Source organism: Pseudomonas psychrophila, assembly GCF_001043005.1.
Classification (GTDB): domain Bacteria; phylum Pseudomonadota; class Gammaproteobacteria; order Pseudomonadales; family Pseudomonadaceae; genus Aquipseudomonas; species Aquipseudomonas psychrophila.
On record NZ_JYKZ01000016.1, the window covers coordinates 1 to 57,671 of the forward strand.

Below are 57,671 nucleotides of genomic sequence, written 5' to 3' on the forward strand. Positions count from 1 at the left end.
CGCGGAGTAACTTGTGATGCTGATAATCTTGTTGACTATCAGTCTGACTCCACAAGCACCCACACGAATTGCTTGATTCAGTTGTTAAAGAGCGGTTGGTTTAGCTTTCGCTGAACCGAGGCGCGCACTCTACAGCAGCCTCTGTTGCTGTCAAGCGGTTATTTTAAGATGTTTTCAAAGTTTCCTCTGTAACATCAACCACTTGCGCTTTCGATCTCTCGTTAGCGGGAGGAGAATTCTACAGCGTTACACGCTGCTGTCAACACCTCATTTCCTGCTTCGATGACTTGAAGCTGACACTGCCGAAAACCAATCCAACTCATTGAAACTCAAGGAGTTTTCCGTTTCGACTGCGCCGGAAGTGGGCGAATTATAGGCCGTTACAGATCTGAGTCAAGGGTTAATTTTGGCGCTAGCAGCTGATACTGTTTTCTTCCTATATAGACGCGGAATTCGCCTCGTAACAGCGGGTATTCTTAGCATCAACAAGCACACACCTATAAAGGCGTAAACCGACCATTCCTTGAGGTCCGCTCGAACAATCCAAAGCATATGCAGCAATCCCAACCCAACAACCCCATACACCAAGCGATGGAGCTTCTTCCAGCGCGCGCCCAGCCGCCGTTGACTGTAACGATTTGAAGTTACCGCCAAGGCCAGCAAACACAAGAAGCCCAGAGCGCCGACAATAATGTAGGGCCGCTTGCGCAACTCCACACCCAGCTGTGACCAGTCAAACCCCAGAACGAAAGTCAAATAGGCACACAGGTGCAAAACCACATAAGCAAAACACCAGAGCCCTATCTGACGACGCACTGCAATCCAGCCTGGCCACCCCGTGAGCTTCTGCATCGGCGTCATGCTCAGTGTTACCAATAGCAGAATCAGCGCACCCAACCCTAACCGATCAACCAGTACCTTTCCCGGATCCGGGCCCAATGCAAAGATCCATGCCTCGTAAAGCCAATACACAGGCCACATGGCCGCTGCCGCGAAGACGCCTATGCGCCAAGCAAGAAACTTCATCAATAGTTCTTCCGCAAATCGAGACCAGCATATAAAGACGCCACCTCGTCCGCGTAACCGTTAAACATCTGGGTATCGCGCACATTAGGACTGAACAGACCGCTCGGCAGACGCCGCTCACGCGCCTGCGTCCATCGCGGGTGATCGACTTGAGGATTCACATTTGCATAAAAGCCGTACTCATCCGCAGCGATGCTCTGCCAAGTGGTTTTCGGCTGTTGCTCCACCAGACTGATTCTCACAATGGACTTCACACTTTTAAAACCGTACTTCCAAGGCACTATCAAACGTAGCGGGGCTCCGTTCTGATTCGGTAATTCACGCCCATACATGCCCACCGCCAATATCGCCAGCGGATTCATCGCCTCATCCAAACGCAACCCCTCTACATAGGGCCAATCAATCAATGCAAAACCCGAACGCTGCCCCGGCATGACCTTGGGATCCTGCAAGGTTTCAAAGCGTATGTACTTGGCTTTCGATGTCGGCTCCACCTGTTTAAGCAATGCCGAAATGGGAAAGCCCATCCATGGAATGACCATAGACCAGGCCTCTACGCAACGCAGGCGATAAACCCGCTCTTCTAACTGATAAGGCTTCATAAAGTCTTCAAGGGCATAACGACCCGGCTTGCCCACCTCCCCATCCACGACCACTGTCCAGGGTTCGGTTTTCAAGGCGCCAGCATTCTGCGCCGGGTCACCCTTGTCGGTCCCGAACTCATAGAAGTTGTTGTAGTGAGTGGCGTCCTTGAAAGGCGTGATCGCCTCCCCGGTAACCGCGACCGCCTGCCACTTGGTCTGCGGGAGCTTATCGGTGAACCAGGCCGGTGCCCTGCCCGGCTCGACATCCGCGTAGCGCACGGCATCTTCGGCACTGGCCCAGCGCGGTAGCGCGCCCGCAGCCATTGCGGCTAGCGAACTGCCAAGTAATGCACGACGGGATAAATAGAAGGATTCAGGCGTAACGTCCGACTCTTTACAGTCGGACGCCTTAGGCAGCTTGATAAGCATGACAACTCCGCAGTATTGGAGGGCTGATGCACCAATAGACTACGGAGTATGAGAGAAATTACATCACTCGGCGTTTTTGTTACGGCGCAAACGCAACAAGTACTGGATGGGACCCGATGCCGCATACGCCAGGAATGCCAGCAGCAGAATGCGCGGCGGATCGCTGAAGACAACAGCAAACACCAATACCACCGCAAGGATGGCGACAAAAGGAACGCGCCCCTTCAAGTCCAGCTCTTTGAAGCTGTTGTACTTGATATTGCTAACCATCAGCATGCCAGCAGCAGCCACCAGCAACGCAACCAGGAACGACATTTTCGAACCCTGGATCCCGTAATCACTGAATGCCCAGACAATACCCGCCACGACGCCAGCAGCAGCCGGGCTGGCCAGACCGATGAAATAGCGCTTATCCGCTTTACCCACCTGGGTGTTAAAACGCGCCAGACGTAACGCGGCACCCGCGACGTAGATGAAAGCCACCATCCATCCGACTTTGCCCATATCACCCAGTGCCCAGCCAAAAGCCAGCAATGCCGGAGCTACACCAAAAGCAACCATGTCCGACAAGGAATCGTACTCGGCGCCAAAAGCACTTTCAGTATTGGTCATACGGGCTACGCGACCATCGAGACCATCCAGCACCATTGCGACAAAAATCGCGATAGCCGCAAACGCAAAATACTTGCTTGCTCCTGCAGCATCACCCGCGCTCATCGCGCTTTGAGCACTCATGGAGCTGATGATTGAATAAAAACCGGCGAACAGGTTCGCGGTGGTGAAAAGATTCGGCAGCAGATAGATACCACGATGCCGGACTTTGCGGCCTTCGGCGTCATGCCCTTCTTCGACATGCTCATCGATAGGCAGCAGGCTATCGGCGTCTGAAGCCGCTTTTGGCTCTTCGGGACGTTCGCTCATGGACATTACCTTGCAACGATATGGAAAGTTTCGGTAGAAGCTTGGGGCCAACACACACCCGCAAACGATCCTGCTTTATACCAGAAGCGGCCGCTTAAACGAAAAAACGCGGCCTAGGCCGCGTTTTTTCTACAGGTTTGAAGCTTAGTTCTTGGCTTGGTCGACGATTTTGTTCGCGCCGATCCAAGGCATCATCGAACGCAATTGCCCGCCGATGATTTCGATACCGTGAGCGGCGTTGTTACGACGCTTAGCAGTCATCGATGGGTAGCCAGTAGCACCTTCGGTGATGAACATCTTCGCGTATTCACCATCTTGAATGCGCTTCAGAGCATTACGCATTGCCTGACGGGACTCAGCGTTGATCACTTCCGGACCCGTTACATACTCACCGTACTCGGCGTTGTTGGAGATCGAGTAGTTCATGTTGGCGATGCCGCCTTCGTACATGAGGTCAACGATCAGCTTCAACTCGTGCAAGCACTCGAAGTAAGCCATTTCTGGCGCGTAACCAGCTTCAACCAGTGTCTCGAAACCGGCTTTAACCAGCTCGACAGTACCACCACACAGAACAGCCTGCTCGCCGAACAGGTCGGTTTCAGTTTCGTCTTTGAACGTGGTTTCGATGATGCCGGTACGACCGCCACCAACACCCGCGGCGTAAGACAAGGCTACGTTTTTGGCGTTGCCCGAAGCGTCCTGATAGATCGCGATCAGGTCAGGAATGCCACCGCCTTTTACGAACTCGGAGCGCACGGTGTGACCCGGTGCTTTTGGCGCGATCATGATCACGTCAAGGTCAGCACGCGGTACGACCTGGTTGTAGTGAATCGCGAAGCCGTGGGAGAAAGCCAGTGTGGCTCCCTTCTTGATGTTCGGCTCGATTTCGTCCTTGTACAGTGCCGACTGGAACTCGTCCGGGGTCAGAATCATGACCAAATCTGCAGCGGCAACAGCGCTTGCAACGTCAGTTACTTTCAGGCCGTGAGCCTCAGCCTTGGCGACAGTGGCCGAACCTTTACGCAGACCAACAGTAACGTCAACGCCGGAGTCTTTCAGGTTGCAGGCTTGGGCGTGACCCTGGGAGCCGTAACCGATAATGGCTACTTTTTTGCCCTGGATGATCGAAAGGTCGCAGTCTTTGTCGTAATAAACTTTCATGATTTTCCCTTATATCCAGGCCATTCAGGCCAATTAGCATTTGTTAGTTTTAGATGCTGAGTACTTTGTCGCCACGGGCAATCCCGGTGACGCCACTGCGAACTGTTTCCAGGATCGAGGCAGTCCCAATCGACTGGATGAAACTGTCGAGCTTCTCGCTGGTGCCTGTCAACTGCACGGTATACACACTGGCGCTGACATCCACGATCTGCCCACGAAATATATCCGTGGTACGTTTGATTTCTGCGCGCTGTGCACCTGTTGCCTTGACCTTGACCAGCATCAGTTCACGCTCGATGTGAGCACTTTCCGACAGATCAACCAGCTTGACCACTTCGATCAGCTTGTTAAGGTTTTTAGTGATCTGCTCGATCACTTCATCATGCCCCACGGTGGTCAGCGTCAAACGCGACAAGGTCGGGTCTTCAGTTGGCGCCACAGTCAGGCTTTCGATGTTGTAGTTACGTTGCGAAAAAAGCCCAACAACGCGAGACAAGGCGCCCGGTTCGTTTTCAAGAAGCAAGGAAATAATGTGCCGCATGATTAAGTACGCTCCGTCTTGCTCAGCCACATGTCGCGCATGGAGCCATCTTTGATCTGCATCGGATAAACGTGCTCACTGGTATCGACCTGAATATCCAGGAACACCAGACGATCCTTCATGGCAAAAGCTTCTTCCATCTTGGGCTTCAGGTCTTTCAGATCAGTGATCCGAATACCTACATGCCCATAAGCCTCAGCCAGCTTGACGAAGTCAGGCAGCGATTCCATGTACGAGTGCGAGTGGCGACTGCCGTAGTTCATGTCCTGCCACTGACGCACCATACCGAGCACGCCGTTGTTGAGGCTGACAATTTTTACGGGCAGACCGTACTGCAAACACGTCGACAATTCCTGAATGTTCATCTGAATACTGCCCTCGCCTGTTACACAGGCAACGTCAGCATCAGGGAAGCTCAGTTTTACCCCCATCGCAGCCGGGAAACCGAACCCCATCGTGCCCAGGCCGCCAGAGTTGATCCAGCGATTCGGCTTGTTGAAGCGGTAGTACTGGGCCGCAAACATTTGATGCTGACCCACATCGGACGTTACATAAGCATCGCCCTTGGTCACTTCGCACAGCATCTCGATAACAGCCTGAGGCTTGATCTTGCTGCCGTCGCCCTTGTCATAAGGGAACAAGCCGCGATCACCACGCCACTCGTCGATTTGCTTCCACCAGCTGGCAACCGCCTCGGCATTCGGCTTCTCGCCAATATCCTTGAGGATTGCAACCATTTCGGTCAACACGCTCTCTACCGGACCTACAATCGGAACATCTGCCTTGATGGTCTTGGAGATAGATGCCGGGTCGATATCGATGTGGATAATCTTGGCGTTAGGACAGAACTTGGACGGACCGTTGATTACACGATCATCAAAGCGCGCACCTACTGCCAGGATTACATCAGCGTTATGCATGGTCATGTTGGCAGTGAAGCTGCCGTGCATACCAAGCATGCCCACAAACTGACGGTCAGTGCCAGGGTATGCGCCCAGGCCCATCAGCGTATTGGTTACCGGTACGTTGAGCATTTTTGCAAGCTCGGTCAGCGGTGCCGAACCGCCACCCAAAATAACGCCGCCGCCTGCATAGAGCACAGGGCGCTTGGCCGCCAGAAGCATCTCTGCCGCCTTGCGAATCTGGCCAGAGTGACCACGCAAGGCCGGGCTGTAAGAACGCAACTTGGCTTTTTTCGGGAAAACGTATTCGAACTTCTCGGCCGGGTTGGTCATGTCTTTCGGGATATCGACCACAACCGGACCTGGACGGCCGGATTGAGCGAGGTAGAACGCCTTTTTCATGACCTCAGGGATTTCCGAAGCATGCTTGATCATAAAGCTGTGCTTCACGATGGGCCGGGAGATACCGATCATGTCGGTTTCCTGGAAAGCATCCGTTCCGACCATGGTGCTAGGCACCTGACCAGAAATGATCACCATCGGAATGGAATCCATGTAGGCAGTGGCAATACCGGTAATGGCGTTGGTAGCACCTGGCCCGGAAGTGACCAGTACTACACCGGCCTTACCCGTTGCACGAGCGTAGCCGTCAGCCATATGAGTAGCAGCTTGTTCGTGGCGAACCAGGATGTGGGTAACTTCCGGTTCCTTGAACAGTGCGTCGTAGACATGCAGCAGAGCACCACCAGGGTACCCGTAGATATATTTGACACCTTCGTCGCGCAAAAAGCGCACGAGCATCTCACCGCCAGATAAAAGCTCCACGTTGTTCACCTCTAAAACGCCAGAATACCGTCCACTAAAATGCGAACGGGTCTTAATAGGTTTACTTTTCAGCAGAGCATGAGCGACGGTGGTCGCCGACTACGTCAGCACTGACTGAGCAAGTATTGGGAGCTCCCCAAGTGTTGCGGGGTTTTCCCACCCAGCGCGAGGTAACGCGTTGCGGGTGTTGCAGGTCGGCGCGGGTGTGCGCCTCATGATCTGCTGAGAGGGTCTGCTTCTGGCAGTCCCTCTACAGCGGGACTTCGATTCTTGTCATTAGGCCTGCCCAAGTCAAGCCATCTATGAGATTTATTTTCATAAATTGACAGGAACGCACAAAAAAACGCGCGAATTGACAGAAACTGACAAGAAAATGAATGGCTGCCAGCAAAAACTGGCAGCCATGACCTCAAGCGGAGGGGCTGATCAACTGATCAAAACCTTCAAAATGCTTGAGCAACGGCTTCCAGTTCCCGCGACGCTGAGCAAAAACCTGGTCAGCCATATGCCGAATACCGGAAACATTCGGCAGTGGCTGACCCTGTTCAACAATGACTTTCATCTTCGGCAGAAAGATCCACTGCACCCACAGCTCAAAGTCGAGCCGGTCGACGCTGAACGGCTCCAGACTGGACAAGTCGTGCTCCGTGGGAGTCTTGTCGCTCCACAGCCCCTGCGTGCGCATTTCCTGTTCGATCAGCAACAAGAACTCGGCAACTTCAGGAGTACGGGCATCCATAACCATCAGAGGCTCACCTTGGCTTTTTGACGGGCCAGAGCAGCGCCTGCTGCATCGCCTTGTTTCTCACGTGCCTGAGCGATCAAGCCCCACAAGCTGGCTTGCAGGTCCGGACGGCCATTGGCAAACGTCAGACCTCGACGGGCAAACTGCTCCGCCTGGGCGGCGTCACCTTGAGCCATACGCACTTGCGCCAGGCGATAGAGTACCTGCGGCTCACGAGGTGCCACGCGCTGAGCACGCTCAAGACTCGACGAAGCGCCATTCAAGTCACCGCTCGACTGCTGCTGCTGAGCGGTGGTGAGCAACGCCAGCACCGGACCATCCAGCTGCTCGTCGGCAGCCAGAGCGCCGCTGTTGTTCGATGGAATACCGCTTGGGGTAATCGGCGCCGGAGCGCTGTAGGTATTACTCGGTGTATAGCTACCCGTGCTGATGGGCGCTGCCGCCGGGCCGGGGGTAATCGGCCCGGGCGTGAAAGGCTGGGTGCTGATCGGCGTCGACACGCTCGCAGCTCCGCCCGGGATCATCACCACAACTCCCGAATCCTCGGTAATCGTGCGGGCCTGAGCTGCACGCGGTGCGGTGGCCTGTGGATAATTTCCAGCCGTTCGCTGGGCCGAAACACGTTCGTTATTCGACACCGCCACACCAGAGTCGACCACAGGGATCGAACCCTGTGGCACGCTGGCACAACCATTGAGCAAAGCCAGGGCTGAAACAGCCGCAATCCACAACTTATTCACGTAAAACCCTCTTAGCTTAATTCAACCAGCCCTTGACCCAATCCATCACGGCCTCACCTGAAGCAGGCTCTTGCCCGCCACAACTGGCCCCTGCTGGCGGCTCACTGCCGCGAATATACGGCATCTGTACCGCGCCAGGGCAGCCGGCATCAGATCCTTGCCCCGTATGCGGATCAATCCAGGCCTGAACGATGTTATCGGGCTGAGGCATATCGAGCGGCAGCGGGTCAGCCTTCTTCATGAAGCTGGTCCACACCTGCAGTGCTCCGGTTGCGCCGGTAAAAGGCGTTTTGCCGTTGTCGTCGCGACCCAACCAGACCACCGCCAGCAAGTCCTGGCTAAACCCTGCAAACCAGCTGTCACGCGAATCGTTACTGGTACCGGTCTTACCAGCCAATGCGAGGTTCCTGGGCAGCACGTTATAAACCGAACGTCCTGTACCTTCGCGCATCACATGCTGCATCGCATTCTGGATCAGGAAAATGGAGCCCGGATCGAAGCGTTGCTGAATCTGGAACGGATAACGTTTCAGCGGCTCCCCCTCGGCGGTCAGTACGCTGCGAATTCCGCGCATCGGCGTATTAAAGCCGCCGTTGGCCAAGGTCTGATACATCGTCGCCACTTCCATCGGGCTCAATGCACCGGCACCCAGCAACATGGACGGGAATGCCGGGAACTGACGCTCTACCCCCAGTCGCGCCAAGGTCTTGAGCACGTTGGGCACACCCACTTCCTGCCCCAGCCTTACCGTACCGAGGTTGTAGGAGTTCATCATGGACTGGTAGAGAAAAACCGTACCGTGAGAGCGACGGTCATAGTTCTGAGGCTTCCAGACCTGACCGTCAGCACCTTTGATCGACAGCGGATCATCCGACAGCCAACTGGTCAGCGTGTACTGACTTGGCCGTTCAAGCGCCGTGAGATACACCGCAGGTTTGATCAACGAACCAATAGGCCGTACCGCATCAAGCGCACGGTTAAAGCCTGCAAAGCGCGGTGCACGACTGCCGATCAGAGCCTGAACCTCGCCGGTTTCCGGATTAGTGACCACCATTGCGGCTTCCACTTCATCCGAACCCTTGCGCCCGGTCAGACGTTTGAAGGTCTCACCCATTGCGGCTTCAGACTTCATCTGCAGGATCGGGTCGAAGCTGGTGAAAATCCTCAACCCCTCTTCGGTCAAGTCTTCATCGCGATAGTCTTCACGTAACTGGCGCTTGACCAGGTCCAGGAAACCCGGGAAGGAACTGTCTGCCAGGCTACCGCGCGTGGTCACGCCCAATGGCATTTTTTTCGCCGCAGCCACTTGCTCGGGCGTTGCAACGCCTTGTTGCTCCAGCAAATCGAGCACCAGGTTACGCCGTACCAGCGCCCGCTCGGGATTACGACGCGGGTTATAAGAAGATGGCCCTTTGACCATCCCCACCAACAACGCCACCTGATGCAACTTGAGTTCGGCCAGCGGCTGACTGAAGAAGAACTGGCTGGCGAGGCCAAAGCCATGCACGGCGCGCTGCCCGTCCTGACCGACAAACACTTCGTTGAGATACGCCTCAAGGATTTCGCGCTTGTCGTAATGCATTTCCAGCAGCAACGCCATCATCGCCTCAGTTAGCTTGCGACTAAGGCTGCGCTCGTTGGTCAGATAGAAGTTCTTGACCAGCTGTTGAGTCAGGGTACTGCCGCCCTGGCGCATTTGCCCGGATGACGTATTAACCCACATGGCACGGGCAATCGACTTCGGCGACACCCCAAAGTGATGATAAAAATCGCGGTCTTCTACTGTTACCAGCGTTTCAAGCAGAAACGGCGGCACTTGATCGATATTGATCAGGATCCGGTCTTCAAGATTTTTCGGATACAGGCCACCGATCAGCAACGGCTCAAGACGCACTACAGGCAGCTTGGAACCATTGGTCGATGAAAGCTCTGCTACATAGTCGCCAGAGAAACGCACACGAACCGGCTGTGCCTGTTCGGCACCTTCATAAAACTGGAAGCCACGTGTATTGAGGTCGACTGTGTTGCCACTGACCGCAGCAGCTCCAGGACCATTGACCACGCTTTCACGGCGATAGCCCAGCGCATCGAGTTCCGTCAGGAAGTCGTTCTTGCTCAGCTTCTGGCCGACGAACAGCTCAAGCGGCCGGGCATACACCTTGGCCGGGATTGTCCAACGCTTGCCGGAGAACTTCTCCTGCACGATGGCATCCAGATAGACGGCAAAACCTGCCAGCACCACCAGACCGACCAGACTGAGCTTGATTGCCCAGCCCAGCCAGGGCCTAAGGCCGCCAGAAGGACGTTTGGAACGAGAACGAGGAGATCGGGTACGAGTCATGGCGCGAGATTATACGCACTTTATTCATGTTCATCATGCGCAGCCCGGCGGTTTGCACTCCCGCTGTCAGCCGCCATAATGGCGCATCGAATTTTCCAGACCTTGAAGGATCAACCGTGAGCCAGAACCTGATTTCCGCCCTGCAAAACCCGGACCTCTACCCCCATGACGTCGATGGGTTTCAGGTTATCGAGACGCACATCTCCTGGGTCATACTTACTGGGCCATATGCCTATAAACTGAAGAAGCCCGTTAATTTTGGCTTCCTGGACTTCACGGAGCTCAGCGGGCGCGAACACTTCTGCAATGAAGAACTGCGCCTGAACCAGCGTCTGACCGAAGGCTTGTACCTCGACGTATTGCCGATCACCGGTACCGTCGAAGCGCCAGTACTGGGCGGCGAAGGCCCGGCCATCGAATATGTGCTCAAGATGCGTCAGTTCCCTCAAAGCCAATTACTGAGCACCTTGCAAGCCAACGGCGAACTCAATGCCGCCCATATCGACGAAATGGCTCAGCAAATCGCCCGCTTCCATGCTCAAGCCCCCCACGTCGATCTGGAGCACTACCAAGGCACTCCTGAGGCCGTGATGGACCCTGTCTGTCAGAACTTCGAGCAAATTCGCCCATTTCTTTCTGATAAAGCTGACCTGCTCCAACTGGACGCGCTCCAGGCCTGGGCAGAGGCCAGCTTTACTCGTCTCAAACCCCTGTTCGAGCAGCGCAAGGCGCAAGGATTTATCCGCGAATGCCACGGTGATATTCACTTGGGCAACGCCACGATGATCGATGGCAAGGTCGTTATCTTCGACTGCATCGAATTCAACGAGCCGTTCCGTTTTACCGATGTGTATGCCGACACTGCCTTCCTGGCGATGGACCTTGAAGACCGCGGCCTGAAGTCTCTGGCAAGACGCTTTGTCAGTCAGTACCTGGAACTGACTGGCGATTATCAGGGACTTGAGCTGCTGAACTTCTACAAAGCCTACCGCGCGCTGGTTCGCGCCAAAGTCAGCTTGTTCAGCATGCCTGCAGAAGCCAGCCCTGTTCAGCGCGCAGCTACATTGCGTCAGTACCGCAACTACGCCAACCTGGCCGAAAGCTACAGCACTATTCCTTCACGCTTCCTGACAATTACCCACGGTGTATCGGCTGTAGGCAAAAGTTCGGTAGCCATGCGCCTGGTTGAGGCTCTGGGGGCGATTCGCCTTCGCTCAGACGTTATCCGCAAGCAGTTGTTCGGTGAGCAGACCGCTGAAAACGCAGTAGGTGATGGCATTTATAATGCCGATGCCAGCGCTGCCACCTACAAAAAGCTGCATGAGCTGGCCGGTATCGTGCTGCGCGCAGGCTTTCCCGTCGTGATAGATGCCACCTACCTCAAGCGTGAGCAGCGTGATGCCGCTGCTCAAGTGGCAGAAGCCACCGGCGTACCTTGCCTGATCCTCGACTGCACCGCACCGGACGCCGTAATCGAAGGCTGGCTGGCCCATCGCAAGTCCATTGGCACCGACCCTTCTGACGCCACTCTGGAAGTCGTCAAGGCACAGCAAGCCAGTCGTGAAGCGCTGGGCGCCGATGAAATCCTGCGCAGCAAGTGTGTTGAAACCCACAACAGCAAAAGCCTCGACACCCTGATCGCTGATATTCGTCAGCGCTTGCCAGGCTTGTAGGAATTAGCGCTAGCCGTGAAACGCAATGGTTTCACGGCCCTGCAATAGTGGCACTATAATACTAGCATCACGCCAAGCCGGAGCCCCATCATGAGCCATCCAAAGCTGCTTGAGTCGGCGCTCTACGCACTGCTGCATAAAGACGATATCCGCGGGTTCAATCAACAGCGGCCATCCGGACACATCGACCTGCGCGGCGGAGACTTCCGCGGGCTGGATCTACGCGAGTTACAGGCTCAGGACGTGGATTTCTCCGATGGTTATTTTCGCTCAGCGGACCTGCGCGGCATTGATTTACGTACTGCGTGCATCGAAGGTGCCAGCCTAGCCCACGCACAAATTTCAGGTACCTACTTCCCGGTTGAGCTGACAGCGGATGAAATTCTGATGTCGGTTAACTTTGGTACTCGCCTGCGATACCGCACCAAATAGCACGAATACGACACTTGCCACGAGCAAGCCGTGCCTAGTTGGACCAGCCCCGTTTACGCAACACAAAGGCTCTACCCTGATCCCCACCCGTCACTGAACGTCAGAGCAAACCTCAGACATCAGTAGTCCTTTGTTCCAAAACCGACTAACGGACTGCGCTTTTCCTACTGAGCGCTACACTTCGTAGAATCACAATGTCCCGTAAACGCTGAGCTCACGCCGTCGCAAGGAGAGCTGATGAATGATGAACTCCAGCATTTGAAAAACCTTGGGAAGACCTCAGCGCAATGGCTTCACGCTGTTGGTATTCACAGCGCCTCGGACTTGAGACGTCTAGGGGCTGTTGATGCATATCGAGCAGTGAAGGCCAGGGGCTTCAGGGCTTCTAAAGTGCTTCTTTATGCGATTGAAGGGGCCCTGCTGGATGTGCACTGGAACGATATCCCCGCGCAGCGCAAAGAAGAACTGAACCAGCAGGTGGATCATCTGGCCGCGTTGAAAAAAGCCTGAAGAGATTCATTTCCGACACGCACGATAAACGGTAAAAAACAGTTGTTGACAGCGTAATGAGAATTGTTATGATTACGCCATCTGGTCGCGAGACCAGTCGATCTTCTGGAAGGCCCTTGGTTCGGACTCTCAGAAAATCTCCTCATCAGGCTAATCACGGTTATTTGACCCGGCTCTTGCCGGGTCTTTTTTTGCCTGTCAAAAACACCAGCCAAATGACTGCGTTACCGGCTCAACGAGCAATCACCATCGGACAACCCAGTTCCGGGTGAGGCTGCACCAACACGTCCAGACCAAATACGGCTTTTAACGCCTCCGGCTGCAGCACCACTTTTGGACAATCCAGTGCGCGGGGACGTCCCTCCTCAAGCAGCAACAACCGATCGCAATAACGTGCGGCCAGGTTCAGGTCATGCAGGATGATTAGGACCGCCGCGCCGCGATCCGCGAACGTCCGTATGGCCTTGAGCGTCGTGTGTTGATGCAATGGGTCGAGCATTGAGGTCGGCTCATCAAGCAACAGGGTATGCCCGCGCTGTCCTGGCCATAATTGCGCCAGCACCCTCGCCAGATGCACTCGCTGCCGTTCACCACCCGACAACGCCAGATAGCTGCGCCCCGCCAAATGCTCAACATCAGCCGCCTGCAACGCAGCGTGAATGATTTCTGAATCACGGGCGCGACCTGTCTGATGAGGCAGTCGCCCCATGCCCACGACTTCTTCGACACGAAAGGCGAAATCCAGGGTCGAGGTTTGCGGCAAGACGGCAAGACGCTGTGCCCGTTGCGCGCCCTTCCAGTGGCCCAGGGCGTGTTGACCAAGCCAGACCTGCCCCTCACTCGGCGTCAACTCCCCACACAACGCGGCCAGCAGTGTGCTTTTACCCGCTCCATTGGGCCCCAGCACACCCAACACTTCACCCGGACGGACATCTAGGGTGACATCCGCCAGCACGATTTTCTGATCGCGACGGATCTGCAGATTTTCCGCACGCAGCATCAGTGACGACCTCGCAGTAATAAGTAGAGGAAAAACGGTGCCCCCAGGAATGCAGTAACAATCCCGATCGGCAGCTCTGCAGGCGCCAGGACCAGTCGTGCAATCAGGTCGGCAAACAGCAATAGCGCCGCCCCTGCCAGCACGGAAGCCGGTAACAGCACTCGATGATCAGGCCCTGCCAGCAGTCGTACCAGATGTGGCACCACTAGCCCGATAAAACCGATCATGCCAGCTGCTGCCACTGCAGCCCCCACACCCAGCGCCGTACAAAACACCAGTTCGCGCTTCAGGCCTTCGACATCGATCCCCAGATGATTGGCTTCCGACTCTCCCAGCAACAGCGCATTGAGCGCATTAGCTCGGCGAGGCAACCATAAGGCAACACCCACGGTAACAATCAACAATGGCCACAAACGTGCGTAACTGGCGCCATTAAGACTACCCAGGTTCCAGAAGGTCAGCGTGCGCAATGTCGCGTCATCAGCCAGATAGGTAAACAGTCCGACTGCCGAGCCGGCCAATGCTGTCAGCGCAATGCCAGCGAGCAACATCACGGCGACATTGGTCTGACCGTTGCGTCGCCCCAGCCGATAGACCAGCGCCGTTACGCCCAGCCCTCCAAGGAACGCACACAACGACAGCAAATATGGCCCGATAAACTCTGGCAGCCCGCCAAAGGCAGTCCCGCCCACAATCGCAATCGCCGCACCCAAGGCTGCGCCGCTGGACACACCGACCAACCCGGGGTCGGCCAACGGGTTGCGGAACAACCCCTGCATGGCCACGCCCGACAACGCCAGCACACCGCCCACCGCCAGCCCCAGCAATGTACGAGGCAAACGAATCTGCCCCAGGATCAGCTCGGCCTGTTCCAGCCCTTCGCCAGGTATCGGTATGCCCAGCAACCTCAGTGCCGCGCGCAGGGTGTCAATCAACGGCAAGCTCACAGGCCCCAGCGCCAGCGATAGCCAGGTCGCCAACAGGCACAGGGCACTCAAGCCTATAAACAATGACCGGGGTTTAACCAGCGTCTTCATGGGTTCGCTGCAGCCGCGGGATAAAACTCAGCGGTCAGTTGCTTCAAGCTGGCCGGTAACCTTGGCCCCAGCCCACCCACCAACAACGTAGGGTCCAGTTCGTACACACGGCCATTTTTAGCGGCGCGAATAGACGCCAATACCGGGTTTTCCTTGAGCAGCGCCTTGCGTGCCGCCTCACCGGTCAAACTGCGATCGGCAAACACCAAGACCTCAGGATTGAGCCCCGCCAGGGCCTCCACTGAAAACGGCTTATAGCCGGTGTGGGTAGCAAGGTTCTGCCCGCCGGCTTGAGTCAGTAGCCAATCTGCAGCCGTGTCCTTGCCGGCTATCAACGGTTTACCGCCCGCGTGCCCCAACAACAAAAGTACCCCTGGCGCCTTGTGTCCGGCTTGTACCGTCTTGACCTGCTGCTGATGCTGCACAAGTTGCTGCTGATAGTCTGTGAACAGTTGCGCCGCTTGAGGCTCGTTACCCAACAAACGGCCCAAATGCTTCAGGGTCGCTTCAAGACTTGCTAGATCGGCCTGGGCCGAAAACATCTCGACCGGGACACCAGCACCGCGAATCTGCGCCAAAACAGGTGGCGGGCCCATCTCGTCAGTGCCGACCAGGATGTCCGGTTTAAGGCTCAGGATTCCCTCTGCCGAGAGCTGGCGCTGATAACCAATACTGGGCAGGGACTTAAGTGATGCAGGATGTTGGCTGGTGGTATCGACCCCAACCAATTTAGACTCCGCACCCAACGCGCTGACCCACTCTGAAAGTGCTCCGCCGGCGCTAACCCAGCGTTGTGGCAACTCGCCAGCCAGGCTGACATGACTGATCATAAGGCCTGTACAGAGCGTAATCAGGCGGGTACTCAGGCGCATACGGGGGCATTCCTTGAAAAAGAGGGCTCAACGGGACAAAGGTATTGTCACGCCGTGAAAACAGCACATCGCAGAGCAAGCCGCCATTTGATAATTGTTTGCATTTGCACGTCAACCTCTTAACCCGCTCTGGAACGCGTCAACAACACAGCCGTTTGGCTGCTATTAAGGATTGCCATGAAGTTTTTATGCCCCTCGCAGGCACTAAGCGAAGGTACCAGCCGTGGCTTCGAGCTGGATGAGCTGAACCTGCTCGTCATTCGTCGTGAAGGTCAGGTGTATGCCTACAAAAACCGCTGCCCCCATCGCGGGGTAACACTGGAATGGCAACCGGATCAATTTCTCGATTCAAGCGCCAGCCTGATCCAGTGCGCGACTCATTCGGCGCTGTTCCTGATCGAAAGTGGAGAATGCGTTGCCGGGCCTTGCGCCGGGCAGTTTCTGACAGCTCTTGACTGCCGCGAAGACAGCCAAGGCATCTGGATTACGCCACAAATATCAGAGGATGACGTCTAATCGGCGATCAACTACCACGGCGTCAGGCGTCAGGCTGACTCCATACGCAAGTACTTGCACTCCGGCAGCGACCGCCTCGCGCAACGCTGCTGCGTAACCCGGGTCGATCTCTTGCGCCGGGCGCACTGCATCAATGCCGGTAAGGTTGACGCAATACAGCTGAACAGCACGCACCCCCTCGCGCGCGAGAGTGGCCAGTTCACGCAGATGCTTGGCACCACGCTGCGTAACAGCATCCGGAAATGCAGCGACACGCGAGTCATCAAAACCCAGGGTGACACTCTTGACCTCTACGAAGGCAAAGCCCTGCGGGTACTCCAGGCGAAAATCAATCCGGCTTTTTTCCTGACCATAAGGCACTTCACGCTTGAGTGCGGTGAAGCCATCCAGCTCGGTAATCACCCCCGCCAGTAACGCCTCTTCGATCAAGTGATTGGCACGCCCGGTGTTCACACACGCCAGCCTGCCTTGCGGGGTTTGGCTGATTTCCCAAGTGCCCGGCAACTTGCGCTTGGGGTCGTTGGAACGGCTGAACCAGACCTGACCACCTTCAACCATGCAGTTGAACATGGACCCCGTATTCGGGCAGTGGATGGTCATCAACTCACCGGTGACGGTTTCGATATCCGCCAGGAAACGCTTGTAGCGCTTGATCAACCGCCCTTCTTCTAGCTCGGGTGAGAAACGCATCAGCCTTTCCAGCTCTTGAGGCCACGAGCGATCCGCTCAACGGCCTCCTGCAGGCGCGGCAAACTTTGGGTGTAGGCAAACCGTACATGGTGCCCGGACTTGAAGCGCCCAAAATCCAGACCCGGGGTAAAGGCTATGTGCTGGGTTTCAAGAAAGTGCTGACAGAATGCAAACGCATCGCCGCCAAACGCGCTGATATCGGCGTAGAGGTAAAACGCACCCTCTGGCTCTACTGCAATACCAAAACCAAGCTCACGCAAGGCCGGTAACAGAAAGTCACGGCGACGCCCGAACTCGGCCCGACGCTCTTCCAGTATCGCCAGTGTCTGAGGTTCAAAGCAGGCCAATGCGGCGTACTGAGCCATGCTGGGGGCGCTGATATAAAGGTTCTGGGCGAGCTTCTCCAGATCAGCTACAGCTTCAGGTGGCGCCACCAGCCAGCCCAAACGCCACCCGGTCATACCGAAATACTTGGAAAAGCTATTGAGCACAAACGCACTGTCATCGACTTCCAGCACACTGGCTGCATCACAGCCGTAGGTCAGGCCATGGTAAATCTCATCCACCACCAAATGCCCGTTTCGGGCCTTGATTGCCGTAGACAGGGCTGCCAGTTCATCACGACTCAAAATCGTACCGGTAGGGTTGGCCGGGGATGCCACCAACGCCCCCACACTGTCCTGATTCCAATAGCGCTCGACCAGATCGGCCGTTAACTGGTAGCGCACATCCGGGCCGACCGGCACCAGCTGTGCGGCGCCCTCTACCAAACGCAGAAAATGTCGATTACAGGGGTAGCCCGGGTCTGCAAGTAGCCAATGTTTACCCGGATCGACCAGTAGGCTGGAGGCCAGCAACAAGGCGCCAGACCCACCTGGCGTGACAAGAATCCGCGAAGGATCGATATTCAGGCCATAACGCTGCTGATAAAACCCGGAGATTGCCTCGCGCAACTCCGGCAGGCCACGGGCCGCGGTGTAACGGGTTTTCCCGGCGGCCAGGGCCGCTTGACCTGCGGCGATGATCGGCTCAGCCGTGGTGAAGTCCGGCTCCCCGATTTCCAGGTGAATCACATCGTGACCCGCAGCCTGCAGCTCGTTGGCACGCGCCAACAACGCCATCACGTGGAACGGTTCGATTGCGCGGCTGCGCGCACTGTAAGACTGAGCCATGAGCCTGCCTTCCTGGGTAAGCAAAAGCCTGATTCTACCCAAGCAGTACCGCAAGGGAGAGCTAATTACTGTCTTAGCCGTCCGCTCGATAGAACCAATCAACCCACGCCACAGTCATAGCTCGACTAAAATTAATATTCAGGTACTAATCTCAAGCACCACAGGCTCTGTACACAACCACTGACAACGGGCTAGACATGCGGGAGTAGCGCAGCCCGATTTGATCTGGTAAGTTCGCCCGCTTGCAGCCGCAGGGCCGGCAGGTGTCGGTGATGTTGCAATCCTGCGCAATGGATTAGAAGAATGAGAGGCGGTCCATTTCATGCCCACACAAACCAAGCAACAGAATAGTCAACTTAGCGGTTTCGAACCCTACGTTGAAAAGAAGGGCGAAGAGTACATGGGCGAGCCCATGCGCAAGCACTTCACCAAGATTCTGCAAAAGTGGAAACAGGACTTGATGCAGGAAGTTGACCGCACCGTTGATCATATGAAAGACGAAGCGGCAAACTTTCCTGACCCATCCGACCGCGCGAGCCAGGAAGAAGAGTTCAGCCTGGAACTGCGCGCCCGTGATCGCGAGCGCAAGCTGATCAAGAAAATCGACAAGACCCTTCAACTGATCGAAGACGAGGAGTACGGCTGGTGCGAATCCTGCGGTGTCGAGATCGGTATCCGTCGACTCGAGGCCCGTCCTACTGCCGACATGTGCGTAGACTGCAAGACCTTGGCTGAAATCAAGGAAAAACAAGTCGGCAAGTAATCGCTGGCTTGACTGAATGGGGCGTGCAAACGCCCCATTTTTGTTTCTGCGTTTTGCGCTCCGTAGCAGCTGCCAAAGGCTGCGTCCGGCGGCAAAGCCGTCGTAAAAATCAGTCACTGCGGTGTATCCGTCAGACCCGGCACTCAGGGCATACGATCGCTTCGCAATCGGACGCAGCCTACGGCAACTGCTACGGGATTTATGTAATGACAGCACTCACTTCAACTTCCTCCTACATCGGGCGCTTCGCCCCAACGCCCAGTGGCCACCTGCACTTTGGCTCGCTGGTCGCAGCCCTTGCTTCTTACCTCGACGCCCGCTCTGTCAGTGGCCGCTGGCTGTTGCGCATGGAAGACCTCGACCCCCCCCGCGAAATGCCCGGCGCCCAAGCTGCCATTCTGGATGCTCTTGAACGCTACGGCTTTGAATGGGACGGCGAACTGGTTCGCCAAAGCGATCGCCACGAAGCCTATGCTGACGTATTAAACCGGCTGTTCAGCATGGGTTTGGCTTACGCGTGCACCTGCTCGCGCAAACAGCTTGAAGGCTACAACGGCATTTACCCGGGGTTGTGCCGCAATGCGGGCCACTCGATGGAAAACGCCGCGATACGCGTACGCGTGCCAGAACTTGAATACCGCTTCGAAGACCGGGTACAGGGACCATTCGGCCAACACCTTGGCCGAGAGGTGGGTGATTTTGTGATTCGCCGCCGTGACGGGCTGTACGCCTATCAATTGGCCGTTGTACTCGATGATGCGGCCCAGGGTGTGACCGATATCGTGCGCGGCGCCGACTTACTGGACTCCACACCGCGCCAGCTCTACCTGCAAGAGCTGCTGGGCTTATCACAGCCACGCTACCTGCACGTGCCGCTGATCGTGCAACCCGACGGCCACAAGCTTGGCAAATCGTACCGTTCGCCCCCCCTGACACCGGAGCAGGCAACACCCTTGCTGCTTCGCGCCTTGCGCGCTTTGGGTCAGACGCCTGACGAATGCTTGAACGACGCCACCCCGCGTGAAGTTCTGGATTGGGGCATCGCTCACTGGAGCGCAGCCAATATCCCACGCACACTTACCCTCGCCGAGGCGCAATTACGCTGACAGCCCTTGCAGGTTGCCAGCCATCCGTTACCATCGCCGCACGATTTTGGGCATGCGGCCTGTAAAAGTGAGGGCGGGATGTATATCTATCGATTGGTCCTGTTGCTGGTTGTCGGGATCTACCTGTTTTCTCCCGCCATCATGGATTGGTGGATCGATGCGACAGGCGCCTGGTACAGGCCCTATCTGCTCTGGCTGATTCTGATCGTTGTGACCTTTATTCTTCAGAGCCAAAAAGATGCCGATGAGCTTTAGCCTGACCCAGATGATCCTGATCAGCGCCGCCTACCTGGGGGTGCTGTTTGGCGTAGCCTGGATCAGTGAACGCGGCATGATCCCGCGCGCAATCATTCGCCACCCGCTGACCTACACCCTGTCGCTGGGCGTTTATGCCAGTGCCTGGGCGTTTTACGGCACCGTGGGCCTGGCCTACGAATACGGCTACGGCTTTTTATCCAGCTACCTGGGGGTTTCCGGGGCTTTCTTGCTGGCGCCGGTGCTGCTTTACCCCATTTTGAAAATCACCCGCACGTATCAGCTTTCATCCCTGGCTGATCTGTTCGCGTTCCGCTTTCGCAGCACATGGGCCGGGGCGCTGACCACAATCTTCATGCTCATTGGTGTGCTACCGCTGCTCGCCCTGCAGATCCAGGCGGTGGCCGACTCCATCAGCATCCTCACACGTGAACCCGTACAACACCGCGTCGCCCTGAGCTTTTGTGCGCTGATTACCCTGTTTACGATCTTCTTTGGCTCACGACATATCGCCACCCGTGAAAAACACGAAGGCCTGGTGTTCGCCATCGCCTTTGAGTCGGTCATCAAGCTGATCGCCATTGGCGGCGTAGGGCTCTACGCGCTCTATGGTGTGTTCGACGGTCCGCAACAACTCGAAGTCTGGCTGCTGCAAAACCAGACCGCCCTCGCCGCTCTGCACACCCCTTTGCAAGAAGGACCGTGGCGAACCCTGCTGCTGGTGTTTTTCGCATCGGCCATCGTGATGCCGCACATGTATCACATGACCTTCACTGAGAACCTCAACCCTCGCGGGCTGGTCAGCGCCAGCTGGGGCCTGCCGCTGTTTCTGCTGCTGATGAGCCTCGCCGTGCCGCTGATTTTGTGGGCTGGCCTCAAGCTGGGCGCCACCACCAATCCCGAGTACTTCACCCTAGGTATCGGTATAGCCGCAAACAGCAAACCACTTGCACTACTGGCTTATGTTGGCGGGTTATCGGCTTCTAGCGGGCTGATTATCGTCACCACCCTGGCGCTGTCCGGCATGGCCCTTAACCACCTTGTGTTGCCGCTTTATCAGCCACCTGCCGAGGGCAACATCTACCGCTGGCTGAAGTGGACCCGCCGGGCACTGATCGTTGCCATCATCATGGCTGGCTATGGTTTTTACCTGCTGCTGGGCGCCGAACAGGACCTGGCCAACCTCGGGATCGTGGCATTTGTCGCGACCTTGCAGTTCCTGCCGGGCGTGCTCTCCGTACTGTATTGGCCGACCGCCAACCGACGTGGCTTCATTGCCGGGTTGCTGGCAGGGATTCTGGTGTGGATGGCGAGCATGCTGTTCCCGCTGATCGGCAACTTCCAGGGGTTCTACATCCCGTGGCTGAACATGATTTACGTGCTGGACGATACCAGCTGGCACATGGCAGCCATCGCCTCACTGGCAGCCAACGTGCTGATGTTCACCCTGATTTCGCTGTTCACCAACGCCAGCCCCGAAGAGGCCAGCGCTGCCGAAGCGTGCGCTGTCGACAACGTGCGTCGTCCACAACGACGTGAGCTGCACGCCGCCTCACCGCAAGAGTTCGCCACCCAACTGGCCAAACCTTTGGGCGCCAAGGCCGCACAGAAAGAAGTCGAACAAGCGCTGCGCGACCTGTTTTTGCCCTTCGATGAACGCCGCCCTTATGCCTTGCGCCGCCTGCGCGACCGCATCGAGGCCAACCTTTCAGGCTTGATGGGCCCCAGCGTCGCCCAAGACATGGTCGAAACCTTTTTGCCCTACAAGTCCGGCGGTGAAAACTACGTCACTGAAGACATTCATTTCATCGAAAGCCGGCTTGAGGACTACCACTCACGCCTGACAGGTCTGGCAGCCGAACTCGACGCCTTGCGCCGTTATCACCGTCAAACCTTGCAAGAGCTGCCCATGGGCGTGTGCTCGCTGGCCAAGGATCAAGAGATCCTGATGTGGAACAAAGCCATGGAGGAGTTGACCGGCATCCCGGCCCAGCGTGTGGTGGGTTCGCGCCTGAGCACTCTGGGAGATCCGTGGCGAGAACTGCTGCAGGGCTTTATCGACCTGCCTGACGAGCACTTGCACAAGCAGCATTTGGCGCTGGATGGCCAGACTCGCTGGCTCAACCTGCACAAAGCCGCGATCGATGAGCCCCTGGCCCCTGGCAACAGCGGCCTGGTGCTGCTTGTCGAGGATCTGACAGAAACCCAGATGCTCGAAGACAAGCTGGTGCATTCCGAGCGGCTGGCCAGCATCGGACGCCTGGCTGCGGGTGTCGCTCACGAAATCGGCAACCCGGTGACCGGCATTGCCTGCCTTGCGCAAAACCTTCGCGAAGAACGTGAGGACGACAGTGAGCTGACGGAAATCAGCAGCCAGATTCTTGAACAGACCAAACGTATCTCGCGCATCGTCCAGTCCCTGATGAGCTTCGCCCATGCCGGCAGCCACCAGCACAATGACGAACCCGTCTGTCTGGCCGAAGTGGCCCAGGATGCCATTGGTCTGCTGGCCCTGAACCGGCGCAATTTCGAGGTGCAGTTCTATAATCTCTGCGACCCGGATCATTGGGTTGAAGGTGACCCGCAGCGACTCGCCCAGGTATTGATCAACCTGCTCTCGAACGCCCGCGACGCCTCGCCTGCCGGGAGTGCAGTGAGGGTCAAGAGCGAAGCCAGCGAGCACACCGTCGACCTCATTGTGGAAGACGAAGGTACAGGTATTCCGAAGAACATCATGGACCGATTGTTCGAACCGTTTTTCACCACCAAGGACCCTGGGGAAGGCACCGGTCTGGGCCTTGCACTGGTCTATTCCATCGTTGAAGAGCATTATGGACAAATCACCATCGACAGCCCGGCTGACATTCACAGCCAACGCGGAACCCGTATCCGGGTGACACTACCGCGTCATGTCGAAGCGACGTCCGCTGTGAACTGAGACCGTCGAGAGAACCGAATCAATGCCGCATATTTTGATCGTCGAAGATGAAACCATCATCCGCTCCGCGTTACGCCGTTTACTGGAGCGTAACCAGTACCAAGTCAGCGAGGCTGGCTCGGTGCAAGAAGCACAGGAGCGTTTCAGCATCCCCTCGTTCGACTTGATTGTCAGCGATCTGCGCCTGCCAGGCGCTCCGGGTACCGAGCTGATCAAGCTCGGTCAAGGCAAGCCGGTGCTGATCATGACCAGCTATGCCAGTCTGCGCTCGGCCGTTGACTCGATGAAAATGGGCGCTGTCGACTACATCGCCAAGCCCTTTGATCACGACGAAATGCTCCAAGCGGTGGCGCGCATTCTGCGTGATCGGCAAAACCTCCAGAGTGTGCCTGCAGAGCGCCCTGCCAAACCGGGTATCGCCGACAAAAATGCTGTGGATAACAGCAACGGGGAAATCGGCATCATTGGTTCGTGCCCACCGATGCTGGACATGTACAGCAAGATCCGAAAAGTCGCGCCAACCGACTCCAATGTATTGATTCAGGGTGAATCCGGGACGGGTAAAGAGCTGGTCGCGCGCGCCCTGCACAACCTCTCCAGGCGTGCCAAGGCACCGATGATTTCGGTGAACTGCGCAGCTATTCCCGAATCGCTGATCGAGTCCGAGCTGTTTGGTCACGAAAAAGGGGCGTTTACCGGCGCCAGCGCTGGCCGTGCCGGCCTGGTTGAAGCCGCCGACGGCGGTACGCTGTTCCTCGATGAAATCGGCGAACTGCCACTTGAGGCACAAGCCCGCCTGCTTCGCGTACTGCAAGAAGGCGAGATTCGCCGCGTAGGTTCTGTGCAGTCGCAAAAGGTTGATGTGCGCCTGATTGCCGCGACTCACCGTGACCTGAAAAGCCTGGCCAAAGTAGGTCAGTTCCGCGAAGACTTGTACTACCGACTGCACGTCATCGCGTTAAAACTGCCTGCTTTGCGCGAACGTGGCGCCGACGTTAACGAAATTGCCCACGCGTTCCTCGCTCGCCAAAGCGCCCGCGTAGGCCGTACTGACCTGACGTTCGCCCCCGATGCTGAACGGGCAATCAGTCATTACTCCTGGCCGGGTAACGTTCGCGAACTGGAAAACGCGGTGGAGCGAGCGGTGATCCTGTGTGAAAGCCCTGAAATCTCGGCTGAGCTCCTGGGCATCGATATTGAGCTGAGCGACCTGCAAGACGATGATTTTATTGGCCTGGCCCCACAGCAGAGCATCGTCAACGGTAACACCAGCCTTGATCCGACCGAGGATCTGTCACTGGAAGATTACTTCCAGCACTTCGTGCTTGAGCACCAGGACCACATGACCGAGACCGAACTGGCCCGCAAACTGGGGGTCAGCCGCAAGTGCTTGTGGGAACGGCGCCAGCGCCTGGGCATTCCTCGACGCAAAACCGGTGTGCCAAGCGAAGGCTAGGTAACACAGCCAAGCAAATGTGAAAAAACTGTTACCTCAGTTAAATCACGTAACAAAAGCCGGGTCTTACGGTAACGATGACCCGGCTTTTTTTTGCCTTGAAAAAAGTAAAAACCCCGAAAACGCCTTATTTTGCTGGCCCTCGTAAAAGTTGGCACGACCCCTGCTATATGTATCCGTACAAGAACAATAAGAATCACAGCAACACACAATAAAAATAAGACGTATCGGCTCACGCATAACAAGAACAACACGGCGGAGGCGCAGCTAACTGATTGTTTTGGAGAGGCGTTGTAAATGGGGCTTGCCCCACGACTAGGCAGAGAACAACAAAAACTGCACTTAAAGCAGAGCCTGAACTAGTTGGATCATTGATCACATCAACACAGCGACCAAAGCAATCCGTTTGCTCTTATCTCCCGATTGGGAGGGTTACTCAGGCAAGACCTCTGTAACCAGGGCGATTAACAAAAACAAAAAGCCCGCAATCAATAATAAAAATAGAGCATGCAACTAATTCTGGGGGAGCTTCGGCTCCCCTTGTGGTTCCTGCGATTCAGAAAAAACTCCCACGGCTCTACCTCACCACTCTTGCAGCTTTTTTTGCCTATTGCCTGCAGCTTCGCTCACAAGAGCGACTCAGCGTCCTACACCATCCCCTGACTAAATGCTAGAATCCCCGCCCATCATGCGGTCATTCTTCGTTTTGGCCGAACATTCCTTCAAACAGTGCATCCCATGCTGAAGAAGCTGTTCCAGTCATTCCGTTCTCCCAAGCGTCGTACGCAACAACTGCGCAGCACCCCTGAAGTGCTCAACAGCAGCCAACATTCGCTGCAACGTGCCCAGTTCAGCCGCTACGCGGTCAACATTGTCGAGCGCCTGCAGAACGCCGGTTACCAGGCCTATCTGGTAGGCGGTTGCGTACGCGACATGCTGCTCAACATCACGCCAAAAGACTTTGACGTCGCCACAAGCGCCACGCCTGAACAAGTGCGCGCCGAGTTTCGTAATGCGCGAATCATCGGTCGACGTTTCAAGTTGGTGCACATCCACTTTGGTCGCGAAATCATTGAAGTCGCCACCTTCCGTGCCAATCACCCGCAAAACGACGAAGAGGAAGACAGCAACCAGTCCTCACGCAACGAAAGCGGGCGCATCTTGCGCGACAACGTTTACGGCACACTTGAAGAAGACGCCCAGCGTCGTGACTTCACGATCAATGCCCTGTACTACGACCCGGTCAGCGAGCGCATCCTCGATTACGCCAATGGCGTACACGATATTCGCAACCGCTTGCTGCGCCTGATTGGCGATCCGCAACAGCGCTATCAGGAAGACCCGGTACGCATGCTGCGCGCAGTGCGTTTTGCGGCCAAACTCAACTTTGGCATCGAAAAACACACCGCCGAGCCGATTCGCGAACTGGCGCCAATGCTGCGTGAAATTCCGTCTGCGCGGTTGTTCGAAGAAGTCCTCAAGCTGTTCCTCTCGGGTAACGCTTCAGACACCTTCGAAATGCTGGTTGACCTGCAATTGTTCGATCCTCTGTTCCCGGCCAGCGCCGAAGCACTGGAACACAATCCGACGTACACCCACACCCTGATCAGCGAAGCCTTGCGCAACACCGATCTGCGGATCAAACAGGGCAAACCGGTAACCCCGGCCTTCCTGTTTGCTGCCTTGCTCTGGCCTGCCCTGCCGGCCCGTGTATTGCGTCTGCAAGATCAAGGCATGCCGCCCATTCCTGCGATGCAGGAAGCCGCGCACGAACTGATCGCCGAACAGTGCCAGCGCATTGCCATTCCCAAGCGTTTCACCATGCCGATCCGCGAGATCTGGGACATGCAGGAGCGCCTGCCACGTCGCAGCGGCAAACGCGCCGACATGTTGCTCGACAACCCGCGCTTCCGTGCCGGCTATGACTTCTTGCTGTTGCGTGAAAGCGCAGGCGAGCAGACCAATGGGCTGGGCGAGTGGTGGACCGACTATCAGGACGCCAATGACAGCGGTCGCCGCGACATGATTCGCGACCTGAGCAACGCCAAGGATGACGGCACCGGCCCTGCACCGCGTAAACGTCGCCGCACCAGCGGTGCCAAGCGCAAACGTAGCGCCGCAGCGGACGAGTAAGCGATGGAGCGTGTCTACATTGGAATGGGCAGTAACCTGGCTGACCCTGAAGATCAATTGCGCAGTGCCGTCCAGGCACTGGCGCAATTACCTGACTCCCGATTCGTTGGGGTTTCAGGGTTTTACCAAAGCGATTCATTGCTGCCCGGTCAGCCGCGTTACACCAACGCCGTGGCCGCCATTGACAGTACGCTGCCACCCCTGGATCTGCTCGATGCGCTGCAAGCCATTGAGCTTGATCAAGGTCGCGAACGCCACGAACGCTGGGGCCCTCGCACGCTGGATCTCGACATTTTGCTGTTTGGCGATCGCCTGATCGACGAACCTCGCCTCCAAGTCCCGCACTACCACATGCACGCCCGGCCTTTTGTGCTCTACCCACTGGCCGAACTGGCGCCAGCATCGCTAAAACTGGCCGATGGCCGAAGCCTGTCGCAATTGCTGGCCGACTGCCCATTCATCGGGCTTGAGCGCATCACCGCTTAAGCTGAATCGAATCAATACCCGGGTAACACCTTTGCGGTAACACCCGGAATTGACTTCCAGTGTCCTCGTCACGACTATAGGCATCCCGCTGCCATCCACAGGATGGCGCAATGTGAAAACAGGCTTTATAAGCGCCCTCTATAAAGGCGTGCCTGTTCATAACGATGAATCACACGCGTTACTCGCAGTGGTTATCACACTGCCTGACGAGGATCCTTTTCATGCCAGCTATTACCCTGACCACCCTGCAAAGCCTTAAGCAGAAGGGTGAAAAAATCACCATGCTGACGTGCTATGACGCCACCTTCGCCCACGCCTGCAATCAGGCCGGTGTTGAAGTGCTATTGGTAGGCGACTCCCTGGGCATGGTTCTACAAGGGCATGACAGCACATTGCCTGTGACGACCGCCGAAATGGCTTACCACGTGGCCTGCGTCAAACGCGGCAACCAGGATGCGCTGATTCTCGCGGACATGGCCTTCATGGCGAATGCGACCCTGGAACAAAGCCTGAACAACAGTGCGCTGCTGATGAAAGCCGGCGCACACATGGTCAAAGTCGAAGGCGCCGTGTGGCTCGCCGAATCGATCCGCGCCATGACCGAGCGCGGTATCCCTGTATGCGCGCACATGGGCCTGACCCCGCAGACAGTGAACGTGCTGGGCGGTTACAAAGTTCAGGGACGCAACGAAAACCAGGCGCGCCAGATGCGTGCTGATGCCATTGCCCTGGAGCAAGCAGGCGCAGCCATGCTGCTGCTTGAATGCGTACCGAGCGAACTGGCCGCTGAAATCACCCACGCGGTAAAAATCCCGGTGATCGGCATTGGTGCAGGCAGTGACACAGACGGCCAGGTCCTGGTTCTGCACGACATGCTCGGCCTTTCTCTGACCGGGCGCGTGCCCAAGTTCGTGAAAAACTTCATGACCGGCCAGCCTGACATCCAGTCCGCCCTGAGTGCCTACGTAACAGAAGTCAAAGCCGTCAGTTTTCCTGCTACCGAACACGGGTTCTCTGCATGAACACAGTTAAAACCGTTCGCGAGTTGCGCGCCGTTATCGCCCGCGCACGTCGTGAAGGCAAACAAATAGCCCTGGTTCCGACCATGGGCAATCTGCACAGCGGTCATGGCGCTCTCGTCACCACCGCCGCGCAACAGGCTGACTTTGTGGTGGCGAGCATTTTTGTGAACCCGCTGCAATTTGGTGCCAACGAAGATCTCGCCACCTATCCGCGCACACTGGCTGCCGATCAGGAAAGACTCCTGCAGGCGGGCTGCCACTTGCTGTTCGCCCCGACCGTCGAGGAGATGTACCCCAACGGCATGGAGGGCCTGACACGTGTTACCGCCGCCAAGCTGAGCAATGAGCTGTGCGGCAGCCGCCGTCCGGGGCATTTCGATGGCGTGACCACTGTTGTCAGTAAACTGTTCAACATGGTTCAGCCTGATCTGGCGATCTTTGGGCAAAAAGACTACCAACAGTTGGCTGTCATTCGCGCAATGGTCAACGACCTCAACTTTCCGGTCCAGATCATCAGCGAACCGACCGTACGCGCCGAAGACGGTCTGGCCCTGTCTTCGCGCAATGGCTACTTGAGCGAAGAACAGCGAGCCCTGGCACCAGCGCTGTACCGCCATCTGAGCGAGATGGCCCACGCCATTGAAGCCGGTGAGCGCGATTACCCGGCGCTGATCAGTCAGCACCTGGCGCAGATCGAAGCGATTGGTTTTCGTCCCGACTACCTGGAAGTGCGTCACGCGCAGACCTTGCTCCCGGCGCAATCCACTGATCGCGATCTGGTGATTCTGGTCGCAGCTTTTATGGGCGCCACCCGTTTAATCGACAACGTGCACTTAAACCTCGACAGCGCACTCTGACAGAGCTGCCTGTGCGGAACCGCGGAATGACCCGCACCCAACAAGAAACACTGAAACGTTTCATCTAATGTGACGTAACTGTGACAAAAGTTACTTCGCGATGTCAGACAAAGCCAAGACAGAAGTAGGCGCGAAGGTTACTGTAATCGCCCTGCTTCTAGCTGACGTGCAGAATCAGACCCCCGAACACCTGAATACTAAAAAACAGATGTCGGTGTTTTCAGTGTCCAAAAGCAGTTCAAGCAAAAAGGATATCCGCAGCGATGGCGTACTACCGCACTCCTCATGACGTTACCGCTCTGCCCGCTTGGCAAGCGTTGAAACTCCACCGTGCCGGCATGCAAAATTTCAGCATGCGCGATGCGTTTAACAGCAACCCAAAACGCTTTGAAGAATTTACGCTGAGCAGTTGCGGGCTGTTTCTGGACTACTCGAAAAACCTGATCAACAACGAAACCCGCGACCTGCTGGTTAATCTCGCCAATGAGGTTGATCTCAAAGGCGCGATCAAGTCGCTGTTTGGTGGCGAGATCGTCAACGCCTCTGAAGGTCGTCCGGCCTTGCACACCGCGCTGCGTCGCCCGGTTGCCGACAAACTGTCGGTGAACGGCGTGAACATCATGCCCGAGGTGCATAAAGTCCTGAACCAGATGACCGAGCTGGTCGGCAGGATTCACGACGGCCTGTGGCGCGGCTACACCGAAAAGCCAATCACCGACATCGTCAACATCGGCATTGGTGGTTCTTTCCTGGGTCCCGAGCTGGTCTCTGAAGCCCTGTTGTCCTACGCCCAAAAAGGCGTGCGTTGCCACTACCTCGCGAACATTGACGGCAGTGAGTTCCATGAACTGACCGCCAAGCTGCGTGCCGAAACCACGCTGTTTATCGTTTCGTCGAAATCCTTCAACACCCTCGAAACCTTAAAAAATGCCCAGGCAGCTCGGGCATGGTACTTGGCTCAGGGTGGCTCCGAAGCTGAGCTGCATCGCCACTTCATCGCCGTATCGAGCAACAACGCGGCGGCTGTTGCCTTCGGCATTCGCGAAGAGAATATCTTCCCGATGTGGGATTGGGTTGGCGGGCGCTACTCGCTGTGGTCAGCCATCGGTTTGCCAATCGCGCTGGCAATCGGCATGTCCAACTTCAAGGAGCTGCTGTCCGGTGCCTACAGCATGGACCAGCACTTCCAGACTGCGCCGTTCGAACAGAACATGCCTGTTCTGATGGCTGCACTGGGTGTTTGGTATGGCAACTTCTGGGGCTCGCAAAGCCACGCGATCCTGCCGTATGACCACTACCTGCGTAACATCACCAAGCACTTGCAACAGCTGGACATGGAGTCCAACGGCAAGAGCGTGCGCCAGGACGGCACTCCTGTGTCCACCGACACTGGCCCGGTCATCTGGGGCGGCGTGGGCTGCAACGGTCAGCACGCGTATCACCAGTTGCTGCATCAAGGTACTCAACTGATCCCGGCCGACTTTATCGTGCCGATTGTCAGCTTTAACCCGGTGGCTGATCACCATCAGTGGCTGTACGCCAACTGCCTGTCGCAAAGCCAGGCGCTGATGCTGGGTAAAACCCGCGAAGAAGCCGAAACAGAATTGCGCGACAAAGGCATGTCCGAAGAAGAGGTGCAAAAACTTGCACCGCACAAGGTGATTCCGGGCAATCGTCCGAGCAATACCCTGGTGGTTGAACGTATCAGCCCGCGTCGTCTGGGCGCACTGGTTGCGCTGTACGAGCACAAGGTCTTTGTGCAGAGCGTGATCTGGGGCATCAACGCCTTCGACCAATGGGGCGTTGAACTGGGCAAGGAACTGGGCAAGGGCGTCTACAACCGCCTGACCGGTACCCAGGAAGAGCCTGCTGACGATGCGTCGACCCAAGGTCTGATCAACTACTTCCGCGGCCGTCATCGCGGTTGATTGATAGCCAGCCAGTCTTCACAGACTGGCTGGCATCATCGAGAAAGGCATCATGGAACTTATCCGCCGCCCCATCGAACGCCAGATCATGAGCCTGACCGGCCTTTCACTCGGTCAACTCGACCTCGAAAACCCCAAAGGCGATCCCGGCCTATTCGGCCCGGACTCCATCAGTTGGCAGGTACATGGTGATTTCACCAGCATGCTGATTGGCGGTATCAGCGCCTTGATGCTGCAAGCCTTGCATCCACTGGCCCTGGCCGGGGTGTGGGACCACTCCAATTTTCGTCAGGACATGCTGGGTCGGTTACGTCGCACCGGGCAGTTCATTTCGGGTACCACTTTCGGCGCCACCGGCGATGCCAATTGGTTGATCGACAAGGTACGTACCATCCACCTGCAAGTCACCGGCACCGGCCTTGATGGTCGACCCTATGCCGCCAGCGACCCCGAGTTGCTGACGTGGGTGCATGTCGCCGAAGTCAGCAACTTCCTCGCCGCCCATCTGCGCTATCGCAACCCCCGTTTATCCGGTGCCGATCAGGATCGTTACTACGACGAAATCGCCATGATCGCTGAACGCCTGGGCGCTACAAACGTACCTCGCTCACGCCAGCACATCGCCGATTACCTCCAAGACGTACGCCCGCAACTGCGCTGTGATGAGCGTAGTCACGAGGTGATCCGCCTGCTGCTTAACGCGCCCTCCCCCAGCCTGTTGGCCAAACCCTTTGGCGCGCTGATGATGAAGGCAGGGATTGATTTGCTGCCCGACTGGGCCAGCGATCAATTGGGGCTGCATCAGCACCCTCTGGTTCGCAAACTGGTGCGCGCTGAAGTGAACAGCACCGCGCCGGTCCTGCGCTGGGCCGTGCGCAATGGCTCGGTGCAACGTGCACGGCGGCGCATGGGGCTTGGCTGACATTCTCTGCGGTGGTCGTGCGCGAGCGAGCTGCCCGCGATGAAGTCGATACCGATTTATGACACCATGCCAGCCTGATTCTGAGCTCTGCACTCCAAGAATAAAGAGGACTCAAGCAATGCAAGACGTCGTTATCGTTGCCGCTACCCGCACTGCAGTGGGCAGTTTTCAAGGCTCGCTGGCCCATGTACCCGCCGTTGAACTGGGCGCTGCGGTCATTCGTCAGCTACTGGCGCAGACCGGGCTGGATGGCACTCAGGTCGATGAAGTGATCATGGGCCAGGTGCTGACCGCCGGCGCCGGACAAAACCCTGCTCGCCAGGCTGCAATCAAGGCCGGCCTGCCCTTCGCTGTTCCTGCCCTGACCCTGAACAAGGTCTGCGGCTCGGGCCTCAAGGCCTTGCACCTGGCAGCCCAGGCGATTCGTTGCGGCGATGCTGAAGTGATCATCGCTGGCGGCCAGGAAAACATGAGCCTGTCCAACTACATCATGCCCGGCGCCCGCACCGGCCTGCGCATGGGGCACGCCCAGATCGTCGACACCATGATCAGCGATGGCCTGTGGGATGCGTTCAACGATTACCACATGGGCATAACCGCCGAGAACCTTGTGGATAAGTACGGCATCAGCCGTGAAGCGCAAGACGCCTTTGCCGCCGCCTCACAGCAAAAAGCCACGGCAGCCATTGAAGCCGGGCGCTTTGTCGATGAGATCACCCCCATCCTGATCCCGCAGCGCAAAGGCGATCCGATAGCCTTCGCCACCGACGAACAGCCTCGCGCAGGCACCACTGCCGAGTCGCTGGCCAAGCTGCGTCCAGCCTTCAAGAAGGACGGCTCCGTGACCGCGGGCAATGCATCCTCACTCAATGACGGCGCAGCCGCAGTGATGCTGATGAGCGCCACCAAAGCCAAGGCCCTTGGCTTACCCGTGCTGGCTAAAATCGCCGCCTACGCCAACGCGGGCGTTGACCCGGCCATCATGGGCATCGGCCCTGTCAGCGCCACTCAGCGCTGCCTGAGCAAGGCAGGTTGGAGCTTTGAGCAACTGGACCTGATCGAAGCCAACGAAGCGTTTGCCGCGCAAGCGCTGGCAGTGGGTAAAGAGTTGGACTGGGACGCGAGCAAGGTCAACGTCAACGGTGGCGCTATTGCCATTGGCCATCCGATTGGAGCATCGGGTTGCCGTATCCTCGTCACCCTGCTCCACGAAATGATCAAGCGCGACGGGAAAAAAGGCCTGGCAACCCTGTGCATTGGCGGTGGCCAGGGCGTGGCGCTGGCGATCGAGCGGGAGTAACCACACACCCTGTAGGAGCGGGCTTGCTCGCGATGCAGACTAGTCGGTCTGTCGGTCAAGCCGCGCGGATACGATCGCGAGCAAGCCCGCTCCCACACTGAAGTTTCGTACACCCTATTCTGCTAAACTGCCGCGCCTTATCTGTCCCCCAAGGCGCATCGCATGTCTTCCTTGAATCAGGCGCTGCGCGCCGCCCTCGATAACCGTCAAGAGCTGTTGGCCGAGCTGCATGCTCAAAGCACTGACTGCTATCGCCTGTTCCACGGCAGCCAGGAAGGCGCTGGCGGTCTGACCATCGACCGTTACGGCCCGCAACTGCTGGTGCAAAGCTTTCATCAACGCCTTGAGCGCGATGATTTGCTGCAACTGCACGACGCAATCAATCGTCACTTGGGTCTAGACCTGTTGCTGGTTTACAACGACCGCTCCCAGGGCAATTCGCGCATTGATCGTGAAGACACCGTATACCGCGCCGAAGATGTCGCACTTGAAGATACCGTCGGCCACGAATGGGGTCTGAAGTACCGCGTGCGCGGGCGCCATGCAGGGCAAGACCCCCTGTTGTTTCTCGACCTGCGCAACGCTCGCGGCTGGGTCAAGCAACACAGTGCCGGCAAAAGCGTACTCAACCTGTTCTCCTACACCTGCGGCGTGGGCCTGAGTGCGGCGGCAGGTGGCGCGAGTGAAGTCTGCAACCTCGATTTCGCCGAAGGCAACCTGGCGGTGGGCCGGGAAAACGGTCTGCTGAATCCTCAACTGCCCAAAATGAAGTTCGTGCAGTCCGACTATTTTGCAGCCATCCGCCAACTGGCCGGCCTGCCGATTATTCAACGCCGTCACAAGCTGCCCGCCTACCCGCGACTGGATCAGCGCGAATATGACCTGGTGCTGCTTGACCCGCCAGCATGGGCCAAAAGTGCATTCGGCACAGTCGATCTGCTGCGCGATTACCAAAGCCTGCTCAAGCCTGCTGTATTGACCACCGCACCAGACGGCGTGCTGATCTGTTGCAACAACCTGGCGAAAGTCAGCATGGACGACTGGCGCGAACAGGTTTTGCGCTGCGCAGAGAAGGCGGGCCGTCCGGTTCGCGATTGGCAGGTCTTGACCCCGGCCAGTGACTTCCCGTCCATGGATCAACAACCACCGTTGAAAACGTTGATCCTTCAGTTTTAAAGCATCCTCTGAATACAGCGTTCGTCTCGGAACCAGAAACGCGTGCCATACTCAAAGGCACTCCGACTGCTATAGACGACGCCCTACATGCTCAAAGGATTGATCCGCGCCCTCGGCGCCGTGCTGATTGCTATCGCGCTGTACAGCGTGCTTGGTTTCCTGATCCTGCCGGGCATTGGCCTGCGCATCATCAACCAACAGCTCGCCACCTACGCCACGGTACCCGCCAAACTCGACCGGCTGGAGTTCAACCCTTTCAGCCTGGAGCTGACACTGTGGGGGTTCAGAGCCGGCGAGCCCGGCAAAGAACAGGTCGGTTTTGAGCGCCTGTACGCCAATCTTCAGCTCGACAGCCTGTGGACAAAAGCGCTGCACCTGGCGGATGTGCAACTGGACAAGCCCAAGACCGAGCTGCTGTTCAGCAAGGATGGCTCGCTCAATCTGACCCAACTGTTCAAGTTACCGGCCAGCGAACCCACTGCGAGTGAACCCGACAGCAAACCATTTCCTGTGCGCCTGGACAGCATCAAACTGGCCGGCGGCTACCTGCATTTCACCGATATGCGCCCCAGCGAACCCATTGAGTTTTTGTACGATTCAATGGACCTGGAGCTGAAAAATCTCAGCACGCTGCCCGATGACAACGCCGACATGAACCTGGTGGCTGTTGGTCCTGCGGGCGGGCGTATTGACTGGAGCGGCACACTGAGCCTGGTGCCCATCACCTCCACTGGCAAACTGAAAGTCACTGATGGCCAGATGAAAGCCTGGTGGCCCTACGTGCGCGATGCTCTGCCACTGGCACTGGAAGATGGCGTGCTGAGTTTCAGCACGGATTACGCCCTTAACCTGTCCAAGGAAACCGAGATGGTGCTGAGCAATGCCTCGGCCAGCATCGCTCCGTTCAGAATCAATGCTCCAGACGGTCGCCCTCTGGTACGGCTGGAACGTCTGGATGTCAGCGATACAAGCGTGGATCTGGCCAAGCAGCAAGTCGTGGTCGGCAAGATCAACAGTCACAACCTCGAAACCTGGGCTACCCGCGAGAAAGATGGCCAGCTTGACTGGCAAAAACTGTTTGCCGGCCAAGCCGAAAAAGCGCCGCCCAAAAAAGACGAAGTCGTAACGGTTGAAGCGCCAAAAGCTGCGCCCGTAGCACCGAGCAAGCCGTGGGAAGTGCTGCTCAAGGATGTTGAGCTGCGCAACTACCGTGTACACCTCGCCGATAATGAGCCCAAAACCCCGGTAGCGCTGGATATCGGTCCGCTGAACGTTAACCTTAAAAACTTCGACAGCCTGAACCGCTCACCCTTCGCGCTCACTCTCGATACCGGCGTGGGCAAGCAAGGCAAGCTCAACGCCAGCGGCGACGTCAACCTGAGCCCTGTAAGTGCCAGGCTAAAGGTCACGACCAAAGACATCGACCTGCGTATCGCACAGGCCTACATCGACCCGTTTATTCGCCTTGAACTGCGCAGCGGCATGCTCGGTAGCGACCTCGCGGTCAACCTCAAAAGCACTGAGCCACTGGCCTTTACCGTAGAGGGCCGCGCTCAGGTCGATCAACTGCACACGCTGGATACGCTCAAGGACCGCGACTTTCTCAAGTGGCAAAAACTGGTGCTGGACGACGTTAAGTATCAGCACGGCGACAGCCTGTCGATCTCCAGGGTCAATCTCGAAAAACCCTACGTGCGCTTCATGATCAACGACGATCGCACCACCAATATTGATGACCTGCTGATCCCGCAACCCGCAGGCAGCACCGCCAAAAGCACGCCTAGCAAGGACAAGCCGCTGGGCATTCGCATAGGCGCGATTGCAATCAACGACGGCTCGGCCAACTTCGCCGACTTTAGCCTGACTCCGAACTTTCAGACGGCGGTTCAACAGCTCAATGGACAAATCGGCACCATCGATAGCCGCAATGCCAAGCCAGCCCCGGTGAATATCGCGGGCAAGGTCGATCGTTATGCCCCCGTGACCATCAAGGGCAGCGTCAACCCGTTTGACCCGATGGCAAGCCTGGATATCGCGACCAGCTTCAAGCGTGTTGAGCTGACGACATTGACTCCCTACTCCGGTAAGTTTGCCGGCTACCGCATCCGCAAGGGCCGCTTGAACCTCGATCTGCATTACTTGATCACCAATGGCCAGCTCAAGGCCGAAAACAAGGTGGTGATTGAGCAATTGCAACTCGGTGAGAAAGTCGACAGCCCGGACGCCGTGAGCTTGCCGCTGAAACTGGCGATTGCTTTGCTCAAGGACAGCGATGGCAAGATTTCCATCGAGCTGCCGGTAACGGGCGACCTGAACAATCCGCAGTTCAGTGTGATGCCAATTGTCTGGCAGACCCTGCGCAACCTGGTGGTACGCGCCGCTCAAGCCCCCTTCAAGTTCATTGGCGGGCTGGTGAGTGGCGGTGGTGCCGAGGACCTTGGCACCGTGTCGTTCGCCCCAGGATCAAGCGAGCTGAGCCCTGAGGCGCAAAAAGCGCTGACCACTCTGGCCCAAGCGTTGAAAGAACGTCCCGCATTGCGGCTGGAGATAGAAGGAACAGCCGCGCAGAGCAGTGACGGCCCTCTTATAGCCAAAGAGCGTCTTGAACGCGAGTTCCAGTACAACTACTACAAGATTCTTCAGCGCCGTGGTGACAAGGTTCCTGCCAAGGCAGCCTTGCTCAATGTGCCAGATGATGAAAAGGGACCGTTGCTTGAGGGCATTTACCGTACGCGCCTGAAACAACAGCCGCCTGCCGAGTGGGCTGACCTGAGCCGTGATGAACGGGCCGCCAAAATGACCGCTGCACTGATCGACTTCTGGAGCAAGAGCGAAGTGCTGTTGCGTCAGCTCGGCCAGGACCGCGCAAGCAGCATCAAAGACTTCCTGGTGGATAAAGGTCAGTTGGCTGATGAACGCGTGTACTTTGTCGATGCCACGCTGGGCGAAGCCGAAAGTGATGGTCGGGTGGTCTCGCCGCTGCATCTGGATAGCGAGTAACGCCGAACGTCGCTGATTTGTAGCAGCTGCCTCGTTCCTACGGCAGCTGCTACAAGAAAGATTTGCGTATCCGTAGCCCAAATAGAACAGCCCCCGACGCAAGCGCCGAGGGCTGTAATGGCCACATCCATATGGCCGTCGCATGAACCTTGTTACAAAGCCTGCAGGCGTGTTGCTCAAATCACCTGCCGCGGCTTTGTTTCCCCCGGCTCTACGAAATAAGGGGATGTTTATTCGGCTTTCAGACCATCAGCCGAGACAGCTTTAACGCCTTTGATCTTTTTGGCGATAGCAACTGCGATGTCTTTTTGAGCTTCAGTCACCGGGACCATGGAAGAAAGGGAAACAACACCTTTGTTCGTTTCAACTTTGATATCAGTGCCTGGGATGCCTTTTTCAGTAACCAGGTCCGCTTTCACTTTGGTGGTGATCCAAGTGTCAGAAGTGGCTTCCTTGGCTTTGGTTACTTCGCCAGCAGCGACGACCATCGGTGCCTGGGTAGTCGCTTGAGCAGCAAATGCAGCGTTGGCCATGGTCAGGGTCAGAGCGGTGGCAGTTGCAGCAGCGATAGCGAACTTCTTCATACGAGTAACTCCTGTCTTCTTTAAAATCTGCGCCGTCTTATGGCAGCAGGGTTATCAGTACTATTGCAGGGCCTGTGCCAACTTTTGCACATGAAAAAATCCTTATAAATCAACAACTTGAAAATTATCGATCATAAGCCGATCGTGCAGAATGCATGACGCACTTCAAATTTGCATGCAAGTTGCGGCTTTCCACTCATGGCCTATCGCCCATTGATCCTCTCTTTTCGTCGCCCATAAAAAAAGGATCCCGAAGGATCCTTTTTTAAACGCGGGTATCGGGGGCTATTAAGCTTCCGATGCCTTGGCAGCAGCTACGTCCTTGATGGACAGCTTGATACGGCCGCGGTTGTCCACGTCCAGTACCAGTACTTCCACTTCCTGACCTTCTTTAAGAATGTCAGTCACTTTCTCAACGCGAGCGTCGCTCAGCATGGAGATGTGAACCAGGCCGTCTTTGCCTGGCAGGATGTTTACGAATGCGCCGAAGTCGACGATGCGCTCAACCTTGCCCACGTAGATCTTGCCGATCTCTGCTTCTGCGGTGATGCCCAGAACGCGCTGACGCGCAGCTTCTGCTGCTTCTTTGGTTTCGCCGAAGATCTTGATCGAACCGTCGTCTTCGATATCGATCGAAGCTTTGGTTTCTTCACAGATTGCACGGATAGTCGCGCCGCCTTTACCGATGACATCACGGATTTTGTCGGTGTCGATTTTCATTGCAATCATGGTCGGAGCGTTGGCAGACAGCTCGTTACGCGATACGGCAATGATCTGGTTCATCTGGCCCAAGATGTTCAGGCGAGCGTCCAGGGCCTGGCCCAGTGCGATCTCCATGATTTCTTCGGTGATGCCCTTGATCTTGATGTCCATCTGCAGCGCGGTAACACCTTTAGCGGTACCGGCTACTTTGAAGTCCATGTCGCCCAAGTGATCTTCGTCACCCAGGATGTCGGTCAGAACAGCGAATTTCTCGCCTTCTTTAACCAGACCCATGGCGATACCGGCAACTGGTGCCTTCATCGGAACACCAGCATCCATCAATGCCAGGGAAGCACCACATACCGATGCCATCGAGCTGGAACCGTTGGATTCGGTGATTTCCGATACCACACGGATGGTGTACGGGAACACGTCAGCAGCAGGCAGCATGGCCTGAACCGAACGACGCGCCAGACGGCCGTGACCGATTTCGCGACGACCAGCGCCACCCATGCGACCACACTCACCTACCGAGAACGGAGGGAAGTTGTAGTGCAGCATGAACGGGTCTTTTTTCTCGCCTTCCAGGGTGTCCAGCAGTTGTGCGTCACGGGCAGTACCCAGCGTTGCAACAACCAGAGCCTGAGTTTCGCCACGGGTGAAGAGTGCGGAACCGTGGGTCTTGGGCAGAACACCCACTTCGATGTTCAGAGGACGAACAGTCTTGGTGTCGCGGCCATCGATACGCGGCTTGCCGTTAACGATGTTTTCACGAACGGTGCGGTATTCGATTTCGCCGAAAGCAGCTTTGACTTCGCTGGCAGAAGGCTGGCCTTCTTCACCGGACAGCTTGGCTACAACCTGATCCTTCAACTCGCCCAGACGTGTGTAGCGGTCTGCTTTGACGGTGATGGTGTAAGCCTGGGAGATTGCTTCGCCGAACTCGGCACGGATAGCGCCCAGCAGTTCGGTGGCTTCAGGGGCAGCAGCCCAGTCCCACGTTGGTTTTGCAGCTTCGGCGGCCAGCTCTTTAACAGCCTGGATAACCACCTGGAATTCGTCGTGGGCAAACAGTACGGCGCCCAGCATCTGATCTTCGGTCAGCTCTTTGGCTTCCGATTCAACCATCAATACGGCTTCCGACGTACCGGCAACAACCATGTCCAGGCTCGAAGCGGCCAGTTGCTCGTAAGTCGGGTTCAGCAGGTAGCCGGTGCTTTCGTGGTAAGCAACGCGAGCAGCGCCGATCGGACCATCAAAAGGAATGCCGGAGATAGCCAGGGCTGCCGAAGTACCGATCATCGCAGCGACGTCCGGATCGGTTTTCTTGCTGGTGGACAGAACGGTGCAGACAACCTGCACTTCGTTCATGAAACCTTCTGGGAACAGCGGACGGATCGGACGGTCGATCAGACGCGACGTCAGGGTCTCTTTCTCGGAAGGGCGACCTTCACGCTTGAAGAAACCGCCTGGGATTTTACCCGCGGCGTAGGTTTTTTCCTGGTAGTGAACAGACAGAGGGAAGAAACCCTTGCCTGGATCAGCTTGCTTGGAGCCGACAACAGTCACCAACACGCTGACGTCGTCGTCAACGGTGACCAATACTGCGCCGGAGGCTTGACGGGCGATACGGCCAGTCTCGAGAGTAACGGTCGACTGACCGAACTGAAATTTTTTGATAACCGGGTTCACGGTGTCCTACCTTCTTTGTGGCTCTTGGGGAACGGGTTTCTTGCGAAAGTCATGTGCAACATCGGGTAGTGACCCGACTCAAGATGCTTACGAAAACAGCCCTTGCGGCAAGCTTTCGTAAGAATCCGTCTAGTCCAGATAAAACTTGAGGCTGGAAGCCTGCCGTTCGCCTGCGGGAAACCCGCAAACGCACGACAGACAACCAGCCTCTAGCAACATCGCTATTAGCGACGCAGACCCAGGCGAGCGATCAGCGTTTTGTAACGCTCAACGTTTTTGCCTTTGAGGTAGTCCAGCAGCTTACGACGCTGGTTAACCATACGGATCAGACCACGACGGGAGTGGTGATCCTTGATGTTTGCCTTGAAGTGACCTTGCAGCGTGTTGATGTTAAAGGTCAGCAGTGCAACCTGCACTTCTGGAGAACCTGTATCACCTGGAGCTTGCTGGTAGTCAGCTACGATTTCTGCTTTGTGTTCAACTGTAAGTGCCATTTGGCTTTCCTTTCAATTAGGGCCTGTTTGCGAACAAGACAGATCCAATAGGCCGAGGACAAATCCTCGTATTTAAAAGTGAGATGTGACCGTGCCTAATAACAGCCACCCTCATTCCAGTCTGCGCCAAGAGTATTACATCCCGAAGCAGCCTGGTTTCGGTCATTCCGACCGAATCAGTCGACGCGGCGCAATGCGCCCGTCTTCGCTCACTTCACCGATACCGATAAAGCGACCGTTGTGATCTTGTACCCGCACCATACCGAACTTCGGGGCATCAGGAGCACGAACCGGTTGGCCATTAAGCCAATAGAACGCACTGTGTTCCGAGAAGTGCAGTAATGGCCAGTCCAGCAAGCCGCTGTCCGATGGCATCAGGAAGCGATCAACCGCTTCGTTGCCGCCTTCGGCATGCACAGCCTCCAACTCTTCCAGCGTCACCGTTTGGGCCAGGCTGAAAGGTCCGGCGTGTGTACGACGCAGCTGCGCAACGTATGCACCGCAACCCAGTTGCTCACCGATATCTTCCACGAGGGTACGGATATAGGTGCCTTTGGTGCAGTCGACGGCCAAGCGCGCAGTGTCGCCTTCGCTGGCCAGCAATTCGAGGCGGGTAATAGTAACAGAACGTGGTTCACGCTCCACCACTTCGCCTGCACGGGCCAACTTGTAAAGCGGCTGTCCGTCTCGCTTGAGTGCAGAGTACATCGGCGGTATCTGACTGATTTTCCCACGAAAACTTGGTAAAACAGCTTCGATATCGGCGCGACCAACGGTCACTGGACGTGTCAGCAAAACATCGCCTTCAGCGTCTGCAGTGGTGGTGGTCTTGCCCAATTGCATAAGGGTTTCATAACCCTTGTCGGAATCGAGCAGGTATTGCGAAAACTTGGTGGCTTCGCCAAAGCACAGCGGCAAAACACCGCTGGCTAATGGATCGAGGCTACCGGTGTGCCCTGCCTTCTCGGCATTGAGCAGCCAGCGAACTTTCTGCAGGGCCGCGTTGGAAGTGAATCCAAGTGGCTTGTCGAGCAGGATGATGCCGCTGACGTTACGACGGATACGCTTAACCTGAGCCACCGGTTACTCCTTGGTGTCTTCGGGAGCAGTGGCTTCAGGGTGCTGATTGTCTTCAGCCACTGCACGCTCGATCAAAGCGGACAGGTGAGCGCCACGCACGACACTTTCATCGTAGTGGAAGTGCAGCTGTGGAACGCTGCGCAGTTTCATTTCACGCGCCAGTTGCATGCGCAGGAAACCCGCTGCCGAGTTCAGCACCTTGATGCTTTGAGCGATCTCTTCAGCGCTGTCCTCACCCATCACGGTGATGAAGATCTTGGCGTGACCGACGTCACGGCTGACTTCAACAGCTGTAATGGTGACCAGACCCACACGCGGGTCTTTGACTTCACGACGGATCAGCTGTGCCAGCTCGCGCTGCATCTGATCGCCAATACGTTGGGTACGGCTATATTCTTTTGCCATGTCTTGTTACCTGTTACTCACCCATGGGAAACCCATGCGGTCTGAAAGCGGCAAACGCCCGGCACGACAGAAGCCGGACCGGGCGTTGCGTTTAGAGTCCAGGCCGAGCACTGCGCATGTGCATGCGCGGGCTCGTCCTCACTCTTGAGGCTCGCGAGTTAGAGGCTGCGAGCAACCTGGACCTTCTCGAACACTTCGATCTTGTCACCGACTTTAACGTCGTTGTAGCTCTTGACGCCGATACCGCATTCCATGCCGGCACGCACTTCGGACATGTCATCTTTAAAGCGACGCAGGGATTCCAGCTCGCCTTCGTAGATAACGATGTCTTCACGCAATACGCGGATTGGACGGTTACGGTGAACAACACCTTCAAGCACCATGCAACCTGCAACCGCGCCGAATTTAGGCGAACGGAACACGTCACGGACTTCAGCAATACCCAGGATATTCTCCCGAACGTCGCTGCCAAGCATGCCGGTAAGGGCTTTCTTGACGTCTTCGATGATGTCGTAGATGACGTTGTAGTAACGCATGTCCAGGCCTTCCTGCTCGACAATCTTGCGAGCGCCAGCATCGGCACGCACGTTGAAGCCAAACAGTACAGCGTTGGAGGCCAGTGCCAGGTTAGCGTCGCTCTCGGTGATACCACCGACACCGCCGCCTACTACGCGCACTTGCACTTCGTCATTACCCAGGCCGCTCAACGCGCCCTGCAGAGCTTCCAACGAACCACGGACGTCAGATTTGAGGACGATGTTAAGCGTCTTCTTCTCTTCCTGGCCCATGTTCTCGAAGATGTTTTCCAGCTTGCCTGCGTGAGCACGCGCCAGTTTCACTTCGCGGAACTTGCCTTGACGGAACAGGGCAACTTCACGTGCCTTCTTCTCGTCAGTCATTACGCTCATCTCGTCGCCAGCATCTGGCGTTCCGTCCAGGCCGAGAATCTCGACAGGGATGGATGGACCGGCTTCCTTGATAGGCTTGCCGTTCTCATCGAGCATGGCACGGATGCGACCGTAGTTGGAGCCAACCAGAACCATGTCGCCTTGGCGCAGGGTACCGTCTTGAACCAGCACAGTTGCAACAGGGCCACGGCCTTTGTCCAGACGGGACTCAACAACTACGCCACGGCCGGGAGCCGATGGAGTGGCCTTGAGTTCCAGAACTTCAGCTTGCAGCAATACGGCTTCGAGCAATTCGTCAACGCCGGTACCCATTTTCGCCGAGACCGAAACAAACGGAGTGTCACCACCCCACTCTTCCGAGGTCACGCCGTGAACGGACAATTCGCTGCGGATGCGATCGAGATCAGCACCTGGCTTGTCGATTTTGTTCACTGCAACAACCAGAGGCACGCCAGCTGCTTTCGCATGCTGAACAGCTTCGATGGTTTGCGGCATTACGCCGTCGTCTGCAGCCACAACCAGAATCACGATGTCAGTCGCCTTGGCACCACGTGCACGCATTGCGGTAAACGCAGCGTGACCCGGGGTATCGAGGAAAGTGACCATGCCGCGTTCGGTTTCAACGTGGTACGCACCGATGTGCTGAGTAATGCCACCGGCTTCGCCAGCAGCTACCTTGGCACGACGGATGTAGTCGAGCAGGGAAGTTTTACCGTGGTCAACGTGGCCCATTACGGTCACAACCGGAGCACGGGAGAACGACTCGCCTTCGAATTTCAGGGACTCGGCCAGGGAATCTTCCAGGGCGTTGTCGCTTACCAGAGTCACTTTGTGGCCCAGTTCTTCAGCAACCAGTTGAGCAGTTTCCTGATCAAGTACCTGGTTGATGGTCGCTGGAGTACCCAGCTTGAACATGAACTTGATGACTTCGGCAGCCTTGACCGACATCTGTGCAGCCAAATCGCCGACAGTGATGGTCTCGCCAATCTGCACGTCACGAACTACAGGGCCGGTTGGGCTCTGGAAACCGTGAGCGTTACGCTTCTTCAGCTTGCCCTTGCCACGACCACCGCGACGGAAGCTGTCGCTTTCTTCGTCGGAAGTGCGTGGAGCAACACGTGGAGTCGGTGCTTTTTCTTTAACCGAGGCACGATGCGGAGCGTTTTTACGATCGCCGTCACCACTACCGCGACGATTGTTATCGTCAGCACGTGGCTTGTCCGGGCGACGCTGTTCGTCACGCTTGCGTGCATCAGCAGCTGGTGCAGGTGCTGCTGCCGGTGCAGTTTGCACGGGTGCAGGTGCCGCAACAGCTGGAGCTTGCGCAGGAGTAGATGCAGGCTGACGGCGCGCTTCTTCTTCGGCGCGACGCTTGGACTCTTCTTCAGCCTTTTGACGTGCGGCACTTTCTACTGCACGACGTTCATCCATCTCACGTTTACGCTCGGCTTCGATTTCTTCCGGGCTTTGCTGTACGAAGACTTTCTTCTTGCGTACTTCAACGCTAATGCTTTTGCTGCCAGCAACACGAAGGGTACTGGTGGTTTTACGCTGCAAAGTGATCTTGCGCGGTTCTTCCACTTTAGCCTTGTGGCTGCTTTTCAGGTGAGTCAGCAGAGCTTGCTTCTCACTGTCGGTCACATTCTGCTCGGCGGCGTTGTGCGGCAGACCTGCCTCACGCATCTGCTGCAACAGGCGCTCAACCGGTGTTTTGACCTCATCGGCCAGTTGTTTCACCGTGACTTGCGTCATGCATTTCTCTCCTCAGGCCGCGCCTAATTACTCGAACCAATGGGCTCGGGCGGCCATGATCAACTTGCCGGCACGATCATCGTCAATGCCGTCGATGTCGAGCAGGTCGTCAATAGACTGCTCGGCCAGGTCTTCGCGGGTAATTACGCCGCGCACCGCCAGTTCCATCGCCAAATCCTTGTCCATACCCTCAAGCGAGAGCAGGTCTTCGGCCGGATGGGCGTCTGCCAGCTTTTCCTCAGTAGCGATGGCTTTAGTCAACAGTCGATCCTTGGCCCGAGCGCGAAGCTCGTTGACGGTATCTTCGTCAAAGCCATCGATGTTGAGCATTTCTTCCACCGGTACGTAGGCAATCTCTTCCAGGCTAGTAAAGCCTTCATCTACCAGTACCTGCGCCAGGTCTTCATCAACTTCCAGCTCTTCGATGAAGTTGCGCAGGATATCGCCGGTTTCTGCTTGCTGCTTAGCCTGGATGTCCGATTCGGTCATCACGTTCAAGGTCCAGCCGGTCAACTGGCTGGCCAGACGTACGTTCTGACCGCCGCGACCAATCGCCTGGGCCAGATTGTCTGCGCCAACGGCGATGTCCATTGCATGGGCATCTTCGTCGACGATAATTGCCGCCACTTCAGCTGGCGACATTGCGTTGATCACGAACTGCGCCGGGTTGTCATCCCAAAGGACGATATCCACTCGCTCTCCGCCCAATTCGCCGGACACTGCCTGGACACGCGAACCGCGCATACCAATGCAGGCACCTTGCGGATCAATGCGTTTGTCTTTGGAGCGAACGGCTATTTTAGCGCGAGATCCAGGATCGCGGGAGGCCGCCATCACTTCGATCAGGCCTTCGGAGATCTCTGGCACTTCAATGCGGAACAACTCGATCAGCATTTCTGGCGCGGTACGCGACAGAATCAGCTGAGGGCCGCGGTTCTCAGTGCGGATTTCTTTGAGCAGCGCGCGAAGGCGTACGCCAACACGGAAAGTCTCACGGGAAATGATGTCTTCACGGGCCAGCAACGCTTCAGCGTTATTGCCCAGATCAACGATCACATTGTCACGTGTCACTTTTTTAACGGTGCCCGAAATGATCTCGCCCAGACGCTCGCGATAAGCATCGACTACTTGAGCACGCTCGGCTTCGCGGACTTTTTGCACAATGACCTGTTTGGCCGTTTGTGCAGCAATCCGACCGAATTCGATAGAATCGATCTTTTCTTCGATAATATCGCCGGCTACAGCGCCTGGCTGTTTCGCCTGGGCCTGGTCAACCGCCAACTCGTATGCTGGATCATCCAGATCTTCGTCTTCGACCACAGTCCAGCGACGGAAAGTCTCATAGTTACCGGTGTGGCGATTGATCTCCACACGCAGTTCGACTTCGTCCTCAAAACGCTTTTTGGTCGCGGTGGCCAGAGCCAGCTCCAGCGCTTCAAAAATAACGTTTGCCGGTACGCCCTTTTCATTGGACACCGACTCAACAACCAGCAGTACTTCTTTGCTCATCGTACGCCTCGCCTTTCGCAAGCCATTGGATCCGCGGGATCCGCGTCTCAGTCAAAACTGGGAATAATGTTGGCCTTGTCGATCATATCGATCGGCAACAGGAATTCATGGTCTTCAACCTGCACCACAATGTCCTGCTCCTCTACGCCGCGCAGAAGGCCCTGAAAGTTGCGTCGCCCTTCGAAAGGCGAGCGCAGCTTGATCCTCACTTGCTCACCGGCAAATTTCGCAAACTGCTCAATGGTGAACAGTGGGCGTTCCATGCCAGGAGAAGAAACTTCAAGGGTGTATTCAACAGCGATAGGATCTTCGACATCCAGAACGCCGCTGATCTGACGACTGACAATTGCGCAGTCATCCACCAATACGCCGCCTTCCTTGTCGATATACACACGCAACATTGAATGGCGGCCTTGAGCCGAAAATTCAATACCCCAGCATTCATAGCCAAGGGCCACGATCACCGGGGCCAACAAGTCCTGCAACTGTTCTAGCTTGCTCGACACCTGAACCCCCTAGTGCATGTTTGTGCATGCTGTGCAAAATGAAAAAATGGGCGAAGCGCCCATCTCTGAAACGTCGTTGAATACCGACGCTATAAAGTGTCCAGTTAACAAAAAGCCCCTAATAAGGGGCTCCGCTAAAACTGGTTGCGGGAGCCGGATTTGAACCGACGACCTTCGGGTTATGAGCCCGACGAGCTACCAGACTGCTCCATCCCGCGACAAAGCTGGAGCGGAAGTATACGGTTGATCCTTTTCAGGGTCAATCCAACCTTCCACATACAAGAAAGCCCGCTACTGCGGGCATTCTTGATAATTGGTACCGAGAAGGGGACTCGAACCCCTACACCCTATGGGCACAACCACCTCAAGGTTGCGTGTCTACCAATTCCACCACCTCGGCAATACTACATTACATCATGAAACCCGTTTTACTTTTGCTCTTGAGCTGGAGGTACGTCAGTCGCAGGAGTTGCCGACTTTTGCTCTTGAAGCACCGGAACATCATCTGAAGCCGGCTTTTGCACTGGAACTTCCAACACCGCTGGATTTGGCAAACCTACTTGAGTCAGCTGTTCAGCTTTCTCTTTAGCAAAGTAACCTAACCCTAAGCTGGTTATGAAAAAACCTGCGGCAAGTATAGCAGTAAACTTACTAAGAAAGGTAGAGGAACCTTGGCTTCCGAACACAGTATTTGATGCACCTGCGCCAAAAGATGCTCCAGCATCCGCTCCCTTACCCTGTTGCAGCAAAACCAGGGCAATTACACCCAATGCTGTCAGCAGATGAAACACAGTTACGACGTTATCCAGCATTTTCAGTTTCCTGCGGCACGAATGATCGCACCGAACTCATCTGCATTCAGGGAAGCCCCGCCAATGAGTCCCCCATCGATATCCGGCATGCTGAACAGTTCGACCGCATTGGCCGCCTTCACGCTGCCGCCGTATAGAAGTCGCACACCTTGTGCCACTTCAGAATTCTTTTGCGCCAGTTGTGCGCGAATGGCCGCATGCACATCTTGCGCCTGCTGTGGTGATGCGGTCAGTCCGGTGCCAATGGCCCAAACCGGCTCGTATGCAATCACAGCATTTACAAAAGCATCAATGCCAAACTCGTCAATCACGACATCCAGCTGACGCCCTACCACTTCAAGCGTTTGCCCCGCTTCGCGCTGCTCCAGGGTTTCCCCTATGCACAACACTGGCGTCAAGCCAGAGGCTTGAGCCGCTGCAAACTTGCGATTGAGCGTCTCGTCCTGCTCACCCAGAATCAGGCGACGTTCGGAGTGACCCACAAGCACCAGTTTGCAACCTGCGTCTACTAACTGGCTCGATGAAATCTCGCCAGTCAGTGCGCCCTGCCCCGACTCCACTGCAGCATCCTGGGCACCGACCGAAATCGCTGCGCCTTGCAAGCCATTGATCACTCGATCAATAAACAGCTGAGGCGGGAATACTGCAACATCAACATCGTTCGGCAAGACCAGACCACGCAGACCGTCGATCAGCTCAGCGACGCTGGCGCGGGTACCGTGCATCTTCCAGTTACCAGCTACCATAGTGCGACGCATGCTTTACCTCGTCGGTCAAAGTGGGCGCAGATGTTACCCAACCACATCCGCGCTGGCAAGCCGAATTCAGGCACAAACTTCACTTACCAGTTTTGCAAGCTCATCGGCGTAGCCGCGAACCATGTTTTCGTCGTCACCTTCGACCATTACGCGCACCAAAGGCTCTGTTCCCGACTTGCGCAGCAGCACGCGACCACGACCATTCATGGCCTCGGTCACACGCGCACAGGCTTCTTTGACGGCCGGATGCTCGACAGGATTCACACCGCCTGCAAAACGTACGTTCACCAGAATCTGCGGACACTTACGCAATGCCTGGCGCGACTGAGCCAGACTTTCATCACGACGACGCAAAGACAGAAGCACTTGAAGCGCAGCGATGATCGCATCGCCGGTCGTGGTGTGCTGGAAGCAGACGATGTGTCCGGAGTTCTCGCCACCCACCAGCCAATCGCGTTCTTGGAGGCCTGCGATGACGTAACGGTCCCCCACGTTGGCACGCACAAACGGAATGCCCAGGTCAGCCAGCGCCAGTTCAAGCCCAAGGTTGCTCATCAGCGTACCGACGACGCCACCTTGCAACTTGCCACGCTCGTGCAAATCACGGGCGATGATGAACAGCAGCTCATCGCCATCGACGACGGCACCGGTATGATCGACCATAAGAACCCGATCACCATCGCCATCAAAAGCGATACCCAGGTCCGCACCTTCAGCCACAACGGCAGCCTGCAACTGGCCCATATGGGTCGAGCCGCAGTTTTCGTTGATGTTCAGGCCATCAGGCTGAGCCGAGAGCACGATGACTTGCGCACCCAGCTCCTTGAAAACACTAGGCGCAACCTTGTAGGTCGCACCGTGAGCGCAGTCGAGAACGATCTTGAGGCCGCTGAAGTTGGTGCTGCTAGGCACACTGCTTTTGCAGAACTCGATATAGCGACCCGGAGCATCATTGATACGAGACACTTTCCCCAGCTTGTCAGACTCGACAACTGTCATGGGTGCGTCCAGCAACTCTTCAATCATCAATTCAACATCATCAGGGAGCTTGGTGCCGTCCCCGGAAAAGAACTTGATGCCGTTATCGTCATGAGGATTGTGTGACGCACTGATCACGATGCCTGCTTCGGCATGGAAGGTGCGCGTCAGGTAGGCAATAGCCGGCGTGGGCATAGGGCCCAGCAGCATCACATCAGCCCCGGCAGCAGACAAACCCGCCTCAAGTGCGGACTCGAACATGTAGCCCGATATACGAGTGTCCTTGCCTACCAGGATCCGGCAAGCACCCTTGCTACGAAACGCCATGCCCGCCGCCCAACCCAACTTGAGCATAAAGTCAGGGGTAATCGGGTAAACGCCGACCCGACCACGAATACCGTCGGTGCCAAAATACTTCTTTGTCATAAGTGCTCCATCATTCTTAGTCGGCGGAATCTACCGCTGCGATCATCCGTACCACATCAACTGTTTCGGCAACATCGTGGACTCGTAAAATACGCGCCCCTTTGGTCATCGCCAAAGCTGCAAGCGCCAGACTGCCATATAGACGCTCTGCAACCGGCCGGTTCAGTGTTTGCCCGACCATACTTTTACGTGACACGCCCACCAGCAACGGTCGCCCCAGTGCATGCAGGGCCTCCATATGCTTGAACAGGCTCAAGTTGTGCTGCAATGTTTTTGCAAAGCCAAACCCCGGGTCCAGCACGATGCGCTCAGGCCCAATGCCGCCTATTGCACACCGGGCCATGCTATCGACCAGGAACGCCGAAACCTCGCCTACCAAGTCATCGTAATGAGGATTGTCCTGCATATCGCCCGGCTCACCGAGCATGTGCATCAGGCACACCGGCAAACCAGTAGCCGCAGCCGCCTGCAAGGCGCCTTCACGGCGCAGCGAGCGCACATCATTGATGAGGCCCGCCCCGAGGCGCGCAACCTCTGTCATGACTATTGGCGCGGAGGTATCGACCGAAATAATGACATCCAGTTCCCGACTTATGCGTTCGACAACAGGAGCAACCCGATCGAGCTCTTCCTGGGGCGAAACCACAGGCGCTCCCGGACGTGTTGACTCACCGCCAACATCAATCAGGGTTGCACCGGCCAGAACCATCGCCTGCGCATGACGCACAGCTGCATCCAGAGCAGCAAAGCGGCCGCCGTCGGAAAAGGAATCAGGGGTAACATTGAGAATGCCCATAACATGCGTACGGGCCAAATCAAGAACCCGGTTGCCGCAAGGCAACCGGGTTGAGGACTGAACAGAAGTCATTTCAAGCCTTATTGATCAGCAGCAGGGCCGCCGATAGGTGTTTCCGGACGCTCGGTTTTATCGAGCGTCGGGGCAGTCGGGGTACCCGAGCTACCGTCTTCCCAGTCACGCGGCTCGCGTGGCGGACGACCTGCCATGATGTCGTCGATCTGATCGGCATCGATCGTTTCGTACTTCATCAGTGCGTCAGCCATGGCATCAAGCTTGTCACGGTTTTCGGTCAGGATCTGCTTGGCCGTGTTGTAACACTGATCAATGATGCTGCGCACTTCGGAGTCGATCAGCTTGGCTGTATCACCCGAAACGCTCGCAGACTGACCACCACCGCGACCCAGATAAGACTCTTCGTCTTCGGCATACATCAACGGGCCCAGTTTTTCGGACAAGCCCCACTTGGTCACCATGTTCCGGGCGATTTGGCTCGCACGCATGATGTCGTTGGACGCCCCGGTGGTAACACCGTCAAAGCCCAGCGTCATCTCTTCAGCGATACGACCGCCATAGAGCGAACAGATCTGGCTGATCAGCGCACGCTTGGACAAGCTGTAGCGATCTTCTTCCGGCAAGAACATGGTAACGCCAAGGGCGCGGCCACGAGGAATGATCGAAACCTTGTAGACCGGATCATGCTCAGGCACTACACGTCCAACGATAGCGTGACCCGCTTCGTGATAAGCCGTGTTGCGCTTTTCTTTGTCCGACATGACCATCGATTTGCGCTCGGCGCCCATCATGATCTTGTCTTTTGCCAACTCAAACTCTTTCATTTCAACAACACGCTTGCCGGTGCGCGCTGCAAACAGCGAAGCCTCGTTCACCAGGTTCGCCAGATCAGCACCCGAGAAGCCCGGTGTACCACGTGCAATCACGCCCGGCTGAACATCATCGCCCATTGGCACTTTGCGCATGTGCACCTTGAGGATCTGCTCGCGACCACGAATGTCCGGCAAGCCAACAACGACCTGACGGTCAAAACGACCTGGACGCAACAGCGCGGGGTCAAGTACGTCAGGACGGTTGGTGGCGGCAATCACAATGATGCCGTCATTCATTTCAAAGCCGTCCATCTCAACCAGCAATTGGTTAAGTGTCTGCTCGCGCTCATCATGACCGCCGCCCATACCGTTACCACGGTGACGACCAACAGCATCGATTTCGTCGATGAAGATGATGCATGGCGCGTGCTTCTTGGCTTGTTCAAACATGTCACGAACACGGCTTGCGCCGACGCCCACGAACATTTCAACAAAGTCGGAACCGGAAATAGTGAAAAACGGCACCTTGGCTTCGCCAGCGATTGCCTTGGCAATCAGGGTTTTACCGGTACCTGGCGGGCCAACCATCAGCACACCGCGAGGAATACGACCACCCAGGCGCTGGAACTTGCCCGGATCGCGCAGGAACTCAACCAGCTCGCCTACTTCTTCCTTGGCCTCATCACAACCTGCTACGTCAGCCAGAGTCGTCTTGACTTGATCTTCCGACAGCAGTCGCGCCTTGCTCTTGCCAAAGCTCATCGGGCCGCCTTTACCGCCGGCACCGCCCTGCATTTGACGCATGAAGAACATGAAGACTGCGATGATCACCAGAATCGGGAAGCTAGCAACCAGCAGCTGAGTCCAGATGCTTTGTTGCTCTGGCAGTTTGCCTTCAACGGTCACATGGTTATCTACCAGATCACCGATCAAACCGTTGTCCTGAATAGCCGGACGGATGGTTTTGAAGGAATCGCCATCGCTGCGTTTGCCGGTAATCACGTAGCCATCCACGGCAACGCGCTCGACCTTGCCATCCTTAACTTGCTGGATGAAGTCGGAATAGTTGAGGGTTTGTGGCTCGTTTGGACTGGAGAAGTTGTTCATCACTGTCACCAGGACAGCGGCGATGATCAACCACAGGATCAGATTCTTTGCCATATCGTTCAATTAGCTACCCTCTGAAGCAAGCCCCGCTACTGAAGCGTGCTTCGCATGATATTCACCGGCATAACTTACTACATTGCCTACAACCCTTGCAGGCTCCGTCTGTAACCCTTTGTGAAACTTTGACTACACAATATTCGTTATGCCAGATCTGTAAAGCGATTCAAAAAAAACTATCGCCCTTGTCAAAGACGCTCATCACTGGCAGAACCATCGATACCGCGGAAGCCGCGCCCCAGCAAATACTGCTCGCGGGACCTGTCTCGAGACGACGACGGCTTGCGCATCTGCACCTTGTCGAACAGCTTGCGAATATCTTTGTGGTACTGATCAAAGCCTTCACCTTGGAAAACTTTAATCAGAAAATCACCACCTGGACGTAGGACACGACCGGCAAGATCCAGTGCCAACTCACACAGGAACATCGCCCGAGGCATATCCACAGCTGCCAATCCACTCATATTGGGGGCCATATCTGAAATCACAAGGTCTACTTGCGTATTTCCGACAGCCTCGAGGATCTGCGCAAGCACTGCGTCCTCGGTAAAGTCACCCTTGATGAAGGTCACATCAGGAATACTGTCCATGTCCAGGATGTCGGATGCGATCAATCGCCCCTGACCGCCGATCAGACGGCTGGTCACCTGCGACCAGCCACCCGGGGCAGCCCCGAGATCAATAACCGTCATGCCGGGACGAATCAGGCGATCACGCTCTTGAATCTCCAGCAATTTGTAGCTGGCACGCGAGCGGTACCCGTCTTTTTGCGCCATTTTGACGTATGGATCGTTGAAATGCTCTTTCAGCCAGTTAAGGCTAGTCTTGGAACGGGCCACGGGCCACCTCAAAAATTTTAAACGGGTCGTGATTAACCGGGCGGTCTGTGACTCGCTCGGGTAAACTGGCCGCCGCTTTTTACAAGATCAGACACAGGGGTCAGATTATGCCGCTCACTCAAGAGCAGAAGAAACAGTACAAGTCCATTGGCCACCATCTGAAACCAGTTTTGACTGTGGCTGACAATGGTTTGACTGAAGGTGTTTTAGCCGAACTCGAACGCGCATTGGGCGATCACGAGTTGATTAAAATCAAAGTCAACATCCTGGATCGCGAATCCCGCCTGGAGGCCGTCGCACAAATGTGCAAGGCCGGCAAAGCGGAATTGGTACAGGTTATCGGTAAAATGGCGCTTCTGTACCGCAAGAACGTCAATGTAAACAAGCAACTGTCGAACATCCATCGCTTCAAGTGATGTCGACAAGGGTCAAGGGTGCGCCTGGCGCGCCCTGAAACTCTTCCAGGGTAATACCCGAGAGTCATGCAAGAACTGCCCGCGCAACGCATCAGGCAGCCAGAGACGCCCAACGCAATCCTTCCCCACCTGCCAACTGCCTTCAACCTGCAACGCTGCCAACCGTGTAGGGGCCAGCACCGCTAAAAATTCTGTGTGCAACAACCACACGCTGCCAACCCGGAACACCCGGGTCAGCCGCCAAAGAAGTGCGCCCGCACAAGGCGGGCGTCATTCTTAGATGTGACGTACTTCAATGATCTCGTATTCGATAACACCGCCAGGTGTTTTCACCGCGACTACGTCACCCTCTTCCTTGGCAATCAAGGCACGAGCAAGCGGCGAGCCGACGGAGATTTTTCCGAGTTTGAAGTCAGCTTCATCTTCACCAACGATCTGATAGACAACGCGTTCGTCAGTTTCAACGTTAGCGATTTCGACCGTCGTACCGAAAATCACCTTACCGGTATGAGGAATAGCCGTCACATCAATCACTACTGCGTTCTGCAGGCGACCTTCGATATCACGGATACGAGCCTCAGACATACCTTGAAGCTCACGAGCCGCATGGTATTCCGCGTTTTCTTTCAGGTCGCCGAGCTCACGCGCCGTACCGATTTCCTTGCTCAGCTTTGGCCGAACAACCTTGGTCAGGTGTGCGAGCTCTTCTTCCAGGGCCTTGTGGCCCTGGACGGTCATTGGGTACTTGATCATGACTTCAATCCTGCGTGTAGATCCTGCAAGCGGCGGACGGTTTTTTCAGGACCGAATTTAAGCGCTTCACAGATCGCTTCGCCAGCAGCAATGGTCGTGGTGCAGTAGATCTTGTGCTGCAGCGCGTTGCGACGAATGGAATAGGAGTCAGCAATCGACTGACGACCTTCGGTGGTGTTGATAATCAAGGTAACTTCGTCATTCTTGATCATGTCGACAACGTGCGGACGACCCTCGGTCACCTTGTTCACGCGGCGCACTTTCAAGCCTGCAGCTTCGATGAACTTGGCAGTACCAGCAGTCGAAACGATTTCGAAGCCCAGGCTGATCAGGTCGCGAGCAACGCCGGCCACCAAGGGCTTGTCGTCGTCACGAACGCTGATGAAGGCAGTACCACCAGTCGGCAGTACTTCGCTTGCACCCATCTGGGCCTTGGCAAAAGCTTCGCCGAAGGTATCGCCCACGCCCATCACTTCACCGGTGGACTTCATCTCAGGGCCGAGAATCGGGTCAACACCCGGGAATTTGGCGAACGGGAAGACCGCCTCTTTCACGCTGTAGAAGTTAGGAATGATTTCTTTGGTGAAGCCGATTTCTTTCAGGGTTTTACCGGCCATCACGCGAGCTGCGATCATCGCCAGGGAAACACCGATGCACTTGGACACGAAAGGAACGGTACGCGAAGCACGCGGGTTCACTTCGATCACGTAGATATCTTCGCCCTGCAGAGCCAACTGCACGTTCATCAGGCCGACAACGCCCAATTCCAGAGCCATCTTCTTGACCTGCTCGCGCATCTCGTCCTGGATGTGCAGCGGCAACGAGTACGGCGGTAGCGAGCATGCAGAGTCACCCGAGTGAACACCCGCCTGCTCGATGTGCTGCATGATCGCGCCGATCACTACATCAGTACCGTCGCAGACAGCATCGACGTCCATTTCGATGGCGCAGTTGAGGAAGTGGTCCAGCAGCACAGGGCTGTCGTTGGACACTTTCACCGCGTCACGCAGGTAGCGCTTGAGTTCTTCTTCTTCGTAAACGATTTCCATCGCACGGCCGCCCAATACGTAGGACGGACGAACAACCAGCGGGTAACCGATCTTGCCAGCGGCACGAATAGCTTCGTCTTCGCTGCGCACAGTGGCGTTAGGCGGCTGACGCAGGTTCAGGCGCTCAACCATCTGCTGGAAGCGCTCACGGTCTTCTGCACGGTCGATGGCGTCAGGGCTGGTACCGATGATCGGTACGCCGGCTTCTTCCAGGGCGCGGGCCAGTTTCAGCGGAGTTTGGCCGCCGTACTGGACGATCACGCCTTTTGGCTTCTCGACCCGCACGATTTCCAGAACGTCTTCGAGGGTTACAGATTCAAAGTACAGACGATCCGAAGTGTCGTAGTCGGTGGAAACGGTTTCCGGGTTGCAGTTGACCATGATGGTCTCGTAACCGTCGGCACGCAGCGCCAGAGCGGCGTGAACGCAGCAATAGTCGAACTCGATACCTTGGCCAATACGGTTCGGGCCACCGCCCAGGATCATGATCTTGTCACGATCCGAAGGGTTGGCTTCGCACTCTTCCTCGTAGGTGGAGTACATGTAGGCGGTGTCGGTGGCGAACTCGGCGGCGCAGGTGTCAACGCGCTTGTAGACCGGGAACACTTCCAGCTTGTGACGGTGGCGACGCAGGTTTTTCTCGGTGACACCCAGCAGTACAGCCAGGCGCGCATCGGAGAAGCCCTTGCGCTTGAGGCGATACATGGCATCGCGGTCGATTGAGGACAGCGCCATGGTCTTGATTTTTTCTTCGTCCTTGATCAGATCTTCGATCTGCACCAGGAACCAAGGGTCAATCATGTTCATGCCGAAGATATCTTCGACGGTCATGCCGGCGCGGAACGCGTCAGCCACGTACCAGATACGCTCGGCGCCCGGCACGGTCAGCTCGCGCTTGAGCACGGCCATGCTTTCCGGGTTGCTCAGGTCGAGCTTTGGATCAAGACCGCTTACACCCACTTCCAGACCGCGAAGGGCCTTTTGCAGGGATTCCTGGAAAGTCCGGCCGATAGCCATGACTTCACCCACAGATTTCATCTGCGTGGTCAAACGAGCGTCAGCCTTGGCGAACTTCTCAAAAGCAAAGCGCGGCAGCTTGGTCACTACGTAGTCGATGGACGGCTCGAAGGACGCAGGCGTAGCACCGCCGGTGATTTCGTTTTGCAGCTCGTCCAGGGTGTAACCGATCGCCAGCTTGGCGGCGATGCGCGCAATCGGGAAGCCGGTGGCTTTCGATGCCAGAGCTGAAGAGCGCGATACACGCGGGTTCATTTCGATTACGACCATACGGCCGGTGTCCGGGCAAATGCCGAACTGAACGTTGGATCCGCCGGTTTCAACGCCGATCTCACGCAGTACCGCCAGGGAGGCGTTACGCATGATCTGGTATTCCTTGTCCGTCAGGGTTTGTGCAGGAGCAACGGTGATCGAGTCACCGGTGTGCACGCCCATCGGGTCGAAGTTTTCGATCGAGCAAACGATGATGCAGTTGTCCTTCTTATCGCGGACAACCTCCATCTCGTACTCTTTCCAGCCGATCAGGGACTCGTCGATCAGCAGCTCTTTGGTTGGCGACAGGTCAAGACCGCGAGCGCAGATTTCTTCGAACTCTTCACGGTTGTAAGCAATACCGCCACCGGTGCCGCCCATGGTGAAGGATGGACGAATGATGCACGGGAAGCCCAGCTTTTCGAGAACCGCATTGGCCTCTTCCATGCTGTGGGCAATACCGGAGCGAGGGCAGTCAAGACCAATGGACTTC

The 57,671-nt window shown here is 56.4% G+C and carries 48 protein-coding genes, 2 tRNA genes and 1 pseudogene (1 of these 51 running past the window's edge); 19 read left to right on the top strand and 32 right to left on the bottom strand.

The genetic code is table 11. From position 1 onward, the window contains the following. Positions 1–393: 393 nt before the first annotated feature. From msrQ to mrcB, 9 genes are all read right to left on the bottom strand, one after another. On the bottom strand, positions 394–1,026 hold the full coding sequence (gene msrQ, locus TU76_RS22385) for a protein-methionine-sulfoxide reductase heme-binding subunit MsrQ (RefSeq protein ID WP_019825988.1): 633 nt from the start codon (positions 1,024–1,026) through the stop codon (positions 394–396). Beyond that, on the bottom strand, positions 1,026–2,039 hold the full coding sequence (msrP, locus tag TU76_RS22390) for a protein-methionine-sulfoxide reductase catalytic subunit MsrP (protein WP_048352534.1): 1,014 nt from the start codon (positions 2,037–2,039) through the stop codon (positions 1,026–1,028). The genes msrQ and msrP overlap by 1 nt, the downstream gene beginning before the upstream one ends. 63 nt (positions 2,040–2,102) lie before the next feature. Then, positions 2,103–2,960: a CDP-diacylglycerol--serine O-phosphatidyltransferase gene (pssA, locus tag TU76_RS22395; RefSeq protein WP_019825985.1), complete on the bottom strand. Its 858-nt coding sequence runs from the start codon at positions 2,958–2,960 to the stop codon at positions 2,103–2,105. A gap of 144 nt (positions 2,961–3,104) precedes the next feature. Beyond that, positions 3,105–4,121 (bottom strand): ketol-acid reductoisomerase, encoded by a 1,017-nt coding sequence (ilvC, locus tag TU76_RS22400; RefSeq protein ID WP_019825983.1) that lies wholly within the window; start codon positions 4,119–4,121, stop codon positions 3,105–3,107. A gap of 49 nt (positions 4,122–4,170) precedes the next feature. Beyond that, on the bottom strand, positions 4,171–4,662 hold the full coding sequence (ilvN, locus tag TU76_RS22405; protein WP_016783407.1) for an acetolactate synthase small subunit: 492 nt from the start codon (positions 4,660–4,662) through the stop codon (positions 4,171–4,173). Positions 4,663–4,664: 2 nt separating this feature from the next. After that, entirely contained in the window at positions 4,665–6,389 is a 1,725-nt protein-coding gene (locus TU76_RS22410) for an acetolactate synthase 3 large subunit (protein ID WP_046810798.1), read from the bottom strand. Between the two features lie 409 nt (positions 6,390–6,798). Further along, positions 6,799–7,128, bottom strand: a complete 330-nt coding sequence (locus TU76_RS22415) for a YqcC family protein (RefSeq protein WP_046810797.1) — start codon at positions 7,126–7,128, stop codon at positions 6,799–6,801. A 5-nt stretch (positions 7,129–7,133) separates the two neighbouring features. Continuing rightward, positions 7,134–7,874 carry a tetratricopeptide repeat protein gene (locus tag TU76_RS22420; RefSeq protein ID WP_019825977.1) on the bottom strand — a complete coding sequence of 247 codons (741 nt, stop codon included), beginning with the start codon at positions 7,872–7,874 and terminating at the stop codon, positions 7,134–7,136. Positions 7,875–7,890: 16 nt separating this feature from the next. Further along, positions 7,891–10,215 (bottom strand): penicillin-binding protein 1B, encoded by a 2,325-nt coding sequence (gene mrcB, locus TU76_RS22425; RefSeq protein ID WP_019825975.1) that lies wholly within the window; start codon positions 10,213–10,215, stop codon positions 7,891–7,893. A gap of 116 nt (positions 10,216–10,331) precedes the next feature. Between mrcB and TU76_RS22430 the strand changes: the two genes are divergently transcribed. The 3 genes from TU76_RS22430 to TU76_RS22440 all read left to right on the top strand — a co-directional run bounded on the left by TU76_RS22430 (position 10,332) and on the right by TU76_RS22440 (position 12,830). Beyond that, positions 10,332–11,888: a bifunctional aminoglycoside phosphotransferase/ATP-binding protein gene (locus TU76_RS22430; RefSeq protein ID WP_048352535.1), complete on the top strand. Its 1,557-nt coding sequence runs from the start codon at positions 10,332–10,334 to the stop codon at positions 11,886–11,888. A 90-nt stretch (positions 11,889–11,978) separates the two neighbouring features. Beyond that, positions 11,979–12,320 carry a pentapeptide repeat-containing protein gene (locus tag TU76_RS22435; protein ID WP_019825972.1) on the top strand — a complete coding sequence of 114 codons (342 nt, stop codon included), beginning with the start codon at positions 11,979–11,981 and terminating at the stop codon, positions 12,318–12,320. A 237-nt stretch (positions 12,321–12,557) separates the two neighbouring features. Beyond that, positions 12,558–12,830 carry a TfoX/Sxy family protein gene (locus tag TU76_RS22440; RefSeq protein ID WP_019825970.1) on the top strand — a complete coding sequence of 91 codons (273 nt, stop codon included), beginning with the start codon at positions 12,558–12,560 and terminating at the stop codon, positions 12,828–12,830. Positions 12,831–13,062: 232 nt separating this feature from the next. On the opposite strand, the pseudogene TU76_RS22445 reads toward TU76_RS22440, so the two are convergent. From TU76_RS22445 to TU76_RS22455, 3 genes and pseudogenes are all read right to left on the bottom strand, one after another. Continuing rightward, positions 13,063–13,782 (bottom strand): annotated as a pseudogene (locus tag TU76_RS22445) (heme ABC transporter ATP-binding protein); the annotation flags it as partial. A 47-nt stretch (positions 13,783–13,829) separates the two neighbouring features. After that, a complete protein-coding gene (locus TU76_RS22450; protein WP_173667436.1) occupies positions 13,830–14,813 on the bottom strand; it encodes a FecCD family ABC transporter permease in 984 nt (327 codons plus the stop codon). A gap of 50 nt (positions 14,814–14,863) precedes the next feature. Next, positions 14,864–15,739 carry a heme/hemin ABC transporter substrate-binding protein gene (locus TU76_RS22455; protein ID WP_019825964.1) on the bottom strand — a complete coding sequence of 292 codons (876 nt, stop codon included), beginning with the start codon at positions 15,737–15,739 and terminating at the stop codon, positions 14,864–14,866. 177 nt (positions 15,740–15,916) lie between these two features. On the opposite strand from TU76_RS22455, the gene TU76_RS22460 reads away from it, so the two are divergent. Next, the gene (locus TU76_RS22460; protein WP_019825962.1) at positions 15,917–16,255 is read left to right on the top strand and encodes a Rieske (2Fe-2S) protein; all 339 of its coding nucleotides are present in this window, start codon (positions 15,917–15,919) and stop codon (positions 16,253–16,255) included. Here the strand turns inward: TU76_RS22460 and sfsA are convergent. Both sfsA and TU76_RS22470 read right to left on the bottom strand, forming a co-directional pair. Then, positions 16,238–16,945: a DNA/RNA nuclease SfsA gene (gene sfsA, locus TU76_RS22465; RefSeq protein ID WP_019825960.1), complete on the bottom strand. Its 708-nt coding sequence runs from the start codon at positions 16,943–16,945 to the stop codon at positions 16,238–16,240. The genes TU76_RS22460 and sfsA overlap by 18 nt on opposite strands. Then, on the bottom strand, positions 16,945–18,117 hold the full coding sequence (locus TU76_RS22470; protein ID WP_019825958.1) for a pyridoxal phosphate-dependent aminotransferase: 1,173 nt from the start codon (positions 18,115–18,117) through the stop codon (positions 16,945–16,947). Before TU76_RS22470 ends, sfsA begins: the two co-directional genes overlap by 1 nt. Positions 18,118–18,439: 322 nt before the next feature. Between TU76_RS22470 and dksA the strand changes: the two genes are divergently transcribed. The 14 genes from dksA to TU76_RS22540 all read left to right on the top strand — a co-directional run bounded on the left by dksA (position 18,440) and on the right by TU76_RS22540 (position 37,459). Then, positions 18,440–18,880, top strand: coding sequence for an RNA polymerase-binding protein DksA (gene dksA, locus TU76_RS22475; RefSeq protein ID WP_019825956.1), 441 nt, complete (start codon positions 18,440–18,442; stop codon positions 18,878–18,880). Positions 18,881–19,086: 206 nt separating this feature from the next. Continuing rightward, positions 19,087–19,986 (top strand): tRNA glutamyl-Q(34) synthetase GluQRS, encoded by a 900-nt coding sequence (gene gluQRS, locus TU76_RS22480; protein WP_048352537.1) that lies wholly within the window; start codon positions 19,087–19,089, stop codon positions 19,984–19,986. 78 nt (positions 19,987–20,064) lie between these two features. Further along, entirely contained in the window at positions 20,065–20,241 is a 177-nt protein-coding gene (locus TU76_RS25150; RefSeq protein WP_003176118.1) for a hypothetical protein, read from the top strand. Next, entirely contained in the window at positions 20,225–23,179 is a 2,955-nt protein-coding gene (locus TU76_RS22490) for a sensor histidine kinase (protein ID WP_162207970.1), read from the top strand. Before TU76_RS25150 ends, TU76_RS22490 begins: the two co-directional genes overlap by 17 nt. A gap of 22 nt (positions 23,180–23,201) precedes the next feature. Then, positions 23,202–24,635, top strand: coding sequence for a sigma-54-dependent transcriptional regulator (locus TU76_RS22495; RefSeq protein WP_019825950.1), 1,434 nt, complete (start codon positions 23,202–23,204; stop codon positions 24,633–24,635). Between the two features lie 738 nt (positions 24,636–25,373). Beyond that, complete coding sequence (locus tag TU76_RS22500; protein WP_019825948.1) at positions 25,374–26,768, top strand: polynucleotide adenylyltransferase PcnB; 1,395 nt, start codon at positions 25,374–25,376, stop codon at positions 26,766–26,768. A gap of 3 nt (positions 26,769–26,771) precedes the next feature. Next, on the top strand, positions 26,772–27,254 hold the full coding sequence (folK, locus tag TU76_RS22505; RefSeq protein ID WP_019825946.1) for a 2-amino-4-hydroxy-6-hydroxymethyldihydropteridine diphosphokinase: 483 nt from the start codon (positions 26,772–26,774) through the stop codon (positions 27,252–27,254). Positions 27,255–27,475: 221 nt separating this feature from the next. Then, entirely contained in the window at positions 27,476–28,276 is an 801-nt protein-coding gene (gene panB / locus TU76_RS22510; RefSeq protein ID WP_019825944.1) for a 3-methyl-2-oxobutanoate hydroxymethyltransferase, read from the top strand. Further along, positions 28,273–29,133: a pantoate--beta-alanine ligase gene (gene panC / locus TU76_RS22515; RefSeq protein ID WP_019825942.1), complete on the top strand. Its 861-nt coding sequence runs from the start codon at positions 28,273–28,275 to the stop codon at positions 29,131–29,133. Before panB ends, panC begins: the two co-directional genes overlap by 4 nt. Before the next feature lie 263 nt (positions 29,134–29,396). Then, positions 29,397–31,061: a glucose-6-phosphate isomerase gene (pgi, locus tag TU76_RS22520; protein ID WP_019825940.1), complete on the top strand. Its 1,665-nt coding sequence runs from the start codon at positions 29,397–29,399 to the stop codon at positions 31,059–31,061. Positions 31,062–31,113: 52 nt separating this feature from the next. Further along, positions 31,114–31,983, top strand: coding sequence for an oxygenase MpaB family protein (locus TU76_RS22525; protein ID WP_019825938.1), 870 nt, complete (start codon positions 31,114–31,116; stop codon positions 31,981–31,983). A gap of 118 nt (positions 31,984–32,101) precedes the next feature. Further along, complete coding sequence (locus TU76_RS22530; protein ID WP_048352538.1) at positions 32,102–33,283, top strand: acetyl-CoA C-acetyltransferase; 1,182 nt, start codon at positions 32,102–32,104, stop codon at positions 33,281–33,283. Positions 33,284–33,445: 162 nt separating this feature from the next. Continuing rightward, positions 33,446–34,459, top strand: a complete 1,014-nt coding sequence (locus TU76_RS22535) for a class I SAM-dependent rRNA methyltransferase (protein ID WP_019825934.1) — start codon at positions 33,446–33,448, stop codon at positions 34,457–34,459. 87 nt (positions 34,460–34,546) lie between these two features. After that, a complete protein-coding gene (locus TU76_RS22540) occupies positions 34,547–37,459 on the top strand; it encodes a DUF748 domain-containing protein (protein ID WP_048352539.1) in 2,913 nt (970 codons plus the stop codon). A gap of 230 nt (positions 37,460–37,689) precedes the next feature. Here TU76_RS22540 and TU76_RS22545 read toward each other — a convergent pair whose 3' ends face one another. The 16 genes from TU76_RS22545 to rlmE form a co-directional block, all read right to left on the bottom strand. Further along, positions 37,690–38,043 carry a BON domain-containing protein gene (locus TU76_RS22545; RefSeq protein ID WP_019825930.1) on the bottom strand — a complete coding sequence of 118 codons (354 nt, stop codon included), beginning with the start codon at positions 38,041–38,043 and terminating at the stop codon, positions 37,690–37,692. 288 nt (positions 38,044–38,331) lie between these two features. After that, positions 38,332–40,437, bottom strand: a complete 2,106-nt coding sequence (gene pnp / locus TU76_RS22550; protein WP_019825928.1) for a polyribonucleotide nucleotidyltransferase — start codon at positions 40,435–40,437, stop codon at positions 38,332–38,334. Positions 40,438–40,661: 224 nt separating this feature from the next. Further along, positions 40,662–40,931 carry a 30S ribosomal protein S15 gene (rpsO, locus tag TU76_RS22555; RefSeq protein ID WP_019825926.1) on the bottom strand — a complete coding sequence of 90 codons (270 nt, stop codon included), beginning with the start codon at positions 40,929–40,931 and terminating at the stop codon, positions 40,662–40,664. A gap of 162 nt (positions 40,932–41,093) precedes the next feature. After that, positions 41,094–42,011 carry a tRNA pseudouridine(55) synthase TruB gene (gene truB, locus TU76_RS22560; protein WP_019825924.1) on the bottom strand — a complete coding sequence of 306 codons (918 nt, stop codon included), beginning with the start codon at positions 42,009–42,011 and terminating at the stop codon, positions 41,094–41,096. A gap of 3 nt (positions 42,012–42,014) precedes the next feature. After that, entirely contained in the window at positions 42,015–42,416 is a 402-nt protein-coding gene (gene rbfA / locus TU76_RS22565; RefSeq protein WP_019825923.1) for a 30S ribosome-binding factor RbfA, read from the bottom strand. 158 nt (positions 42,417–42,574) lie between these two features. After that, the gene (infB, locus tag TU76_RS22570) at positions 42,575–45,076 is read right to left on the bottom strand and encodes a translation initiation factor IF-2 (RefSeq protein WP_019825922.1); all 2,502 of its coding nucleotides are present in this window, start codon (positions 45,074–45,076) and stop codon (positions 42,575–42,577) included. A gap of 27 nt (positions 45,077–45,103) precedes the next feature. Then, a complete protein-coding gene (nusA, locus tag TU76_RS22575) occupies positions 45,104–46,585 on the bottom strand; it encodes a transcription termination factor NusA (RefSeq protein WP_019825920.1) in 1,482 nt (493 codons plus the stop codon). 47 nt (positions 46,586–46,632) lie between these two features. Beyond that, entirely contained in the window at positions 46,633–47,091 is a 459-nt protein-coding gene (gene rimP, locus TU76_RS22580) for a ribosome maturation factor RimP (protein ID WP_019825918.1), read from the bottom strand. A gap of 141 nt (positions 47,092–47,232) precedes the next feature. Beyond that, positions 47,233–47,309, bottom strand: a tRNA-Met gene (locus tag TU76_RS22585). Positions 47,310–47,405: 96 nt separating this feature from the next. Beyond that, positions 47,406–47,491, bottom strand: a tRNA-Leu gene (locus TU76_RS22590). A gap of 28 nt (positions 47,492–47,519) precedes the next feature. Next, a complete protein-coding gene (gene secG, locus TU76_RS22595; RefSeq protein ID WP_003439612.1) occupies positions 47,520–47,903 on the bottom strand; it encodes a preprotein translocase subunit SecG in 384 nt (127 codons plus the stop codon). A gap of 2 nt (positions 47,904–47,905) precedes the next feature. Continuing rightward, the gene (tpiA, locus tag TU76_RS22600) at positions 47,906–48,661 is read right to left on the bottom strand and encodes a triose-phosphate isomerase (RefSeq protein ID WP_019825914.1); all 756 of its coding nucleotides are present in this window, start codon (positions 48,659–48,661) and stop codon (positions 47,906–47,908) included. Positions 48,662–48,727: 66 nt separating this feature from the next. After that, positions 48,728–50,065, bottom strand: a complete 1,338-nt coding sequence (gene glmM / locus TU76_RS22605; RefSeq protein ID WP_019825912.1) for a phosphoglucosamine mutase — start codon at positions 50,063–50,065, stop codon at positions 48,728–48,730. Between the two features lie 16 nt (positions 50,066–50,081). Beyond that, positions 50,082–50,933, bottom strand: coding sequence for a dihydropteroate synthase (gene folP, locus TU76_RS22610; RefSeq protein ID WP_019825911.1), 852 nt, complete (start codon positions 50,931–50,933; stop codon positions 50,082–50,084). Between the two features lie 8 nt (positions 50,934–50,941). Continuing rightward, a complete protein-coding gene (ftsH, locus tag TU76_RS22615; protein ID WP_046810705.1) occupies positions 50,942–52,849 on the bottom strand; it encodes an ATP-dependent zinc metalloprotease FtsH in 1,908 nt (635 codons plus the stop codon). 191 nt (positions 52,850–53,040) lie between these two features. Beyond that, positions 53,041–53,691 carry a 23S rRNA (uridine(2552)-2'-O)-methyltransferase RlmE gene (gene rlmE, locus TU76_RS22620; RefSeq protein WP_019825907.1) on the bottom strand — a complete coding sequence of 217 codons (651 nt, stop codon included), beginning with the start codon at positions 53,689–53,691 and terminating at the stop codon, positions 53,041–53,043. A 107-nt stretch (positions 53,692–53,798) separates the two neighbouring features. Between rlmE and yhbY the strand changes: the two genes are divergently transcribed. Continuing rightward, positions 53,799–54,107: a ribosome assembly RNA-binding protein YhbY gene (gene yhbY / locus TU76_RS22625; RefSeq protein WP_019825905.1), complete on the top strand. Its 309-nt coding sequence runs from the start codon at positions 53,799–53,801 to the stop codon at positions 54,105–54,107. A gap of 276 nt (positions 54,108–54,383) precedes the next feature. Here the strand turns inward: yhbY and greA are convergent, their stop codons facing one another. Both greA and carB read right to left on the bottom strand, forming a co-directional pair. Beyond that, positions 54,384–54,860, bottom strand: coding sequence for a transcription elongation factor GreA (gene greA, locus TU76_RS22630; protein ID WP_048352540.1), 477 nt, complete (start codon positions 54,858–54,860; stop codon positions 54,384–54,386). After that, a protein-coding gene (gene carB, locus TU76_RS22635) for a carbamoyl-phosphate synthase large subunit (RefSeq protein ID WP_019825902.1) crosses the window boundary here: on the bottom strand, positions 54,857–57,671 show its 3' portion. The gene runs 407 nt beyond the window's last position; the window shows 2,815 of its 3,222 coding nt (coding positions 408–3,222); the start codon falls outside the window, past its right edge; its stop codon occupies positions 54,857–54,859. The genes greA and carB overlap by 4 nt, the downstream gene beginning before the upstream one ends.

Excerpts from the sequence above, each read along its gene's own strand:
- pssA (WP_019825985.1), bottom strand. The coding sequence starts at position 2,960 with ATGAGCGAACGTCCCGAAGAGCCAAAAGCGGCTTCAGACGCCGATAGC.
- mrcB (WP_019825975.1), bottom strand. The coding sequence starts at position 10,215 with ATGACTCGTACCCGATCTCCTCGTTCTCGTTCCAAACGTCCTTCTGGC.
- TU76_RS25150 (WP_003176118.1), top strand. The coding sequence starts at position 20,065 with ATGTATATCTATCGATTGGTCCTGTTGCTGGTTGTCGGGATCTACCTG.
- TU76_RS22490 (WP_162207970.1), top strand. The coding sequence starts at position 20,225 with ATGCCGATGAGCTTTAGCCTGACCCAGATGATCCTGATCAGCGCCGCC.
- TU76_RS22540 (WP_048352539.1), top strand. The coding sequence starts at position 34,547 with ATGCTCAAAGGATTGATCCGCGCCCTCGGCGCCGTGCTGATTGCTATC.
- folK (WP_019825946.1), top strand. The coding sequence starts at position 26,772 with ATGGAGCGTGTCTACATTGGAATGGGCAGTAACCTGGCTGACCCTGAA.
- msrP (WP_048352534.1), bottom strand. The coding sequence starts at position 2,039 with ATGCTTATCAAGCTGCCTAAGGCGTCCGACTGTAAAGAGTCGGACGTT.
- dksA (WP_019825956.1), top strand. The coding sequence starts at position 18,440 with ATGCCCACACAAACCAAGCAACAGAATAGTCAACTTAGCGGTTTCGAA.
- tpiA (WP_019825914.1), bottom strand. The coding sequence starts at position 48,661 with ATGCGTCGCACTATGGTAGCTGGTAACTGGAAGATGCACGGTACCCGC.
- TU76_RS22470 (WP_019825958.1), bottom strand. The coding sequence starts at position 18,117 with ATGGCTCAGTCTTACAGTGCGCGCAGCCGCGCAATCGAACCGTTCCAC.
- greA (WP_048352540.1), bottom strand. The coding sequence starts at position 54,860 with ATGATCAAGTACCCAATGACCGTCCAGGGCCACAAGGCCCTGGAAGAA.
- panB (WP_019825944.1), top strand. The coding sequence starts at position 27,476 with ATGCCAGCTATTACCCTGACCACCCTGCAAAGCCTTAAGCAGAAGGGT.
- TU76_RS22545 (WP_019825930.1), bottom strand. The coding sequence starts at position 38,043 with ATGAAGAAGTTCGCTATCGCTGCTGCAACTGCCACCGCTCTGACCCTG.
- folP (WP_019825911.1), bottom strand. The coding sequence starts at position 50,933 with ATGACTTCTGTTCAGTCCTCAACCCGGTTGCCTTGCGGCAACCGGGTT.
- TU76_RS22460 (WP_019825962.1), top strand. The coding sequence starts at position 15,917 with ATGAAGTTTTTATGCCCCTCGCAGGCACTAAGCGAAGGTACCAGCCGT.
- TU76_RS22525 (WP_019825938.1), top strand. The coding sequence starts at position 31,114 with ATGGAACTTATCCGCCGCCCCATCGAACGCCAGATCATGAGCCTGACC.
- gluQRS (WP_048352537.1), top strand. The coding sequence starts at position 19,087 with ATGACAGCACTCACTTCAACTTCCTCCTACATCGGGCGCTTCGCCCCA.
- TU76_RS22435 (WP_019825972.1), top strand. The coding sequence starts at position 11,979 with ATGAGCCATCCAAAGCTGCTTGAGTCGGCGCTCTACGCACTGCTGCAT.
- TU76_RS22415 (WP_046810797.1), bottom strand. The coding sequence starts at position 7,128 with ATGGATGCCCGTACTCCTGAAGTTGCCGAGTTCTTGTTGCTGATCGAA.
- rbfA (WP_019825923.1), bottom strand. The coding sequence starts at position 42,416 with ATGGCAAAAGAATATAGCCGTACCCAACGTATTGGCGATCAGATGCAG.
- rpsO (WP_019825926.1), bottom strand. The coding sequence starts at position 40,931 with ATGGCACTTACAGTTGAACACAAAGCAGAAATCGTAGCTGACTACCAG.
- TU76_RS22530 (WP_048352538.1), top strand. The coding sequence starts at position 32,102 with ATGCAAGACGTCGTTATCGTTGCCGCTACCCGCACTGCAGTGGGCAGT.
- glmM (WP_019825912.1), bottom strand. The coding sequence starts at position 50,065 with ATGACAAAGAAGTATTTTGGCACCGACGGTATTCGTGGTCGGGTCGGC.
- infB (WP_019825922.1), bottom strand. The coding sequence starts at position 45,076 with ATGACGCAAGTCACGGTGAAACAACTGGCCGATGAGGTCAAAACACCG.
- ftsH (WP_046810705.1), bottom strand. The coding sequence starts at position 52,849 with ATGGCAAAGAATCTGATCCTGTGGTTGATCATCGCCGCTGTCCTGGTG.
- pgi (WP_019825940.1), top strand. The coding sequence starts at position 29,397 with ATGGCGTACTACCGCACTCCTCATGACGTTACCGCTCTGCCCGCTTGG.
- TU76_RS22495 (WP_019825950.1), top strand. The coding sequence starts at position 23,202 with ATGCCGCATATTTTGATCGTCGAAGATGAAACCATCATCCGCTCCGCG.
- TU76_RS22535 (WP_019825934.1), top strand. The coding sequence starts at position 33,446 with ATGTCTTCCTTGAATCAGGCGCTGCGCGCCGCCCTCGATAACCGTCAA.
- panC (WP_019825942.1), top strand. The coding sequence starts at position 28,273 with ATGAACACAGTTAAAACCGTTCGCGAGTTGCGCGCCGTTATCGCCCGC.
- nusA (WP_019825920.1), bottom strand. The coding sequence starts at position 46,585 with ATGAGCAAAGAAGTACTGCTGGTTGTTGAGTCGGTGTCCAATGAAAAG.
- secG (WP_003439612.1), bottom strand. The coding sequence starts at position 47,903 with ATGCTGGATAACGTCGTAACTGTGTTTCATCTGCTGACAGCATTGGGT.
- msrQ (WP_019825988.1), bottom strand. The coding sequence starts at position 1,026 with ATGAAGTTTCTTGCTTGGCGCATAGGCGTCTTCGCGGCAGCGGCCATG.
- yhbY (WP_019825905.1), top strand. The coding sequence starts at position 53,799 with ATGCCGCTCACTCAAGAGCAGAAGAAACAGTACAAGTCCATTGGCCAC.
- TU76_RS22500 (WP_019825948.1), top strand. The coding sequence starts at position 25,374 with ATGCTGAAGAAGCTGTTCCAGTCATTCCGTTCTCCCAAGCGTCGTACG.
- ilvC (WP_019825983.1), bottom strand. The coding sequence starts at position 4,121 with ATGAAAGTTTATTACGACAAAGACTGCGACCTTTCGATCATCCAGGGC.
- TU76_RS22455 (WP_019825964.1), bottom strand. The coding sequence starts at position 15,739 with ATGCGCCTGAGTACCCGCCTGATTACGCTCTGTACAGGCCTTATGATC.
- TU76_RS22440 (WP_019825970.1), top strand. The coding sequence starts at position 12,558 with ATGAATGATGAACTCCAGCATTTGAAAAACCTTGGGAAGACCTCAGCG.
- ilvN (WP_016783407.1), bottom strand. The coding sequence starts at position 4,662 with ATGCGGCACATTATTTCCTTGCTTCTTGAAAACGAACCGGGCGCCTTG.
- sfsA (WP_019825960.1), bottom strand. The coding sequence starts at position 16,945 with ATGCGTTTCTCACCCGAGCTAGAAGAAGGGCGGTTGATCAAGCGCTAC.